This window comes from Litoreibacter roseus (assembly GCF_009811795.1).
Lineage (GTDB): Bacteria > Pseudomonadota > Alphaproteobacteria > Rhodobacterales > Rhodobacteraceae > Litoreibacter > Litoreibacter roseus.
This window is the reverse complement of the sequence record NZ_BLJE01000003.1, coordinates 223,714-280,386: the sequence shown is the minus strand read 5'-3', so window position 1 is coordinate 280,386 and position 56,673 is coordinate 223,714. Positions and strand designations below refer to the sequence as shown.

Here is a 56,673-nt window from a genome sequence, read left to right as displayed (position 1 = left end):
CTTTCTAAACGGCCAATACACAATCCATCAGAACTTCCTGCCGCAGACATATCTGGGCGCCTCGGACGAAGCACCGTTTACGCTTGACATCGAAAGAGCCCGTGAACTTCTGGCGTCGGCAGGTGTCGAGGGCCTTGAGATCGAGGTCGGCGTGCGCGAGGCTCAAGAGCGGATCGAGATCGCACAGTCGCTGCAGAACGCACTGGCACAGGTCGGCGTTACGATGAACATCACCGTGGGAACGGCCAAGCAAATCCTGTCGCGCTATCGCGCCCGCGAGCTTGATGTCTATCTCGGCGCATGGGGTCCGGATTATCCGGATCCGCAAACCAATGCGGGCACGTTTGCCTACAACCCGGATAACAGCGACGAGGCCCAGGCTACTGGCCTTCTGGCGTGGCGGAACTCTTGGGACACGGGCGGCCTGACGGAAAAGGTTGAAGCTGCAGTGACGGAAAACGACCGGGATGCACGGGCTCAAATGTACGAAGAAATTCAGGCCCAGTTCCGCGAGACGTCACCGTTCGTGGTGATGTTCCAACAGATCGAGCAATCCGCGATGCAGGACAACGTGACCGATTTCTCGACCGGTCAGGCCATCACGGCAGCGTCCTACTGGCAGGTCACCAAGTAAATGGCTCTGACCGATAACTCTGGCGAAAGGCGCCCCCGCGCGCCCTTTGCCCCAAGGGTTTTGGCCTTCGCTAAGGCCACTGCGCTGACGCTCGGCTCCATCGCTGTGACGATGCTGGGACTGGTGTTTATCACTTTCGTGATCGGTCGGGTGATGCCAATTGATCCGGTGCTTTCCATCGTCGGCGAGCAGGCATCCCGCGCGACCTATGATGCGGCCTACGAACAGCTTGGCTTGGACAAACCTCTTTTCGTTCAGTTTCTTTACTATCTCTGGGACGTCGTGCGCGGCGATTTCGGCGTCTCGCTGCTCAACGCACGACCTGTTGCAGAAGACATCGCCCGCGTGTTTCCTGCCACGCTGGAACTTGCCACGTTCGGTGTTTTGATCGGCGTGATCGCTGGCATCCCCCTCGGCGTGATCGCCGCCGTCAAGCGCGGCTCCTGGATTGACCAGATCGCACGCGTCGTGGCCCTTGTCGGATATTCGATGCCGATCTTCTGGCTGGGCCTCATGGGGCTTTTGATTTTCTACGGCATTCTCGGATGGGTCGGTGGCCCCGGCAGGCTGGACATCTTTTACATGGATATCGTCCCGACCCGAACCGGTCTGATCCTTGTTGATGCCGCGCTCGCTGGGAATTGGGATGTATTTCGCAACGCCTTCAGCCACCTGATCTTGCCGGGCACTCTTCTGGGATATTTCAGTCTGGCCTATATCAGCCGCATGACGCGATCCTTCATGCTGGAGCAACTGAGCGCCGAATATGTCACCACAGCCCGTGTCAAAGGCATGTCAGAGCGGGCGGTGATTTGGCGCCATGCGTTTCGAAACATCCGCGTGCAATTAATTACCGTGATCGCCCTGAGCTACGCCAACCTCCTTGAAGGCTCTGTGCTGACCGAGATCATTTTCTCTTGGCCGGGGATCGGCAGTTACATCACAACGGCCCTTTTGTCTGCAGACATGAATGCGGTGCTGGGCGGCACGGTGGTAGTGGGAATGGTTTTTATCGTCCTGAACATCCTTTCCGACCTGCTCTATCGCGTCTTTGATCCGAGGTCGAAATGAGCGGCTCCCAAACTCTGCGCGGTTGGCTTCTGACCGACGCGCCAACCTCACGTCGCCACGCAAGGCTGGCCAGTCTCTACAAGGGCTGGCTGTCGCTTCGGTCCAATACGATGGCGATGTTTGGACTGGGTATTCTGGTGCTTCTTCTGCTCACTGCAGCCTTTGCCCCCGTTCTGGCCCCCTATAGCTGGCTGGCGCAGGATCTTGGCAATCGACTGCAACCTTTGGGCACCGAAGGTCACCTTCTTGGCACGGACAGTCTGGGACGGGACATTTTGAGCCGTCTTATCTACGGCTCGCGCATCACGCTTTATATCGTTGCGCTTGTTGCCCTCATTGCCCCGATCGTTGGCCTCTTGGTCGGTACGGTTGCAGGGTATGCTGGCGGTTGGGTCGACGTAGTTTTGATGCGAACGACCGATATTTTTCTGGCCTTCCCGCGCCTTGTCCTGGCGCTGGCCTTTGTCGCAGCACTTGGTGCCGGGATCGAGAACGCAGTGCTTGCGATCTCGTTGACAGCTTGGCCCCCCTACGCGCGGATTGCACGGGCCGAAACCCTGACGATCCGGTCGTCCGACTACATCGCCGCGATCAGGTTGCAAGGGGCCGGACCGCTCAGGATCATTACGAAACACATCTGGCCCCTTTGCATCTCGTCCCTGATCGTGCGCGTGACGCTCGACATGGCGGGGATTATTCTTGCGGCAGCCGGGCTGGGGTTTTTAGGCCTCGGCGCGCAACCTCCCAGCCCGGAATGGGGTGCCATGATCTCGGAGGGGCGCAGGTTCATCCTCGATCACTGGTGGGTCGCGACCATGCCCGGTCTCGCTATTTTCACCGTGTCACTTGCCTTCAACCTGCTGGGCGACGGGCTACGTGATCTGCTCGATCCGAAGGATGGCGGCCAATGACGCTTCTTGAGGTCGAAAATCTGTGGGTAAAGTTTCCGACCCGGCAAGGCACCTTTGATGCCGTTCGCGGGATCTCGTTCTCGCTCGGCCGCGAACGGCTGGGGATCGTTGGCGAGAGCGGGTCGGGCAAGTCCATGACCGGGCGGGCGATCCTGCGCTTGATCCGAAAGCCTGGCATGGTTGAGGCGGACCGGATCGCGTTGGAGGGGCGCAACCTGTTGGACTTGCCCGAACGCGACATGCGCAAGGTACGCGGACAAGACATCTCGATGGTGATGCAAGACCCCAAGTTTTCGCTGAACCCCGTGATGACCATCGGCGAGCAGCTGATCGAAGCCTATCAGTTGCACAACAAGGGCAGCCGCGCTGCAGCCCGGCAGACGGCAATCGAGATGCTGGACGCAGTATCCATCCGCGATCACGACCGTGTTCTACGCGCGTACCCCCATGAGATGTCGGGCGGCATGGGGCAGCGGATCATGATCGCGATGATGTTGATCCCGAACCCGAAAATCCTGATCGCGGATGAGCCGACATCGGCCCTTGATGTTTCTGTGCAGCGTCAGATCCTGAGCATCATAGACGATTTGGTGCGGGACCGCGGCATGGGTTTGATCTTCATCAGTCACGATCTCAACCTCGTGTCCGAGTTCTGCGACCGCGTTCTGATCATGTATGCAGGGCGTATCGTGGAAGTCTGCGATGCCGCCAATCTGCACGATGCCAAACATCCCTATACACGCGGATTGCTGAATTCCCTGCCCCGGCTGGATGCGCCGCGCAAATATCTTGACGTACTGCAACGGGACGATGCATGGGCCGACGCGCCCAGCGTGGATGCCCGCACATGAGCATGCTCGACGTAGAAGATCTCAACGTCTGGTTCGGCGATGGACGCGACAGGGTAGATGCCGTGAAATCCGCGAGCTTCACAGTCGCGGCCGGTGAAAGCTTCGGCCTTGTCGGGGAAAGCGGATCTGGGAAGTCCACCATTCTTCGGGCCATCACCGGGCTTGCGCGGAACTGGTCAGGACGCATTTCAATTGACGGTGCGTCGCTATCGGGCGCCAAGCGGGACCGCTCGTTTTACAAGACGGTCCAGATGGTGTTTCAGGACCCATATGCCTCTCTCCATCCGCGACACACCGTCGATCAGGTTTTGGGCGAAACGCTTCATCTGCATGGGTTCAGGGACATCGACGCGCGGGTCGCCAAGCTGCTGGACGACGTTGGCTTGGGCAATCGGTTCAGGTTCCGTTATCCCCACCAGCTATCTGGCGGCCAGAGGCAACGCGTGGCGATTGCGCGGGCTCTGGCTGGTGAGCCCGACATCTTGCTGCTTGATGAACCGACATCGGCCTTGGATGTTTCGGTGCAGGCCGAAATTCTCAACCTTCTGACGGACCTGCGGGACGCGCGCCAACTGACCTTCGTGATGGTGTCTCATGATCTGGCAGTCGTCGGCCACATGTGTGATCGGCTGGCGGTCATGAAAGATGGTGAGGTGGTTGAGATCATGGGCGTCGAAACCCTGCGAAACCATCAGGCGATACACCCCTATTCAGCCGCTCTTCTGGAGGCATCCGTCGTCGGCTGACATGCGCCGGGCAGGTGGTTTGACATCCCTGCCCTGCAAGCCTAACTGACTATCAGAGCCAGGGGCGCCCATCGGGCTGAGATGTACCCTTCGAACCTGAACCAGATAATGCTGGCGGAGGGAGGCAACTGCGGACGTCCCCCGCACGTGGTCCCTTTACAGCATAAGGAGCATGCATGGGACCCGCCGATGCCTTGAGCGCCCTTCGAGACCAAGCCCCCCTCGTCCACAACATCACCAACTACGTCGCAATGAATGTCGCAGCAAATGTCCTGCTGGCGGCCGGTGCCTCGCCCGCCATGCTGCATGCCGAAGAAGAGGTTGCGGAGTTCGTTGGCCTTGCCGGGGCTCTGACAATTAACATCGGCACGCTGTCCGCCCCTTGGTTGGCCGGTATGAAGGCGGCGGCCAGAACGGCGACAGATGCCGAAATCCCGTGGATCTTGGACCCGGTGGCGCATTTCACCACGCCCTACAGGCACCAAGCGACACAAGATCTTCTAGCGCTTTCCCCCTCAATTATCCGCGGCAACGCGTCTGAGATATTGGCGCTTGCGGGATGGGCCACCCAAGGGAAAGGCGCGGACGCGGGCGACGACGTGATTCAGGCTGAAGCCGCAGCGCGAGAACTGGCGTCTGACCAGAAAGCAGTCATTGCGGTGTCGGGGGCGGTTGACTTCATCACCGACGGCGCGCGCTCGGTCAGGGTTTCAGGCGGGTCAAATCTGATGCCGAAGGTCACCGCATTAGGATGTTCACTAACCGGCCTGATGGGTGCCTTCGCAGCGGTCACCTCACCCCTTGAGGCCTGCGTCGCAGCATCGGTCCTTTTCGGTGCCGCTGGCGAGATCGCGCAGCCGAAAGCGGACGGCCCCGGCACGTTTGCGGTCCATTTCATCGACGGGTTGGCATCGATCCAGCCAGACGATCTCGCACAAGAGGACCGTTTGACATGGCTTTAGACCGAAGCGCCCTGCGCCTCTATCTGGTAACGGATACAACGCTTTGTGGCTCCTTCGGGGTCGCCCGGACGGTCGCTGCGGCCGTCAAAGGCGGCGTCACCATGGTACAGTTGCGTGACAAGACTGCGACGCCAAAAAAACGCAACGAACTTGCGAACGCTTTAAAGACCTTACTTAAGGGCACGGGAGTGCCGTTCATCGTGAATGACGACGTGGAAACGGCAATTGCGGTTGATGCGGACGGCGTACATGTCGGGCAAGATGATACACCGGCCGCTGTGGTGCGCGCGCGGATCGGCGCGGACAAGATCCTTGGTCTGTCCTGTGAGACCGAAGAGACCGTTCGCGCCGCAAAACAGCTTCCTGTCGACTACCTCGGCCTTGGTCCCGTTTTTGAAACTGGCACAAAACCCGACCATAAGCCGCCCCTTTCGATGGATGGTCTGGCTAAGCTTTGTGGCGTCAGCGGCCACCCCACAGTGGCCATCGGCGGTCTGTCGGCGTCCCATGCAACTCAGGTCCTGCAGGCTGGTGCTGATGGAATGGCCGTTGTGTCCGCGATCTGCGGCCAACCCGACCCAGCCGAAGCCGCCCGAAAGATCTCTCAGCACCTCAAGGGGGCATAACCATGATACCCAATATTCTTTCAATCGCTGGTTCTGACCCGTCGGGCGGTGCAGGCATACAGGCGGATCTGAAAGCAATTTCGGCCAATGGTGGCTTCGCGATGGCAGCATTGACGGCTCTGACCGCGCAGAACACGACAGGGGTTGCGGGCGTGCATCTGGTGCCGCCCGCCTTCGTGCGCGATCAAATCCTGGCGGTCCGGGCTGATGTGCGCGTGGATGCAATCAAGATCGGGATGATTGCGACGGCCGACATTGCCAACGCTGTTGCCGATGCGCTTGAAAAACTTGAGAGCCACCGGGTCGTCCTTGATCCCGTCATGGTGGCCAAGGGCGGCGCATCTCTGCTGGCCAATGACGCCGTCGCCGCGTTACGAGATCGCCTGATCCGCCATGCCACTGTCCTGACGCCCAACCTTCCGGAAGCCGCCGCTTTGCTCGACACCAATGTTGCCCCAACGCGAGAGGCAATGTCGGAGCAAGCCGTTGCTCTGCTGGAACTCGGTTCCAATGCCGTGTTGTTGAAGGGTGGTCATCTGGATGGTGGCGACAGCCCAGATTGCCTTGCCACACAGGACGGCACGCTCTGGCTGGATGCGCACCGTGTTCAAACGAAGAACACTCACGGAACAGGCTGCACCCTATCCGCCGCGCTTGCCACCCAATTGGGCCATGGCATGGCGATCATCCCGGCCGCGAAACGCGCGAAGGCATATGTCAGCACCTGCATCGCGGGCGCGGATCAACTGACTGTTGGCGCGGGCCACGGACCTACCCACCACTTTGCAGAACTCTGGAGCACATTATGACAAAACCGCTTACTGATCAGGTCGTTCTCGTAACCGGCGGCGGACGAGGCCTCGGTGCGGCCATCGCAACAGCTTTCGCCCGTGAAGGCGCGAGGGTGGCGATTAACTACCTAAAGAATAAAGGGAAGGCCGAGGCGTTGGCCAAGGATCTCGGCCCCAACGCGCTGGCGATCAAGTGCGATGTTCGCGCTACCGACAACGTCGCGAGCATGGTCAGGGAAGTCACCGAAACTCTTGGCGCGCCGACAACCTTGGTTCACAACGCGCTCGCGGATTATAGCTTCAACGGTGACGGCCGAGATGATCTGAAAACGCTGACCCCGGATCATCTGACATCACAATTTGAGACAGCCGCAATCGGGGGGCTGAATACGATCAAAGCCGTTCGGCCTGGTATGGAAGAGGCCGGGTTCGGGCGGATCATCACCATCGGCAGCAACCTCGTTCAGAACCCGGTCGTGCCCTATCATGATTATACGGCGGCGAAATCCGCACTTCTTGCCCTGACGCGAACGGCGGCGGTAGAGTTGGGGCCGCTTGGGATCACCGTCAATATGGTCTCGGGCGGCTTGCTGCGGACCACAGACGCCAGCGCGGGGACGCCCGAGGCGGTGTTCGATATGATCGCTGACAACACACCGCTGCGACGCGTGACAACACCGGCGGAGGCGGCAGACAGCGTTCTGTTCTTTGCCAGTCCCTGGGGGCGTGCCGTGACGGGGCAAAACCTGATTGTCGATGGGGGTTTGGTGTTTGGATGATCTAACATCTGAGTGTCCGCGCCCGGCGGGTATGCAACCGGGCGCAGTCTTGGTCAGCCGAAGATGAAGTCGTCAGCCGTCAGCGATCCGGCGGTCACACCGGACAATGTGATCTCGATGCCTTCGACCGAGATCACGGCCCCGTCATCGCTGTCAGAGAGACCCTCCCCGAGCGCTTCGAAGCTTTCCACGCTCAACGCATGTAGGCTGATCAGGTCTTCGCCGCTGGTGAAGTCCGTGATGGTGTCGGCACCGCTACTGCTGTTGAAGATGAAAATATCCGCATCTGCGCCACCGGTAAGCGTATCGGCATCCCGGCCACCGCGCAGAATGTCGGCGCCGTCTCCGCCGTCGAGCGTGTCGTTGCCACGACCACCGTTCAGACGGTCATCACCTGCATCGCCCGAGATCCGATCGTCGCCCTTCTGGCCGTTGATCTGATCGTTCCCGTCGCCGCCAAGGCCGACGTCGTTCCCGCGGCCAAGAAAGATATCATCATCCCCGCCCTTACCCGAAACGAAATCCGCATCCTTGCGGGTGGAGATATGATCCGCCTCATCAGTCCCGATGACGAAATCGACGCTGTTGGAGCCGTCAGATTGCAAAACATCAACCGGCAAAAGCACACCATCAATTACATGAGCGATGCCATTGGACGCCGCGATGTCGGTCGCGATCAAAGACGGATCGGCCACATCCGGATCGGCATCGACCAGCGAAAGACCGTCCACGCCAAGGGATGCGCCCAGCAAAGTCGGGATCCCCTCGGCAGACAGAACCGCATCTGAGTCCAGCGCTTCCGGGACCACGTGATAAAGGAGGATATCCTTGAGAAGCGGGATTGGATCCCCTCCACCGCTCAGCAAAGTAAGCGCGTCCACAATATATCCGAAAGCTGCGCCCTCGTCGGTGCCCTCAAAACCCAAAGCTTGAGCGAGACCAACAAACGCCGCGTCGTTCGGCGCAAACACCGTCAGATCAGCGTCCGGATCATCCAGAGCGCCAGCAAGACCGGCAGCCTCGACGGCGTTGAGAAGCAAATCGAAATCCGTGCCATCGGCGTCGAACTCACCGCCGCTGGCGGCGACAATGCCCGCCAATGTCGGTGCGTCCGGTTCTGGGGGTGTGTCAGGCGTGTTGCCCGGGATATCGACCGGCAGAAGAACCCGATCAATCGCCTGGATCGTGCCGTTCGCAGCCTGAATATCGGGGATCACGATCTGCGGGTTGTCGATGTCAGGCTCGTTGTCGATCAGTTCGGTGCCCTCACTGCCGAAAGTCGCGCCGTCAAGTAAGGTCGAGACAGTTTCTGCCGCGTCGATGGCCTCTGCCGTTTTGGCACCGGCTGAGACGTGGTACAGCAAGACATCGGTCAAAAGCGGAATTGGATCGCCCCCGCCAAGTTCAGTCAAACCCGCTACAATTGCGTCGAATACAGCGTCTTCGTCAGACGTATCGCCTTCAAAGCCCAGATCCACGGCAAGCTGTGTGAAGGCCGCATCCGTCGGCGCAAAGACTGTGATGTCATCCAAGCCCTGAACGGTTTCGACCAGCCCAGCAGTGCTAAGCGCACGGACAAGCAAGTTGAAATCGTCAGATCCGGCAGCGATGTCGACAATATTAGGTGCGGAGGATCCCGCGCCCAACTGGTCGTAAGACGCCCCCGTGCGGATGTTGAATGCGCGCCCGACAGTCAATTCGACACCAGCATCGGGAACATCACCGAAATAGGTGTAGTAGTTTTCGTGACTGCCTTCCTGTTCGATCTCGACCAAAATATACCGAACGCCGTCACTGCCAGACGCATAAAATCCGCGCTCTGCGTAGATCTGGCCGCCGTTTCCGGTCTCTTCGCCGGCCCGGACGATTTCTGCCGTTTGGCCGGTGTGGTCGCGTGCGCGGTCAAAGATGTCACCGCTCAAGACACGGTCATCATCGTTGACCGAAAAGGAAAGCGGCACCTCGGTGGGTTGGACAAACGTCACCCCCTTTCCGAGATGACCATCCACCAGATCAGCTTCCGCAAACGCGGTAAATTCAAACTGCGACATGAGCATGCCCTGTCTCCTTTTTACAGAGGCTTAGACGTCCGATCACTTCGGAAGGAGGACGGTGTCGATCACGTGGATGACGCCATTCGAGGCGATGACATCGGCGCTGATGACATTTGCATTTTCGACCTTAACGCCGCTGCGACCGTCTATGTGCAGTGTCTGACCGTTTACAGTGTTGGCGCGCACGCGCTTGCCTGCCAGATCACCTGCTAAGACACGGCCGGGCACGACGTGATAGGTCAGGATGCTGACAAGCTGATCCTTGTTCTCTGGCTTCAGCAGAGTTTCAACGGTACCGGCGGGCAATTTGGCAAAAGCGTCGTCGGTTGGGGCGAAGACGGTGAACGGACCTGGACCCTTTAGCGTGTCGACCAGATCAGCAGCCTGAACCGCGGCAACCAGCGTGTTGAAGGATCCAGCGGCAACTGCAGTGTCAACAATATCAGGCGTTGTGTTCTGGGATGGGGCTGCACAGGCGCTGAGAACAGCTGCGCTGACAAGGGCTGCACCAATTTTCAATATACGACGACGTTCCATGATCTTCTCCTCTTTCGTGCCGAGTTTCGGCGATTGCATGCGTGTAAATTTTTCACACGCGTTACGAAGTGTCGCACCTGGGAGAAACGTCAAGATATTTGTGGAACTTTTTTACACTGCTCGTATCTTGGGAGTATGGCTGCATCTGATCCAGATCCCGGGCGAGACCCATTACTGCGCGTCCTGCGCGGTCTGATCCGTCCTCTTGTGAAGACGCTGATCAGCCGCGGCGTCACTGCGCCTGCATTCTATCGCCTGCTGAAGAAGGTCTATGTCGAGGTCGCCTACGACGAGTTCCGCATCGACGAGACCGCACCGACCGATAGCCGCATCAGCCTGCTGACGGGGGTTCACCGTCGGGACGTTCGCGATATCCTGAGCGACGAAGACAAAACGTGGGAAACCGCGCGCCGGAAGACTGCGACCTTTGCAACTGTTTTCGGCCGATGGCTTGCGACACCTGAATATCAAAACGAAGACGGCAGCCCCCGAACCCTTGCGCGTTCCGGTGACGAGGGCCGCGACTTTGAAAGTCTGGTACGGGCCGTCAACCGTGACATCCGTCCGCGCACGGTCTTGGATGAATTGTTGCGACAAGGTCTGGTCGAAGAAACAGCGGACGGCCTTCTTAACATCGCAAAGGACGCGGTTATTGGACCGGCGTCAGAAGATCACAAGATGGTATTTTTTGCCTCGAATGTGGGGGATCACCTTGCTGCGGCGTCCGAGAACCTCCTATCAGAGACACCACCGTTTCTGGAGCGTGCCGTGTTCTACAACCGTCTGACTGGATCATCTGTTGATCAGATCGAGCAGAAAGCCCGGGACCTCAGCCAGTCCGTGCTGGAAGAGCTGAACCGGGACAGCAAGGATTTGCAGGACGCGGACCGCAGGACGACCGACAATACCCAACGCTATCGCTTCGGGGTCTACTTCTACCGCGAAGGTGACACGACAGACGACAGCGACGAGACAGAAGGTAGCTGATCCCGTGACACCGATGAAGCGCCGGACTTTCCTCAGCCTGATGGGCACGACATTCGCTGCGGGATGCGCGGCCCCTGCCCTTGTCACGCGCAACGAAAAGGATCCTTTCGAGGGCGGCATCGGCGGCACCGGTATCGTCGGATTGATGACCGATTTCGGCAGCCTCATCGTCAACGGCCTGCGTGTCGAGATCACGTCGGGGACACGGTTCGAAACACCGTTTGGTGAGGGCTCGGAAAGCGATGTTCAGGTCGGCGCACCGCTTACGATTGCCGCCAGTCTGTCACGGGACCGCCTCGTGGCACGTCACGTACTGGTGTCCTACCCATTGGTCGGGCGCGTTCAGGCAATAGGTCACGGCCGGTTTAGCGTGAACGGCGCACCAATCATCACCGAGCCGGGCGGCCAAGGCCGATTGACCCATGGCACTCGCGTTGCGGTGGGCGGGGTCTGGTCACCCGAAGGTCTTGTGGCCAGCCGGATAGATGCATCGGATGAACCCCGGGACTTGATCGCTGGTGTAGTGTCCCGCGGCGGTCCAACAGGGCTTCTAATCGAAGGCACGCCGATGCGGCTTAACGATGGGAATTTCGCACCACCCAGCGGGCAATACGTCACCGCGATCGGCGATTACGATGGACGGATCTTCAACGCAGCCACGACACGGACAGGCCGGTTCACCTCTGGTGCAGTCGGGTTCCGCCAGTTGTCGGTTGAAGGCTATCTTGAACCCGTACGCGCGAACCCCGGTTTCCGCATTGCAGGGCTCGGCCACAGCTTCGCGCGGGAAGTGAAGCTCGCACCTTTGGCCGCGGAGCGGGCGATTTACTTCGGTCGCTATACCGGGGCATTCCGCGCAGCGAAAGGATACATCGTGCCGGAGAACTTCGGCAGGCGACGCGAAATCCTCCGGAATGGTCTAGGAACCGGCTACGACGGGCCGATCATAAGGACCCTTTAGTCCGCCAACGTGACCCATGCTGCGTTTCGCGCCGAAGATCGTACGCAAGCATCCACAAAAGCGACGCCTTTCAACCCGTCGTGAATGGATGGGAACTGAACCTCCGGATCAAGCGTGATGCCAGCGCGTTTGGCCCGGATAGCGTGCGCTGCTTCCGTATAGATATTCGCGAACCCCTCCAGATATCCCTCGGGATGGCCAGGCGGCACACGGCTTAGGCGACCGGCAGCGTCCCCCGCCCCGGCACCGTTTCGTGTGATCAAACGCTTTGGTTCCCCAAGCGGGGTGTGCCAGAGGTAATTGGGATCTTCCTGCGCCCATTCTAGGCCACCCTTCTCGCCGTAGACACGTATCTTCAGAGCATTTTCGTTTCCGGGTGCCACTTGGCTGGACCATAACATGCCCCGCGCGCCGCCTTTGAATCGCAACATTACGTGGGCATTGTCGTCCACTTGGCGGCCCGGCACGAAGGCCTGTAGATCGGCGGCGAGGGCTTCGAGTTCCAGCCCTGTCACGAAACACGCCAAGTTGTGGGCATGAGTTCCGATGTCGCCCGTTGAGCCGCCCGCGCCTGAGCGTGCAGGATCGGTGCGCCATTCGGCTTGTTTGAAGTCCTGCTCTTCGGTCAGCCAATCCTGCGGATATTCGACCTGCACAACCCGAACCCCGCCGATCTGACCTGCCGCGATCATCTCGCGGGCCTGCCGGACCATCGGATATCCCGTGTAGTTGTGCGTCAGAACAAACAGCGCCTCCGAGGCTTCCGCCGCCTTCACCAGTTTCTTAGCGTCGGCCAGTGTCGAGGTCAGCGGCTTATCGCAAATGACATGGATGCCGCGCTTTAGAAACTCGCGTGCGGCGGCGTAGTGGACGTGATTGGGTGTGACTATGGAAACCACCTCAATCCCGTTTTTCAAGCGGGCCTCCCGGATCGCCATTTGCTTGAAATCGTCGTAGATCCGGTCGGGTGCCAGACCCAAAGCCGCGCCGGAGGCCTGCGACTTTTCCGGCGTCGAGGACAGGGCGCCCGCCACCAGTTCGAAATGGTCGTCGATCCGTGATGCGATGCGGTGAACGCCGCCAATGAACGCATCATTGCCACCGCCAACCATGCCAAGTCTGATCCGATCCGTCATTGCGAGATCCCCAGCATCTTGCGGTTTGCAGCCTCATCGGTCCCGCCATCGGCGAAATCATCAAACGCCCGCTCTGTCACCCGAATGATATGATCGCTGACAAACTGAGCCCCTTCGCGGGCTCCGTCTTCGGGATGTTTTAGGCAACATTCCCATTCCACAACGGCCCAGCCATCAAAATCATTTGCCGCCATTTTGGAGAAGATAGCCGCGAAATCGACCTGCCCGTCGCCCAGACTGCGGAACCGGCCTGCGCGATCCACCCAAGGCTGATAACCGCTATAGACCCCTTGGCGGCCCGTCGGATTGAACTCCGCGTCTTTGACATGAAACATCTTGATCCGATCCTTGTAGATATCGATATTATCAAGGTAATCAAGGCACTGCAGGACATAGTGAGACGGATCGTAGAGCATGTTGCACCGGGCGTGTCCGTTTAGACGCTCTAGGAACATCTCGAATGTGACGCCGTCATGCAGGTCCTCGCCGGGGTGAATTTCGTAGCAGATATTGACGTCGTTTTCGTCCGCATGGTCGAGGATCGGACGCCAGCGTTTGGCTAGTTCATCAAAGGCGGTTTCGATCAACCCCGCAGGCCGCTGCGGCCACGGGTAGATGTAAGGCCAAGCCAAAGCACCGGAGAAGGTCACATGATTCTTGATGCCCATATTTTTCGAGGCTGAGACTGCCTTCATCACCTGATCCACAGCCCATTCCTGCCGCGCCGCTGGATTGCCATGCACCGATGGATCAGCGAACCCGTCGAACGCTGCATCGTAGGCCGGATGAACGGCAACAAGCTGGCCTTGAAGATGTGTCGACAACTCCGTCACCTCGACCCCGTTTTCGGCCGCCTGACCTTTGAAGGTGTCGCAATAGTCCTTTGACTCTGCGGCCTGCGACAAATCAAAGAGCCGGCCGTCCCAGGATGGGACCTGGACTCCCTTGTAGCCACAGTCCGCGGCCCATTTGGTTATCGCATCCCAGGAATTGAACGGCGCTTCATCGCCTGCGAACTGCGCAAGAAAGAGCGCGGGGCCTTTGATGGTTTTCATGAGATCCTCCCCAAGATGTATGCCCTCTAATGTGGCATATTTTCCTTCAGATAAACGTCGATGCGAATGCGCTCTTGCGCAAGGTTGATTGGCAGATTGTCGATTTTTGCCCGCATTACGCGAATTGCACTGCGGACCAGATGCCCTGCATCCTGCGAAATCACGGCGTCGAAGGTGCCATCAATCAGGGCGGCGCGGGACAGGACGGTCAGCTCATGGGCGACCACGACAGGCTTCACAACTGGCGGGCTGTTTTCGAAATATTGGATCAGACCCGCGTTCCCCGCGGCAGAAGAGTAAATCCCCAGAACATTCGGATTTCCCGCCATAGCCGCGGGCATCAGGCGTTCGATCAGGTCCGGATCGTCCCGCCCCTCAAGCGATGCGACGACGGACAGGTTTGGGAAGTCCCGGGTCATCACTTCATCGAACCCAAGCCGGCGCTCCAGATGATCCCGCGCCAGCATGGAACCGGTGAGAACGAGGATCTGGCCGCTTTGGCCGGCCAGAAAGCGTCCCATCAACTGCGCCGCTGTTCGACCCGCCGCAATGTTGTCTATCCCGATGTAGTGGTCCCGCTCGGAACTGGGAATGTCAGCGACCAGAGAGACAACGGAAACGCCGTGCTGCTTTAGACGGGAAATGGAATCCCGCACCGATGGAGTCTCGGGGCCGAACACAGCAACCCCGTCGACCTTGGATGGGTCCACCGCGTCAATGGCACGGGCCAATTCCATCGGATCGAAGGCAGAGACCTTGGTGAAAGACAGCAGCGTGCGTTCACGCTTCAGACCTGCGCTCAGATCATCTATATGCTGCTCGATCAGCGCCACGAATTCATTGGCCGTCGCGGGAAGGATAAACAGGAACGTATAGACCCGCCCACGCGCAAGATTGGCAGCGGCGGTGTCGCGCACATAACCGATCTGAGCGATGGCCTTGTTGACCTTGTCGACGGTGACTTTCCGCACACCGGGTCGCTCGTTCAAGACCCTGTCCACAGTCGCGAGGCTGACCTCAGCCACACGGGCAATGTCATTGACCGTCGGATTCGACAGGGGATCGCGGTCAGGCTTCATTCTGCAGCGGCAAGCCCCTCGAACAAGCGGGCAACGGCCTCAGCGCCCGGATCGGTGTGGCCGATCAGGTTTTCCTCGGGCACGTAGGAGGCCCGTCCTGCCTTGGCCTGCCCCATCTGCGCCGTCGCATCAGCGCCAGTTCGCGCAGCCTGAGCTGCCTGCGTCAGGCCGTCGTCCAGCGCGTCCAAAGCCGGGGCAAGAGCATCGATCATCGTGCGGTGGCCCCGCGCCGCGCCGCCCACTTCACTGATACGCTCAAGGCCTGCTTTCAACGCGTCGGTCACAGGCTTTCCATTGGCACAGGCATCCCCCGTGGCGCCAAAGAAAATCCCCAAAATGACGCCGGAAGAGCCGCCCATCGTTTGGCTCAACTCATTGCCGATCGCCCGGAACAGCTGCGTCAGGTCAGCCAAGGGCATCCGGTCCAAAGCGTCCTTCAGGGCGCGGGCGGCGGTGGCCAACGTGCTGCCCGTGTCGCCATCGCCAGACTTCGCATCAAGAGCGTTCAGGTCAGTCTCGGATGCAATGAGCAGATCGCAGCAGGTCTCAATCAAGGCACGCGTCGCGGCGTTGTCGGACGGGATCGGCTGGATCGGGCTGAGCCCATCGGGAAGCGGCGCGACCTCTGCCGCGGCGAGTTTGGCAAGACCGGGCCAGGCATTCATTGGAACGGGCCGGGCCAGTGCCGCCTCCTGCACCTTGTCCATGGGCAGGATCGAAACCGAAAAACCATGCATGTCGAGGGAGGTCATCATAGGCGCCGGGCCGATGATTGACGTGATGGACTTAGCTTTCGGTGAGCGCGCCAACTCGTGGGACAACACCGCCATTTCAAGAGGTGTCGTTCCGCCCAAGTTGTTCAGCAGCGCGACGCAAGGCCCTTTAGATAAGGCGTTTTCCAGCTTTCCGAGCACCATGTCCATTGCAACCTTGGCATCTTGGAAATCAACCTGCTCCACCCCCGCTTCGCCGTGAATGCCCAACCCAAGTTCTGCCTTGCCCTGCGGGATTCTGTCTTCCTTCGCAGACCCCGGCACCGTGCAGGTGTCGAGCGATTTCCCGATGGAGGCGGTCGCCGATATGACCTTTTGCGCGGCCTGTGTGATCGCGTCAAGATCCGCGCCGTCCTCGGCCATAGCGCCTGCGATTTTATGAACAAACAGCGTACCTGCAACGCCTCTGGCCTGTGGCAGATGCGGCAAGGCAATGTCGTCATCCACAACCACCATCGAGACCTTTAATCCGAATGCCCTCGCCCGTTCTGCGGCAAGTCCGAAATTCAACCGATCCCCGGTGTAGTTCTTGACGATCAGCAAACATCCAGCGGGACCTGTCACCGCGAGGATGCCAGCGAGGACGGCATCAACCGACGGGGACGCGAAGACCTCGCCACAGACCGCGGCGGTCAGCATCCCTTCGCCCACGAAGCCTGCATGGGCCGGTTCATGGCCCGATCCGCCGCCTGAAATAAGGGCCACCTTCGATTTGTCCCAATTCCTGCGGGTGACGACCTTGATGTGCGGGTAGCCGTCAAGACGCGCCAAGGTGCCGTTTGACGTCTCCAGAATGCCTTCGATTGCGTCCGTGACCAAAGTGTCTTTGGCGTTGATAAACTGGCTCATGATCAGGCCCCCTGAAGAATTCTTGCGCCATGTGCGTCGAAACACAGCGGGTTTTTCGGTGAGATCTTGACCGTGGAGCCCTGCGCGTACTGCTGCCCCGGGATGGCCAAGGTTGTGATTGCGTGCCCCTGCAGATCGAGGTGCAGTCGGGTCTGGTCCCCCAGATGTTCGACCCGCTTAACTTGCGCCTCTTGCCCCTCACCTTGGGCAATATGCTCAGGCCGCAGCCCCATTTGCGTAACGCCCGCAGGCGCGTTTCCGAAGATTGAAGCGGGGACAATGTTGATGCGTGGCAGGCCAAGGCGCGTGGCGACATAAAGACTGTTGGGTGTCTCGTAGATCTCGCGCGGGGTGCCAAATTGGACCAGTTTGCCTTCGTCCAGAACTCCGACATGGGTGGCCATGGTCATCGCCTCGATCTGGTCGTGTGTCACATAGAGCAGCGTGGCCCCAAGATCGGCCTGGATGCGCTTCAACTCGACCCTGAGATCGGTGCGCAGTTTGGCATCGAGAGAACTGAGCGGCTCGTCCATCAGGTAGATCGCGGGGTCGCGCACAAGGGCGCGCCCGATGGACACCCGCTGCATTTCCCCGCCGGACAGCGCCGTGGCTTTGTTGTCAAGTTTGTGACTGATTTGAAGGACTTCCGCGACTTCCCTGACCTTGCGGGTGATCTCGTCCGCCGGAGTTTTCAGGATCGGGGATTTCAACGGAAATGCCAGATTATCCCGCACGGACAGGTGCGGGTAGAGGGAGTATTGTTGGAAGACCATCGCAACGTCCCGCTGTGCGGGGCTTTCGCCCGCAACGTTGCGGCCGCCTACAAAAATCTCGCCGCGATCCAGTTGCTCCAATCCCGAGATCAGCCGCAGCGTCGTGGTCTTTCCGGCGCCTGTGGGACCCAGCAGAACGACGAACGCGCCGTCGGGAATGGTCATTGAAATGCCTTCAACGGCGACCGTCTCGCCGAAGGATTTTGTGACGTCGTTCAGGACCACCTCAGCCACGGGCCAACACCTCCTGATTGAGTTCGGATTTGAGCGCTTGTCCGGTCGTTTCGTCGAACATGGTGACTGTCGCCGCATCAAAGGACAGCCCTACCGCTTCTCCGACCTTCGCGGGTTGCGCACTGTCGATCCGGGCCTTCACCTCGCCATTGGCCGTGTCCAGCGTCACGATCTGCGTCGTTCCCAGATATTCGGTCGCCAGCACCGATCCGCGGTAGGCGCCGGTGTCTGTCAGTTTGATATGTTCCGGCCGGATCCCGTACACCAGCGATCCGCGGGCGCCTTCCATTTGTCTTGGCATACCAACGACTTGCTCACCCATCTTGATATCTGTCGCACCCTCTTCAACGACGCCGTCGAAGCGCAGGAAATTCATCGAGGGGGAGCCTATGAAATCAGCGACAAACAGGGTGGCGGGCTTATCGTAGACCTCTTGCGGAGTGCCGAATTGTTCGACCACGGCGTTGTTCATGACGACGATCTTGTCCCCCATCTGCATGGCCTCGAGCTGATCGTGGGTGACATAGACCGTCGTTGCGTTCATTCGGTCGTGGAGCGCGCGCAGTTCTTCTGCCATGCGTTCCCTGAATTCGGCATCCAGTGCGCCCAGCGGCTCGTCCATCATGAACGCCTTGGGATCCCGCACGATGGCCCGCCCGAGCGCCACCCGCTGCCGGTCGCCGCCGGACAGACCACCCACGGGTTTGTTCAGAATATCTTCAATCCCAAGGATCTGCGCGACCTCTGCCACCTTGGCCTTTACAGCGGCGCGGTCCATGCCTTGGGACACCAGTGGGTAGCTGAGGTTCTTTCGGACATTCATATGAGGATAGAGCGCGAACATCTGGAAAACAAAAGCAATATCGCGCTGAGAGGGTGGCTTCTGACTGATCTCTTCACCGTCCAGATAGATCTCACCGGAGGTGGGCAATTCCAGCCCGGCAATCATCCTCAACGTAGTTGTCTTGCCGCAGCCCGAGGGGCCGAGCAGCATGAAGAACTCGCCGTCTTCAATGGTAAATGAGCTTTCCTTGACGGCGGTGAAATCGCCAAATTCCTTGCGGACATTCTTGATGATGATCTGGGCCAAAGGGCTAGTCCTTGAAGTGGCTGACGATGATGAACATCACCGTGCCGATCAGTGTTGTGATGAATGAGTAGGTGTAGGCCCACAGGAAAAACGGCTGCATCAACATGAAGACGCCGAGACCGATGAGGATGGTCGCCAGCATCTCCCAGGGACCGCGTTTGAGGCGCATCAGACCGGTGAAAAACTGGCTCATCTCAGGCTCCTTTCGCCGCAAAATACGCGTTCGGACTTGTGTCGGACTTTTATCGGACTTCCGTCGGACATGTTGTCCGGCCCTGCACATACCTCGATCATTTGCGCACCGCCCCGAATGTGATCCCGCGCAGCAGGTGTTTGCGCAGCAGGATGGTGAAAACCATGACCGGCAGAAGGAAGATCGTGGCGCCCGCCGCGACCGCTGGCCAATCGAGCCCGCCGACCCCGATGATGGTGGGGATGAATGGCGGCGCGGTCTGGGCCGTGCCGGAAGTCAGAAGGACCGCGAAGGCGTATTCGTTCCACGAAAAGATGAGACAGAAAATCGCGGTCGAGGCGATGCCCGTGGCAGCTTGCGGCAGCACCACCTTGTAGAAGGCCTGAAACCGTGTGTAGCCGTCGATCAGCGCAGCCTCTTCGTATTCGCGCGGGATCTCGTCGATGAAGCCTTTCAAAAGCCAGACCGCCAGCGAGATATTGACCGCTGTATAAAGCAGGATCATCCCCAGATGCGTGTCGCTGAGGCCCAGATTTCGGTACATCAGGAAGATGGGGATCGCGACGGCAATGGGCGGCATCATTCGCGTGCTGAGAATGAAAAACAGCAGATCGTCGGCCAACGGGATCTTGAAGCGGCTGAAGGCATAGGCCGCCAATGTGCCCAGCACGATACTGAGGAAGGTGGAGCCAAAACCGATGATGACGGAGTTCAGGAACCGCTCGCCGAATTTGGAGGGGCCTGCGATGACCATGTCGCGCTCGCGCACGATTTCCTCGTACCATGTCTCGGGCGGCGGCAGAGCATCCAAGGCCTCTTGGCCCACGCGGGTGCGGGTGGTGAACAGGTTCACGTAGCCTTCCAGCGACGGCTCGAAGATGACCTTGGGCGGGTAGCTGATGGAATCGGGCGGTGTCTTGAAGCCGGTCATCATGATCCACGCCAGCGGCATGATGGTGATCAGCGCATAGAGCACGACAAGAATGCCTGCGAACCATTTCTGGCCGTTCGACGGCTCGGTGACGGAAAAGCTGCTCATTGGACAGATCCCTGCGGCGGTGTGGGACGGGACATGCTCATCTCTCCTTCACCTTGTTCAGCGCCTTGACGTAGATTGAGGCCAGCCCGAACACGGTCACAAACAGGATGATCGCGAAGGCGGAAGCGTAGCCCGTGCGCCATTTCTCGAACGCCTCGCGTTTGAGGTTGATGGAGGCGACCTCGGTGGTGGAGCCCGGCCCCCCGCCCGTCAGCTGCACCACCAGATCGAACATCTTGAAGTTCTCGATCCCCCGGAACAGCACCGCCAGCATCAGGAAGGGCAACACCATGGGTATGGTGATCGTGAAAAACTGGCGGAGCTTTGAGGCGCGGTCGACCTCGGCGGCCTCGTAAATGTAATCGGGGATGCTTCGAAGACCGGCCAGGCAGATGAGCATCACGAAGGGCGTCCACATCCACGTGTCCACGATAACAATGGACCACGGGGCCAGATCGACGGAGCCCAGCATCTGGAAGCTCGATGGATCAGCTCCGGTAAAGAACGCGATCACGTAATTGAAGAGCCCGATCTGCGGTTGATAGAGAAAGGTCCAGAAATTGCCGACGACGGCCGGGCTCAGCATCATGGGCAACACGATGATCGTGGTCCAGAGGTCGTTGCCCTTGAACTTGCGATTGATCAGCCACGCCAGCGTGAAACCGATGAGCACCTGAAAGATGATCGTCCAGATCAGAAAATGCGCGGTGGCCTGCATGGACAGCCAGATGTCGCTGTCGTTCAGAATGCGTTCGTAGTTGCGGGTTCCGATGTACTCGACGGCGCGGTTCGTGCGGTTGGCCCGGTAGTTTGTGAAGCTGAGATTGATGGTCCAGATCAGCGGGAAAATGTTGATCGCCAGCAGCAGGAAAATCGTGGGGCCAACGAAGATCCACGCGATGGCGCGGTCCGACAAACCCCGGATTTTGCGGGCCACGGTGGGCGGCGTCGCTTCGGCGGCCTTGGTGAGCGGCGTGTCGGACATGGAGGTCACTTTCCCGGGCAAAGCTGTCCCGTGACAGGGCCGCGAGGGGCCGCCCTGTTTTTCCGGTCTTGGAGATCGGGCGGGGTCGTTCCCCGCCCGCAGGTTTGGTTTAGAGCTTGCCTTCGTCCTCGAAGACTTCGGTCCAGTCCTCGATCAGCTTGTCGAGTGCTTCCTTCGCGGTGCCTTGATCGGCGACCACGTAGTCATGCATCCGCTTTTGCATGGCGAGCAGCAGTTCCGCATAGACAGGTTCCTGCCAGAAGTCCTGAACAGCGCCCATGGCGTCAAGAAAATCGCCTGCAAACGGTGCGCTGTCCTTGAAGGTCGGGCTTTCCAGCACGGCCTTATGCGCCGAATAGCCACCCAGATCCCACCATTTCTGCTGCACTTCTGGGTCAGCGAACCACTTGATGTATTCCAGCGCGGCGTCCTGCTTGTCGGAATAGGCGACAACGGAAATCCCCTGCCCGCCCAAGGTGGAGCCTTCCTGATTTTGCGGCGGATTGACGAAGAAGTCGATCTTGTCACCCCCGGTGTCAGGGTCCGCATAGAGGCCGGGGAAGAACGCAAACCAGTTCATCGCCATGGCGACCTGGCCGGACTTGAACGCATCAAGGCTCTCGCCCATGTAAGAGTTCGTGTAGCCAGGGGGCGTCGCGGTTTCGTAGAATTCCTTATAGAACTCAAGCGCTTCCACGGCTTCAGGTGAATTCACCGCCCCTTCCATGTCGTAGGAGCCGGGGGTGTTTTCGTATTTGAAGCCCCATGGATAAAGCGCACTGGTCACGCCCATGGTGATGCCTTCCGAGCCGCGCTCGGTAAAGATCGCGGCACCGTAGACGGTCTGACCGTCAATCTCGCGCCCCTGGAAGAACTGGGCAATTTCCAGCATTTCCTTCTGGGTTTTGGGCTCGGCCAATTCGCGGCCTGTGGCTTCTTGGAACGCGGTGCGGATATCCTCGCGGGCGAACCAGTCCTTGCGGTAGAACCAGCCATTCGCGTCGCCCATTGCGGGCAAAGCGTAGTAGTTCTCGGAGCCCTTGGGCCATGTGGAATAGGCGTAGACGGTGGCGTCCGCGAAATCGCCCATGCTGATGCCTTCGGCGTCGAAGAAATCATTCAGCTTGACGTAATGCCCATTCTCGGCCCCCCCGCCGATCCACTGGCTGTCGCCGATCAGAAGGTCACAGAGCTTACCGCCGGAGTTCAGTTCGTTCAGCATCCGGTCCGCAAAGTTGGGCCACGGAATGAATTCAAAACTCATGGTGTGGCCGGACTGGGCCTCGAATTCCTTGCTGAGTTCCACCAGCGCGTTGGCCGGGTCCCACGCGGCCCAGCAGAGTGTCAGGTCTTCGGCTGTGGCGCTGCCCGCACTTGCGGCCGCCATACAGAGCACACTGGCGGATGCCAGTTTCAGATTTTTCATTGTCTTCCTCCCAAGGTGAACCCGTCTTGATCAGGTGACATCCCGATTCGCAGGTCTCGCAATCTCACGGTAGGCCGGGGCCTGTGAGTCTGTCCAATGATTTTTGAGGTACGTACATCTTTCTAGCCTGAGACATATATAAGATGCTGATTTGAATATTTAATATATGAGTTTTAGGCTCAGTCCGAAAACAGCTTACGGCGTGATCTTGTGGATTTCCATCGTCTGAACGACCGACGCCTCGGTGCAAATCTTTTGATAGAAGCTCTCGACTGCTGGCCACTCTGCCAGCTTCGTTTCGACCACCAACCCCACCCAGCGCAGCATTGGGATGGCGTAGTAGTCCGCGATGGTCCGGGAGGCGCTCACCAGATGGTCCTGCCCGATCAGCCGGGTTTCAAGCTGATCCAGCCCGGCGCGCACAAGGCGAAGACCTGCGGCTTTGGTTCCGTCCAGCACGGCCTCACTGTGATCCGACATATAACGCTGGGGCACGAACACAGGGTAGAATGCCGGGTGAAAATCGCCCGTGAAGAAGCTGCACCATTGGGCCACCTCTGCCTGCGCCCGCAGATCATCACCGCCAAGAAGGTCGGTCCGCTCTGCGCGCTGGCAGATATATTGCAGAATGGCGCCGCATTGGGTGAGGATATAGCCGTCCTCCAGCCGCATCGCTGGAACCGCGCCCGCTGGATTGATCGCCTTGAACGCATCGCCCCGGGGCGGATGCGTCGCCTCGTGCGGCAGGTCGACAAGGGTCAAGAGGATATGCGGCGCAAGTGAACATGTGCCCGGGCGATAAAAGAGCGTCAAAGTCATCGCGTTCCCCTTCAAATACCTGCCGCCCCGGTCTTACGGGAGATCGCAGGAGCGGTCCAGTTTGGTCGGCTGCATTGGAGCCGCTGGTCCGAGCGGCGCTAGCGGTACTGATGCACCTGACAATTGTGCAGCATGAACCCGATGATTTCCTGAAATGCGTTGCCATGGCCGATAATGGCCACCGCCTCGTCACCAAGTGTCGTCAGATCGGACACGAAGTTTGCGATCCGGTTCTGAAAGACCGGCGTCGGTTCGCGGATCACCTCACGCCCCGATCCGTTCGGCGCGTGCCACCATTCGGCGGGCAGGTGATCAAAGGTGAGATCCGGAAAATCCGCCTGTAGTTCCGCCGGAGTGCGCCCGACATCACAACTGTGACTGAGAAGTTCATGGTGGCCCGTCCGGACCTCGATGGGCGCAATCCCGTCGAAGATCGTTTTCGATGTCTGGATCGCGCGTGTCAGCGGCGAGGTGATGACGCGCTTTATGTTGAGGTCAGCCATGGATTTTCTCGCCTCGGCTGCCTGCTCAAACCCAAGAGGGGTCAAGGGCGCGTCGAAAATCATCGGGTCCCCGCCGCCTTGGAAGACTGCGTTGAATTCTGACTGTCCGTGCCGGATGAAATAGATGGTCATTTCTGCGAGGTCCTTTTGGGGACCGAGGCTGCCAAATGGCCCGCCGGTGTCCTGTGCTGCTTCGCGGGAAGCAATCTGGTGCGGTCGGGGGGACTCGAACCCCCACGAGTGTTACCTCACAGCGACCTCAACGCTGCGCGTCTACCAATTCCGCCACGACCGCATGCCATAGCTCAAGTGGCGGCGTTCTAGCGACGTTCCCGCGCCTTGTGAAGCGAAAAAACCAGCTTTCCGGATGGGGTGTGCATTTTCCCTCGCAGGCCCCGCGGCGTCGTGGCAAAACGCGCGCCATGACGCACGGAACAGTTAATCAATGGTAGAGTGGATCACCTCTGCGGCGCCGGTCGAGTATGAGACCGCCGTGGCCGAGATGGAGGCGCGTGTGGCCGCCATCCGTGACGGCCGGGCGGATGAGGCGATCTGGCTGCTGGAGCATCCCCCGCTTTATACGGCGGGCACGTCGGCCAAGTCCGAGGACTTGGTCCAGCCCGACCGGTTCCCCGTGTTCGAGACACGGCGTGGTGGGCAATATACCTACCACGGACCAGGGCAGCGGGTGGCTTATGCGATGCTTGATCTGAACACGCGCGGCAAGGATGTGCGGAAATACGTGCAGCATCTTGAGGCGTGGGTGATCGCGGCGCTGGCGGAGTTCAACGTAGATGGCATGATCCGGGAGGGGCGCGTGGGTGTCTGGGTGGCCCGGCCCGAAAAGCCCCCCCTGCCCGATGGAACGCCGCGCGAGGACAAGATCGCGGCTATCGGCGTACGGCTGCGCAAATGGGTCAGCTTCCACGGGCTATCGATCAACGTGGAACCGGACCTGAGCCATTTCGACGGGATCGTGCCGTGTGGCATCTCGGATCAAGGCGTCACGTCGCTGGTTGATCTGGGCCTGCCGGTCACGCTGGACGACGTGGACGTCGCGCTCAAGAGAAGTTTTGCCCAAACCTTCGGGGGTTAGCGCAGAATTTCGAAGATGTTGGCGTACTCATCCGTCCAGACCCGTCCGCCGTCATCTGTCAGTGGGACCCATTTGGACCTGCCATCTGCCGCGCCCTTGAGGGTGTCCAGCTTTGCGCTGTCCTCAGACATAATCACCACGCGCGACGGGGTGTCGCCGTCTTCCCAGACCGCGGCACTGGGCCGATAGCCTTGCATCCGGGCGTCCAGCCCCAGCCGAGGCGCACTGCGGGCAAGGGGGACCTCAATGTTGAAATATCTGTTCGAGATGTGGAACACGAGAATGCCACTGGGCTTCAACCTGTCCTTATAGATGTCCAGCGCCTCCAGCGTCGTCAGATGAATGGGCACGGCATCGGAACTGTAGGCATCGATGACCAATATATCGTATTTGACGTCATTCTGGTGCTGCAAGACGATCCGGGCGTCCCCCAGATGAGTCGGCGCATCGGGGGTACAGGCACTGAGGAAATTGAACAACTCAGTGTTGCGCGCGATCTGATCGACCATCCGGTCAATCTCGTAGAACTGCCACTTCTGACCGGGCTGGCGATAACAGGCCAGTGAGCCGACACCAAGCCCGACCACACCAATATCCGTTGCCTGCCGCCCGACACCAGATGTCAGGATCTGCGCCATGGGTCCGTTGGGATGGTAGTAGGACAAGGGCCGTGGCGGTTTGCTTGCGTCCGCAAGGCTTTGGGCCCCGTGGAGTGTCGTCCCGTTATAGTATTTGCGCAGGCCGTCTTCCTCAAACACTTGGTGGACGCCAAAGAAGCTGCGATCTTGTAACACCATATTGTCCCGCTGGTTTAGCGCGCTGGAGAGAAGCAAGGTGGTGAGTGCGACAAAGGCTGCGACGCCCGCCTCCCGCAGCATCCAGAGCGCACCAAGAAGGACAATCGGCAACAGAACCGTCAGCCCTTTCTGCGCGATCCCGCCATCTGCCACCAGATAGGGCGCCACGAACGCGGCGGATATCGCCACGCCCGCGAGCAGTCCAATGGCGGTCTGACGCATATCGACACGTTGCCCCGTGCGAAGCAGCAGCAAAGCCGCCAGAACGACCGTGATCTTGGTTTCCTGAATGTCCGCGAAGAGGTTCGGGGCGATGATGGAGTTGAACAACCCGCCCAGCGCACCGCCGACCGACATGATCACGTAGAAGATCGTCAAATAGCGCCTGTCTGGCCGCGCGTCATAGAGGTCCCGGTGTGATTTGATCGCAACGATGAAGAAGCACAAAAGCATCAAGCCGATCCGCGGGATCGTGATGGATGTGCTTCCATGGCCCATCAGAGTGAAAGCCAGAACCGGCAGAGCAGCGGCAAAGAGCGCACTCAAAATGCTCCGGTTGATCCAAGTCCGGTGCGAAAATGCGATAACGAATGTCAGCAGGTACAGCGAGAGGGGAATGGCCCACACTAAGGGAACAGATCCAATATCGGTGCTGATCTGCGTGGTGACCCCCAGCATCAGAGATGACGGGATGAACGCCATCAGTAGCCAGCCAGCGATCCGTTTCGTGGTTAATTGCTTCGCTGTCGGTCGCGCGCTTTGGTCAGTCTGGCTTTTTGCTGTTGGTAGTGGTGTGGACCGGCCCCGCGCGAACCAGCCGCTTGCCAGCAGGCACGCGCCCAGAACGACGAAACCGATGGCCCAGCTGCCGCTGATTATCGTCACACCCAGAAGCGGCTCCGCCACAAGGGGAAAAGACAGGAGCGCGATCAGCGAGCCCAGATTGCTGGCACCATAGAGAAAATACGGGTCATCGGCGTTCGGTCCGCCGCTTTTGGCATACCAGGACTGGATCAGCGGCGCGCTCGCGGACAGTACGGCAAAGGGCAAACCGACGCCTACGGCGAACAAGCCCAGCGTTTGCATCGAGGTGGAGGCATTCCCATCATAGCGCCAGCCCTCGGGAATCGACAGCGGCAGGAAAATCAGTGCGGCGGCCCAAAGCAGCAGGTGCAGCGCGATCTGACCCATGACACGCAAATAGCGGGACGACAGGTGTGCGTAGACATAGCCCGCGATGAGAACAGTCTGGAAGAAAAGCATCGCTGTCGTCCAGACGCCCGCCGCTCCGCCGATATGAGGCAGGACGATCTTTGCAAAAAGCGGCTGCACGAAGAACAGGAGCGACGCGCTCAAGAAAATGGTGAGTGTAAAGACAACGGGTGCCAAACGGACAGTCCAGCCTCGATTTGGGCCAGCGGACGATGATTCAGTTACGTTCATGGCCCCTGATCCACAAAAGGTGTCTTTCGGCGCTATTGAACGAAAACTGTGTTCAATTTCGGGCGCCTTCGCTTTATTCCGCTTCATCCGAGCCGGTGGCTGCAGGCGGTTTCGGGCGCAAGATCCGCGAAACCTGCCTTTCCCTGCCCGGACGCTCGGCTATGATTACGGTGGGGCGGCTGAGGTTCAGACCCCCGGTTGGATCAGAAAAAGGAAGATATCTCATGCGATCACTTCTGTTTGCCGCGACATTTGCCTGTTTTGCGCCGATCTCTGCCATCGCGGGCGATACCCCCGCGCCGGCTGATGCGGAGGTCTATTTCGTCAATCTTGAGGATGGCGCCACGGTCACGTCGCCGTTCAAGGTCATCTTCGGGCTGTCCGGCATGGGCGTTGCCCCCGCGGGCACGGAAAAGGAGAACACCGGGCATCATCACCTTCTGATCAACCGTCCTCCGTTAGGTGAAGGCGAAGAGGGTGAGACCGAGTACGGCCTGCCCGCCGATGACAATCATGTCCATTTCGGCGGTGGTCAGACAGAAACCATGCTCGAGCTGCCGCCTGGCGAGCATACATTGCAGCTTGTGATGGGGGATCTGAACCATGTGCCCCATATCGAGCCTGTGACCTCTGATGTGATCACCATCACCGTTGAAGAATAACCCACAGCCCGGTCACGCCGCCTTCGCCTGAGACAGCGAGGCGCGCGTGTCCCGCACCGACAGAAAAGGCCGCGCCGGCGCGGGGGCCTTGCTGGCCCCCAGTGCGGCGTCCAGCGACGTGCGGGCGGCGGGCGACAGGGTTGCCCGCATCATATCACCTAGAAACATTGTTTCGGTCCAGCAGCCCTCGGCGTTGATGATCTCATGGCCGTCGCACAGAAGATGAGTCCATGTGAGCGATGTGACGCCGCGCATCAACCGTACCTTGGACTGATCCAGCAACGCCTTGGCCGGGACAAGCCTTTGCTGAGCGAAGGCATGGGGAAACGCCGCGCCGGGACCTACCAGCACCCGGTGGTGGGGTGACAGGATCAGGTTGCGGCGGGGTGCCCCTGCGCCGAACGCAGCGGGCTGAATCACGACTGGGCGGCCATGGTCCTGACCGGGATTGAAGGTCTGGGTGACATGGTGCACCCACCGCAAGGCACGGGGGCCGCTGTCCAGCGTCATGACCCGATCCCCGATGCGCAGTGCCTCGACCGAACGCCAGCCGCCCAACGTGCGGACCAAGGTGCCGGGGCCAAAGCAGGGCACGCTTTCATACTGAGAGTAGGCAAGCCGGGAATCCTGGGAATTGTAATCCTGATCGTCGCCATCCCCGTCGGTCTGGCCATCATCCACATTACCAAGCCGCACCAGCTTGTAATTGACATCCGGATCAAGCGGCGTGGTCGGCAGATAGCCCACGCGCACGCCGCCGATCTCGATCCGGTCGAGGTAGAGCCAACTGCCGTCAGGGGCCTGCAGCACGCCGTAATGTTCGACATAGACCTTGCCAGAGGCCACCAGATCACCCGCCCCGTTGAACACCTGTGCGGTCTGATTTTGGTCTTCGCCCACCTCGTCGGCATCAAAGTCACCGTCGAAATAGATGTCATCATCCTCGATCTCGAGCCGGTTGCGGTGCTCGCGAAAATCGTAGTCCTGCCGCAGCTGATAGGTGTCCTGACCACTGTCATAGGTCAGCGCGGTGGGCGCGTAGGAGAAGAACGAATAACTCGACATGGCGTAACGGTGTCCAGACGCGGCGGGTCCGCAGAAGATCGCCCAAGTCTGACACCAAGGGCCTAAATCAAGGTAAATGCCGCCCGAGGGCCCAAGATGACGTGTCAATCCCTCCCAAAGCGCGACAATTTTTCTGTCTCTGCGGCAGGTTGCAACATTGCCCCTTCGGCTCAACCCCACTAAACCGTGATCAATTGTCGGGGGTCCTGAGTCTGCCCGGCGTCATTCGAGTGGAACGGGAGAAACCCATGGCCGACGCAGCCATTCAGGGACATGACCACGACGAGCGGAGCTTCTTTGTCCGCTGGTTCATGTCTACGAACCATAAAGATATCGGTATTTTGTACCTCTTCACCGCAGGCGTGATGGGCTTCATTTCTGTTGCCTTCACCGTCTACATGCGGATGGAATTGATGGAGCCGGGCGTTCAGTACATGTGTCTTGAAGGCGCGCGTATGTTCGCCACAGAGACCGCAAACTGTACGCCAAACGGTCACCTCTGGAACGTTTTGATCACGGGTCACGGCATCCTGATGATGTTCTTTGTGGTAATCCCGGCGCTGTTTGGCGGGTTCGGCAACTATTTCATGCCCCTGCAAATCGGCGCGCCGGATATGGCGTTCCCGCGGATGAACAACCTCAGCTACTGGATGTATGTTGCGGGCTGTTCGCTGGCTGTCGCGTCGCTTTTGACACCGGGTGGCAACGACCAGCTCGGCTCTGGCGTGGGCTGGGTGTTGTATGCACCGCTGTCGACCACGGAAGCCGGTATGTCCATGGATTTCGCGATTTTCGCGGTCCACATGTCCGGTGCATCTTCCATTCTGGGCGCGATCAACATGATCACGACCTTCCTGAACATGCGAACCCCCGGCATGACGCTGCACAAGGTGCCGCTCTTTGCCTGGTCGATCTTCGTCACGTCCTGGCTGATCCTTCTGGCGCTGCCTGTTCTGGCCGGTGCGATCACCATGCTTCTGACAGACCGGAACTTCGGCACGACGTTCTTTGATCCGGCAGGCGGCGGTGACCCGATCCTCTATCAGCACTTGCTGTGGTTCTTCGGTCACCCGGAGGTCTACATCATCATCGTGCCGGGCTTCGGCATCATCAGCCACATCATCGCAACCTTCTCGCGCAAGCCGATCTTTGGCTACCTGCCGATGGTTTATGCGATGGTGGCCATCGGGGCTCTGGGCTTCGTAGTCTGGGCGCACCACATGTATACGGTGGGCATGTCGCTGACACAGCAGTCCTACTTCATGATGGCGACAATGGTGATCGCGGTGCCGACAGGCATCAAGATCTTCTCATGGATCGCGACCATGTGGGGCGGTTCCGTCGAGATGAAGACACCGATGCTCTGGGCGTTCGGGTTCCTGTTCCTCTTCACCGTAGGTGGCGTGACGGGCATCGTTCTGTCGCAGGCTGGTATCGACCGGGCCTACCATGACACTTACTATGTTGTGGCCCACTTCCACTACGTGATGAGCCTTGGTGCGGTCTTCTGTATCTTTGCGGGGATTTACTTCTACCTGCCGAAGATGTCGGGTCGGATGTATCCTGAATGGGCCGGTAAGCTGCACTTCTGGACGATGTTCATCGGTGCAAACGTCACCTTCTTCCCACAGCACTTCCTGGGTCGTCAGGGCATGCCACGTCGCTATATCGACTACCCGGAGGCCTTTGCTTACTGGAACTACGTCTCAAGCTGGGGCGCGTTCCTGAGCTTCGCGTCGTTCCTCTTCTTCATCGGCGTCATGGTCTACACCCTGACCCGTGGGGCGCGTGTGACGCAGGCGAACCCATGGAACGAGTACGCTGACACGCTGGAATGGACCCTGCCGTCCCCACCGCCCGAACACACGTTCGAGCAGCTTCCAAAGCAGGAAGACTGGGACAAGAGCCACGCGCACTAGGCAATGCCTGTCCAGCACATAACAACCTCAGACGGGGCCTCGGATTATCCCGAGGCCCTTTCTCGTCATGATGGCTCGCAACCGATTTGGCGCGTTCTTCTGTGGCCCCATCGGTCCTTGTCGCGCCATGGCTTTGTGACCTTTCTGGCGATCACCTCGGTGTTGATCGCGATTCCGCTGCTGCCGCTGATCGGCACGACGGTGCTGTGGGGGCTGCTGCCCTTTCTGGTGCTGACGGTGGGTGGGCTCTGGTACTTTCTGATGCGCAGCTACCGCGATGGCCATCTGGTCGAAGAGCTCTCGATCTGGCCCGATCATATGACCCTCGTCCGCGTCAGCAAAATGGGGCCGAAGCACAAGCGGCGTCAGGAATGGGAGGCCAACCCCTACTGGGTCGGCATCACCTCACACGAAGCGCCGGTGAAGAACTACCTGACGCTCAGTGGCGGCACGCGAGAGGTGGAGCTTGGGGCGTTCCTGTCACCAGAGGAACGCGCGGAGCTGAAGGATGAAGTCGAAGCGCAGTTGCGCAATCTGGCACCGGGGCTGCGCGGTTAGGACGCCAGCTTGTCCTTGACGATCGGTCCGACGGATCCGAAATCCAGCTGGCCAGTGTACTTGCCTTTCAACTCGCCCATAACCTTGCCCATGTCACGAATTGAGGTCGCGCCTGTGTCGGCAATGGCCGCATCAATGGCGGCCTCAGTTTCAGCCTCTGAGAGCTGCGCGGGCAGAAAATCAGAGATCACCTTGATCTCATCCTGCTCCCGCTCGGCCAACTCAAGCCGCCCACCCTCTTCGTAGGCGCGCGCGCTTTCCTGACGTTGTTTCACCATCTTGCCCAGTATCGCCAGAATCTCGGGATCGCCCACGGTCTTGCCATCGGCGCGCAGAGCGATGTCCTGATCCTTGATTGCGGCGTTGATCAGCCGGAGCGTGCCCAGCCGGGCGCTGTCCTTGGCTTTCATTGCCTCTTTCAAGGCGTCGTTGATCTTCGCGCGCATATCTTTGGACATCAGGGCCTCATGGTGCTGTTGAGACGGGCGCTATAGCGTGTCGCCGCCCCTGTCACAACCGCACATTCCGCCCGTGGTCGCAAGGTCATTTCGCAAGGCCTCGCCCGGTTGACGGGACCGGTGCAGCCCCATAAACATGCGCAGGTTTCAATGCAGTTGGGGTGATGGAACAATGGCCGCACATTCGGACAAGCCACAAACGGACAAGCCAACTGGATGCCTTGTATTGGCAGATGGCACCGTCTTTTACGGACGCGGGTTCGGCGCCGAGGGGCTGACCACCGCAGAACTGTGCTTCAACACCGCAATGACCGGCTATCAAGAAATCATGACCGACCCGTCCTACGCGGGTCAGGTGGTCACCTTCACCTTCCCCCATATCGGCAACACCGGCATCACGCCCGAAGATGACGAGACCGCCGACCCGGTTGCGGCAGGCATGGTCGTGAAATGGGATCCGACGACGCCTTCGAACTGGCGCGCCACCGGGGAGCTTGGCGATTGGCTCAAGGCACGGGGCCGCATCGGGCTTGGCGGTATCGACACACGGCGGCTGACCCGGACGATCCGGGCGCAGGGCGCGCCTCACGTGGCGATGGAACACCGGGCGGATGGAAAGTTCGATCTGGAAAAACTTGTGGCAGCCGCACGGGGCTTTGCCGGTCTGGAAGGGCTCGATCTGGCCAAGGAAGTGACCTGCGCGCAATCCTATCGGTGGGATGAGAAACGCTGGGCCTGGCCCGAGGGCTACACCAAGCGGACGGAACCCGGTCACAAAGTCGTGGCGATTGATTATGGCGCCAAGCGCAACATCTTGCGCTGCCTTGCCTCTGCGGGCTGCGATGTCACCGTCATGCCCGCCACGGCCACAGCCGAGGACGTTCTGGCCCAGAACCCGGACGGGGTGTTCCTGTCCAATGGTCCGGGCGATCCGGCCGCGACAGGTGCCTACGCAGTGACGATGATCAAGGGTGTGCTGGCGCAAGATATCCCGGTTTTTGGAATATGCCTGGGACATCAGATGCTGGCTCTGGCCCTTGGGGCCGAGACGATCAAGATGAACCACGGCCATCATGGCGCCAATCACCCGGTCAAGGATCTTGAGACCGGGAAGGTCGAGATCACCTCGATGAACCACGGGTTCACGGTGGACAGCCAGACGCTGCCCGAGGGCGTTGTGGAAACCCATGTCTCCCTTTTTGATGGATCGAACTGCGGGATTCGGCTGGCCGACAAGCCTGTGTTCAGCGTGCAATATCACCCCGAAGCCTCGCCCGGCCCTCAGGACAGCTACTACCTGTTCGAGCGCTTTGCCGAGGCAATGGCCCAGAAAACACGCGCAGCTTTAACGACCCCTTAACCACAGACCCGCCAGATATGGGGAGTTCGCAAGAAATGCGGGGTCCTCATGGACGCGTCAAAGGTAAATATTCACCAGTCCATCAGGCTTGCTCCGCTGATGCCCAAGGCAGCGCCGGGCGTTCTTCTGGGACAGTTGCTTGTAGATCAGGGGGCGCTTGATCCGGCGGACCTGCTGACCGCGTTGGCCATCCAGAAGCGCGAGAACGCGGCTTTGGGCGAGATCCTCGTCGCGCAGAACATGGCGGACGAACAACAGGTTCTCACCGCTCTGGCCCGCCAGCATGGCACCCACAAGATTGATCTGGACGAAGATCCGCCTGATCCCCGTTTGGCTGAACTGGCCGACCCCCATGATTGCCTGAAATTCGGATTTCTGCCGTGGCAGATGAAGGGCGATATCGCCGTGATCGCCGTATCGCGTCCGGCCCATGCACAATGGGCACAGATGCGGCTGGCCGACAGGTTAAGCGAAACCCGCTTCGTGCTGACCGATGACGCGACGTTGCAACGCCATATCCACCGGTTGTTCGGACCTGTCCTTGTGGACCGCGCGGAAACGCGCACGTCGCCAGCAGAAAGCTGTCGGGGCTGGTCCACGCACCGGGCGCAGATTTTCATGGCTGCGACCGTGTCTGCGCTGACGGCAGGCGCTTTGCTGGCCCCTGCGGGTATTTTCGCGCTGCTTTTCCTGATGGCGACCTTCGTTCTGGCGCTCAATACGCTTCTAAAGCTGGCCTGTGGCAGCTTTGCGGTATTTCGGTTGCTGCGGCGCAACGACAGTCCAAACCGCGTTGCGCTGGCGCCCGAGCGTCCCTCGAAACCGATGATCCGACTGCCCAAGGTCTCGATCCTTGTGCCGCTTTTCAATGAGCCCGATGTGGCCGGGGCCTTGGTCAAACGCCTGTCTCGCCTAACTTACCCGCGTGAATTGCTGGAGATTTGTCTGGTCGTGGAGGACGACGATGCTGTGACCCGCAGTGCGTTGCGCAATAAGCGCGTGCCCCGTTGGATGAAGGTGATCCGCGTGCCTACGGGTGGCGTGAAGACCAAGCCGCGCGCGATGAACTATGCGCTGGATTTCACCACGGGCGATATCATCGGGGTCTATGATGCCGAGGATGCACCGGCCGCGGACCAGATTTACAAAGTGGTGCGTCGCTTCGCAGAGGCGCCCAACGATCTGGCCTGCCTGCAGGGTGTCTTGAGCTTTTACAACCCGTTCACGAACTGGCTGTCGCGCTGTTTCTGCTTCGAATATGCCGCGTGGTTCCGGGTGATGCTGCCGGGACTGCAACGGCTGGGCTTTGCGATCCCCTTGGGGGGCACCACCTTGTTTTTCCGCCGGGACACGCTGATCAAACTCGGCGGCTGGGACGCACATAACGTCACCGAGGATGCCGATCTGGGCATGCGTCTGGCGCGCTATGGCTACCGTTGCGAGATCATCGACACGGTCACACAGGAAGAGGCGAACAGCCGGACCTGGCCGTGGATCCGTCAGCGGTCCCGCTGGCTGAAAGGCTACGCGGTCACATGGGCGGTGCATATGCGCGACCCTATCAAGCTGGCCCGCGATCTGGGGCTGTGGAAGTTCATGGGATTTCAGCTGCTGTTTCTGGGCACGCTGGCGTCCTTTTTTCTGGCGCCGGTCCTGTGGGCGGGGTTCGGCGCGACACTTCTGGGCGCGCCCCACCCGGCGGCGCCGGTCTTGGGCGACGAGGTGCTGACAGGGCTTGCGGTGTTCTACGTGGCAAGCGAAATTATCATGCTGGGTATCTTCGCCCTGTCGGTCAGGGGCTTGACACGAAAGCCCTCGATGGCTTGGCTTGCTGTGTTGCCTGTCTATTTCATTCTTGCTTCAATTGCGGCTTACAAGGGTTTGATAGAGCTTATGTTTCGGCCCTTTTACTGGGACAAGACAGAGCATGGCGAATTCGGCGGACAGGATTGGCACGAAGAGGGCGCAAAACCTGCGCCCCGTCCCTCAGCAGATCTCACCCGCGTCGATTTTCAACCGCGTCTGGAACGCGACCGACAAGTGTTCGCGGAGCGCGTCTGACGCCGCTGCGCCGTCGCGCGCATCGATGGCCTTCACGATGGCCAGATGTTCTTGCAAGGCCACCTCGCCCCGCCCCTCGACCGCAAGGGACGTGGTCGCCAGAAGCGCCATGGAGCGGTAGACCAGATCAAGCTGCTGGACCAGAAAGCCATTATGAGAGGCCAAGTGAATCTGTCGGTGAAAGCGCCGGTTTGCCTGCGATAGCAAAGCGGGTTCGTTGAGGAACGCCTCGTCCTCTGCCACCATATCGTAAAGCACCTTGATCTCTTCGGCTGCCGCATGCTGGGCCGCAAGCTCGGCCGCCAGCCCCTCCAGCGCAGTGCGCACCGTGTAAAGCTCTGCCATTTGCGTGTGATTGAGGGAGGCCACGATCAGGCTGCGGCCGTCGCGGGTCAGCATCGATTGGGTCTCAAGCCGCTGCAACGCCTCGCGAATAGGCGTGCGCGACACGCCAAACCGCTCGGCCAGTTCGCTTTCGACCAGACGGCTGCCGGGCTTGTAGATCCCGGTGTCGATGGCATGCAGGATCAGCCCGTAGGCATCCGTTGGCGCGGGGGTTGATAGGGGCATGTCACATCCTTTTTCTGCCGCCCTGCGGCGCGTCGCGTCAGGCTAGCCCAAGCCTGCCGCCCGATACAAGATTGCCATTGAAGACCTGCGGCACGGCGTTAGTTTACAGCGGATGCTGGCACCAGAATTTTCTCATATCCGCACGTGGGTCTTCGACCTCGACAATACACTTTACCCACCCGAAACCCGCCTTTTCGATCAGATCGAGGTGCGGATGACCCGGTGGGTGATGCGCGAGTTGAGCGTGGACGCTGCCGAGGCAAACCGGTTGCGCAAGGTTTATTGGCATGAGCACGGCACGACACTAGCCGGGCTGATGACAAATCACGGCATCGACCCGGAGGCGTTCATGACCGATGTCCATGACATTGATTTCACCGTGATCGCGCCGGATCCGGACCTTCGGAAACGGATCGACATGCTGCCCGGACGCAAGATCATTTATACCAACGGTAGCGCGCCCTATGCGGGCGATGTGCTGGAGGCGCGCGGGCTTGAGAACCTGTTTGACGCGATCTACGGCGTCGAGCATGCGGGCTACCGCCCGAAGCCAGAGCGCGCCGCGTTTGACAGGGTGTTCGCCATCGAAGGTCTGGCACCGGACGCGGCGGCCATGTTCGAGGACGAGCCGCGTAACCTGGAAGCCCCGAAGGCGCTTGGCCTCAAGACCATCCATGTGGCACCCGCCCCTGCACCAGCGGACTACATCGACCATCACACCGACGACCTGAGCGGCTTTCTGGCGCAGTTCAGCCCTTGATCCTTTCCAGACCGACGCGTGCGACCTAAGTCAGAGATATGGCTGAGAGTTTTGATATTATCGTATCGGGTGGCGGCGTAGCGGGGTTGACCGCGGCTTGTCTGTTTGGGTCAGACGGACGGCGTGTTCTGTGTGTTGATCCTACCCCGCCTGTCACCTTGCGCGACAGCGAGGGTGCTGATTTGCGCAGCACGGCGTTCCTGCAGCCCTCGGTTCAGGTGTTGGAACGCGCAGGTGTCTGGATCAAGCTGGCGCCCTTCGCGAATCCGCTGGAAACCATGCGGATCGCGGATGCGGCCACGGATGGCACGGTGCGCACCAGCCGCGACTTCAACGCCAGCGATATCTCGGAACTGCCCTTTGGCTGGAACATTCCGAACTGGCTGATCCGGCGGGAACTTGTCGCGCGGCTCGAAGATCTTGAGACCGTGGATTTCCGGCCCGGCGTTGCGACGACGCGCATGCTGGCGCGCACAAGCGGCGCGAAAGTGTGGCTGAGCGAGGGCGACCCCGTCACAGCGGACCTCGTGATCGCAGCGGATGGCCGGAACTCTGCTTTGCGTCAGAACGCAGGGATCGAGGTTAAAACAACACGCTACGGGCAAAAGGCACTGGCCTTTGCCGTGACCCATCCGGTGCCGCACGAGAATGTCTCGACCGAAATTCACCGCACAGGCGGCCCGTTTACGCTGGTGCCCCTGCCCGATTACGATGGCACCCCCTCGTCTGCCGTGGTCTGGATGGAGACTGGTGCGGAAGCGCAGCGCCTCTTTGATCTGGATGAGGCCGCGTTCGAGGCGGAGATGTCTCACCGGTCGTGTCACGTGATGGGACCGCTCACGCTGGCCTCCCGCCGGACGATCTGGCCGATCATTTCGCAAATCGCGGACCGGTTCTCGGCTCAGCGGTTGGCCTTGGTGGCGGAGGCCGCCCATGTGGTGCCGCCTATTGGTGCGCAGGGTCTCAACATGAGCCTTGCAGATCTGGACCTTCTGCGGGAGCTGTCCGCCAAGCATCCTCTGGGCAGCGACGCCATGCTGCAAACCTATGACAGACGGCGGCGGCTTGACGTGCGCTTTCGCGTGACGGGCATCGATCTGCTCAACCGCACCTCAATGACTGACGCGCAGTGGTTCCGGGATCTGCGCCGTGCCGGGATCGGATTGATCCACGACGCTGCGCCCGTCCGTAAGACCCTTATGCAGCTGGGGCTGGGGGCGCGCTGAGCACGTCATCCAAGACAGTCTGCAAGGCGGCGAGCGTCCGGTCCGTGTCATAGAGCTTGTCGAGGCCGAAAAGCCCAATGCGAAAGGTCCGGAAATCTGCGGGCTCGTCACATTCCAGTGGAACACCGGCTGCGATCTGCGTACCGCGAGCCGCAAATTTGGACCCGTTCTGCATTGCTGCGTCGTCGGTGTAGCTGACAACGACCCCCGGCGCGCCATACCCATCGGCCGCAACAGACGCAATGCCTCGATCTGTCATCAACTGGCGCACGGCAGTGCCAAGCCGCCACTGGGCGTCCCGCAGTTTTTCGAAACCGTACTCTCGCGTTTCCAGCATCGTGTCGCGAAACGCTTTCAGACCATCGGTCGGCATGGTCGCATGGTAGGCATGGCCGCCGTTTTCGTAGGTTTCCATGATCGACAGCCATTTCTTCAGATCAATCGCGTAGCTGTCGGATTGGGTGTCTTCGATCTTGCGGCGCGCTCGGCCAGACAGGCAGACGATCCCGGCGCAAGGCTGGGCGGACCATCCCTTCTGCGGGGCAGAGATCAGAACGTCTACGCCGGTGGCGGTCATATCCACCCATGCGCATCCCGATGCGATGCAATCCAGAACCATCAGCGCGCCGACCTCATGGGCCGCATCCGCCAGAGCTTTGATATAATCATCGGGCAAGATCACACCGGCAGAGGTTTCCACGTGGGGCGCGAAAACGATCTCGGGCTTCTGGTCACGGATCTTGGCGGTGACCTCATCGATCGGGCATGGGGCAAAAGACGCCCGGCTGTCATTGCCGGTCTGGCGGGCTTTCATTACAGTTGTTTCGGCCGTCAGCCCACCGGTTTCAATGATCTGAGACCAGCGATAGGAAAACCAGCCGTTGCGCACAACCAACACCCGTTTGCCGCGGGCAAACTGGCGGGCCACGGCCTCCATCGCGAAGGTCCCGCCGCCCGGCACAAGGGCCACGCTGTCGGCGACATAGACCTCCTTCAGCATGGACGAAATGTCGGTCATCACTTTCTGGAACGCCTTTGACATGTGGTTCAAAGAGCGGTCGGTGAAGACGACAGAAAACTCACGCAGCCCGTCAGGATCGACGGTCTTGAGCAGTGCGGACATGGCTGTTCCTCCCTTGGAATTCAAAGAAGGTACCGCCAATCGTGTCCCGATGCACCGTATATTTCTGCATACAGCTTCGTGAAATCAACGACTTAGCGGGCGGGCAGGTTTCCTTTGCGACACAAGTGCGCCGATCTAGGACGCCGGATCCTGCAAGGGGCCGGGCAAACGCTCTTCGCTCAACAGCACGTTCGCCTCAACATCGCCCACGCCCGGCAGCGTCATAATCCGGCGGCGCAGCACCCGTTCAAAGTCGCTGAGATCGCGGGCGACGACCCGCAGGCGGTAGTCGTAGAGGCCCAGCACGTGCTGGACCGTTTGCACCTCGGGAATTGCCGTTACGGCGCGTTCGAAGTCCTCAAGGCTGACGCGGCCTTTGGTGGCCAGTTTGACGCCCAGAAATACAGTAACGCCGAAGCCCAAAGCCTCGGCGTTCAGATCGACGCGCTGACCCGCAAGAACCCCGTCCTCCCTGAGTTTGCGGATACGCCGCCATGTGGTAGGTTGGCTCAGACCAAGCGCGCGCCCAACGGACCCCGCGCTTTGCATCGCGTTCTCGGACAAAAGACGTAGGATCGCCATATCGGTCGCATCGTAGCTCATAGGGGCAAGGTCTCGGCGGTCTTGATGGTTGCCACATGCATCAACGCCTCGATGTCGGCGATATGGGGCAGTGTCAGGACGCTGTCGCGGTAGAGCCGCTGGTAATCGGCCATGTCGCGGGCCACGATGGACAGGCGCAGGTCGACGCGGCCCAAGAAGGTCTGAATGGCGATCACCTCCGGGATCTTACGGGCCTCTGCCTGAAATTCGTCGAAGGCACGGGGCTGAGTTTTGTCGAGCGTGAAGCGCAAGGACACCTCGACCGCGTAGCCCAGCTTGGTCCAGTCGATGACAGCCCTGTGGCCGCGCAGAATGCCTTGTCGAGTCAGGCGATCCAGTCGACGCGTGGCCGTGGCCGGCTGAAGACGACACCGCTCCGCCAGATCAGAGATCGGAACGTCCGGATCGGATTGCAGCAGACGCAGAAGGCGACGGTCGGTGTCATCTAGCATGATTTTTCTATATATTGAGACCTATGCGAATAGAAAGATCGTTTTTTAGTTCTGTTTATACAAAACCAACCATAGATATCGACTTGCGATCGCGATACGTCCCCGTCAGGACATTCAACAGGAGAGGACGCTGTCATGCGCGTTTACTACGATCGCGATTGCGATGTTAATCTGATCAAGGACAAGAAGGTCGCTATTCTGGGCTATGGCAGCCAAGGCCACGCCCACGCGCTGAACCTGCGCGACAGCGGCGCCAAGAACCTTGTCGTGGCCCTGCGGGAGGGCTCCGCCTCTGCCAAAAAGGCCGAGGGCGAGGGCCTTCAGGTCATGGGCATCGCCGAAGCGGCGGCCTGGTGTGATGTGATCATGTTCACTATGCCCGACGAATTGCAGGCTGAGACCTACAAGAAATACGTTCACGACAACATCAAGGAAGGCTCCGCCATCGCATTCGCCCACGGGTTGAACGTACATTTTGGCCTGATCGAACCGAAGCCCGGCATCGACGTCATCATGATGGCGCCCAAAGGCCCGGGTCACACGGTGCGCGGTGAGTTCGTCAAGGGCGGCGGTGTACCCTGTCTGGTGGCCGTGGACAATGATGCGTCCGGCAAGGCGCTTGAGATCGGCCTGAGCTATTGCTCTGCTATCGGCGGTGGTCGCTCGGGCATCATTGAGACGAACTTCCGCGAGGAATGCGAAACCGACCTCTTCGGCGAGCAAGCGGTATTGTGCGGTGGTCTGGTCGAACTGATCCGTTGCGGCTTCGAGACATTGGTCGAGGCGGGTTACGCGCCCGAGATGGCCTATTTCGAATGCCTGCACGAAGTGAAGCTGATCGTCGACCTGATCTACGAAGGCGGCATCGCGAACATGAACTATTCAATCTCGAACACCGCGGAATATGGCGAATATGTCTCCGGTCCGCGGGTTCTGCCTTACGATGAGACGAAGGCGCGGATGAAAGCGATTCTCACGGACATCCAGAGGGGCGCGTTCGTGCGGGACTTCATGCAGGAAAATGCGGTCGGCCAGCCGTTCTTCAAAGGCACACGTCGGATCAATGACGAACACCAGATTGAAGAAACCGGTCGGAAACTGCGTGGCATGATGCCATGGATCTCAGCAGGAAAGCTGGTGGATCAAGAGAAAAACTAGAATTTAAACAATGGCCTGCGCGGAAAAGCTAAAGTCTGCGCAGGTCGTGCCATGTGTACTCATCCGCACTGATTTTTATTATCCAATTTTTAACTATACCCCGGCTTTCTGTGCGCCATGCAGAAAGACACCCGAATTCTAGAAATCGATGGCTTCCGCGGGCTTTGCTTGCTTTTGGTCGCCTATACCCACGTTCAATATGTGGTCGACAGCACCCTTGGACGGATCAATTACAATGCTCTGATGTGGGTTGATCCGGCGGCGGGTTTCGTCGTTATCTCCGGCTTTGTGGTCGGGCTGATTGGCACGCGCGTGGCGCTGCGCCATGGCATGTCCGGTGGGTTCCGGTTCCTTGGCAAACGGCTTCGGATCCTGACCTTCTGGCATGTGGCCAGCGTGATCTTCACCGTCGCGATGATCAGCATCGCCAAGGAGGGCGCTGATATGGGGATGCTGGGTGCAAGGCCTGTCATAGCGCCCCTTCTGGCAGCCACTTTCCTGCTGCCCCAGGACTACTTCAACGTTCTGGTGATGTATTTCTGGTTCCTGTGTCTGGCCTTTCCCGCATTGTGGATCTGCCTGAGACATTCGCCATCTGTTTTGATTGCCCTTAGTGTTGCCGCGTGGTGCTTGACGCAGAACTCTACCTTCGCCAGCATTTTCGACTACGAAATGGAGCAATTGGTGGCAGCGCTCTTTGGTGGGGAATGGCTCAGGGCGTCCTTCAGCTTCTACGGCTGGCAATTGATGTTTCTGGTGCCGTTCGCCTTGGGATCAATGACGCAGTTGGGTGAAAATCCGTTTGGGTTCCTGAACACCAGAACGGGAAAGCACCTTTTCTACGCCAGTGCATTTTTCATCGGCTTTATGCTTTTGACCCGCCTCGCCCTGCCGTTGTTCACCGAGCGTGGCACGACGCTGTGGAAACTGTTCCAAGGTCCGTTTGACAAACGACAGGTTGCGCCCGCGTTTCTTGTCGGGGTGCTGTCTTATGGGATGTTCTTTACGTGGCTGTTGTCTTGTGGACAGAGCCAACCCAGCAACGTGATGCGGCAAAGTGCGCGATGGCTATCAGATATACTGACTTCCCGGTTGCTGGTGTTGGTCGGACAAGCGTCCATTCAGGTCTTTGCGACCAATACGATGTTCGTCTTTCTTGTGAAGTCTCAGGTTGTGGTCCCGCTTCCCGAAGCCGTGTCGTTCGGTATTCTTGTGGCATCTGCCATGCTTGCTGTAGGCGTTGCAGCTCTGACCAAAGGTTGGAGGTCGAGCGGCTGGCGCCTGCTTGCGCCAGCTTGGCTGGGTCGCGGCCACGGTTCGCGCGGATTCGACCTAGGGCGTGGGTAGAGACGCGGCTCAGGCGTCAGCGGGCTTGCCATCCGAGCGTTTGTCACTGGCAAGTGTCGACTTGGGTGCGTCCTCATTCGCCATACGGCTCTTGACTTTGGCGCGGCTGGCCAGCGCGAATGCGATCACCGCACAGATTGTTATTGCGGCGAGAATTATTCCAAAATTTGCAACGTCCATTTCAAAATTCCTCCTGATGTGTGCTCGTCAACGTCCGCGGTGATCGGCAGTTCCGGGACCGCGACGTTCTGTCTTTGACGACAATGCAGCACGCGACCCTCGCCACCGTTGGACAAACAGGCTAGTCGTTTGAAATGTCCGCCCCCTCCCCCCAAAATCCCGGCCTGCTGAACTGGGCTCTGGTTCTTTTCCTTGGCGTGATCTGGGGCGGTGCTTTCATGTCGGTCAAACTGGCGTTGGAGGGATTTGGCCCGTGGACCGTGGCCGCCGGACGGACATCCATTGCCGCGGTTTTTCTGCTGGCGATTGGCGCAGTTCTGGGACAAGGATTGCGAACAATCGTTTCGCGTCAAGCGCGGATGTCAGTCGTGTTGGTTGGCGCAGGCTCCGTCGCATTGCCCTTCGCGCTTTTGTGCTGGGGCCAGCAATACGTGCCGTCGGCGTTCGCGGGTGTGGCCATGGGCAGCATCCCTCTGTTGGTGCTGCCCCTTGTCTATATGTTCTCGCCCGAGGAAGGCATTGGACCACGCCGGATCATCGGTATGTGCATAGGTTTCGTCGGTCTGATGATCCTCGTGGCCCCGGGCGCGTTGGATGGTGCGGCAGGCCCGCTGACATTTTGGGGACGGCTGGCCTGTTTCGGCGCTGCCATGGCCTATGCGGTGGGGTCCATCGTCACACGCCGAGCGCCTAAGATCCCACCGATTGCCTTTGCCAGCGCGACGCTGGTCGTGGCCGCCGTCATTCTGGTGCCGCTGGCGCTGATCATCGAAGGCGTTCCGCAGGATATTCCGCCAGCGCCTATGACAGCCCTGCTGTACGCAGCGATCTTTCCGACCGCACTGGCCGCCGTCATCCGGGTTCGGATCATCAAGACAGCCGGATCGGTGTTCATGTCATTGTCCAGCTATCAGGTGCCGGTCTGGTCGGTCATTCTGGGCGTCAGCCTGATGGATGAAACGCTTCCCCCCCAGCTTTTTATAGCCCTCGCGTTGATCCTTATCGGCATCGGTATCAGCCAGAGCCGCGCGTTGTCCGGATTGTTCAGAAGGCCTTGATCAGACAGCAGCCTCGACGGCAGAAACAACAGAACTGACAACATCCCGCAGAACATCTTCGTCCTCACACTCTGCCATCACACGGATCAGAGGCTCGGTCCCGGATTTGCGGATTAGGAGTCGCCCATGACCGTTCAACCGGTCTTCGGCGTCCTTGATCGCGGACTGAACCTTGGCACTTTCGAGTGGGGTTTGCCCCAGGTCGAACCGAACATTCTGCAAAAGCTGAGGACAGGGTTCAAACTGTTGCACCAGCGCGCTTGCGGGTTTGCCGCTGCGCACCATCTCCGCCAGAAACTGAAGGCCTGCGATCAGACCATCGCCCGTGGTCGCGTAGTCCGTCATCACGATATGGCCGGACTGTTCGCCCCCAAGGTTGTACCCGCCCTTCCGCATGGCCTCGACCACGTACCGGTCGCCCACGGGCGTGCGCTCCAACCGCAGGTTATTGTCTTCAAGATGGCGCTCAAGACCGAGGTTGGACATCACCGTCGCCACGAGCGCGCCGCCTTTTAGCACGCCCTCTGCGGCCCAGCGGGCGGCGAGAAGTGCCATCAGTTGATCCCCATCGGCAACAGCACCGGTTTCATCGAGGATCATCACCCGGTCCGCATCCCCATCGAGGCAGATGCCCACATCAGCGCCGTGGGCGACGATCGTTTCCGCCGCGAGTCGGGGATGTGTAGATCCACAGTCCTTGTTGATGTTCGTTCCATCTGGTGAGACGCCGACGGGAATGACGTCGGCCCCCAATTCCCACAGAACTTCGGGCGCAGTGCGATAGGCCGCGCCATTGGCGCAATCGACGACGACCTTCATGCCATCAAGCCGCATCTCACGGGGAAAGGTTGATTTCACGCGCTCGTTGTAGCGGAAGCGGCCGTCATAGATATGCTTCGCGCGACCAATATTGGTGGCCTGTGCCGGTTCGACACCGGTATCGAGCAGGGCCTCGATCTCGGCCTCGGCCTCATCGCTCAGCTTGAACCCGTCGGGGCCGAAGAACTTGATGCCATTGTCCTCGTGGGGGTTGTGACTGGCAGAGATCATGATCCCCAGATCGGCCCGCATGGATTGGGTCAGGAACCCTACCGCGGGTGTGGGAACGGGGCTGAGCAGCAGCACATTCATGCCAGTCGAGGTCAGCCCCGCCGTCAGTGCATTCTCGAACATGTACCCCGACAGCCGTGTATCCTTGCCGATGACAACACGGTGTGCCGTGCTGCGATCTCGTCGGAAATAGCGTCCCGCCGCAGCCCCCAGCCGCAGCGCCATGTCCGCCGTCATAGGAAAGACATTCGCCTTGCCGCGAATCCCATCCGTGCCAAAAAGCTTCCGTGCCATCGACTGCCCCTCTTACCCCGATCTTTGTTGTTGGACCGCGTTTACCCGTGAAGGGCCTGCCAAAGCGCGATCGCCTGTTTGTGGGCCTTTATATCATGGACCCGCAGGATCTGAACACCCTGACGCAGCGCCTCTAGTCCGACGGCGATAGACCCGGGCGCGCGGCGGGCCGCATCGGGCTCGTCCCCGATCTTGCCGATGAACCCCTTACGGGAGACCCCCAACAGGATCGGACACCCGAGACCATGAAACAGGCTTAGCCCTTTCAGGAGCGCCAGATTGTGCGCCTGTGTCTTGCCGAACCCGATGCCCGGATCAAGGATGATCCGATCGCGCGCAACGCCAGCGGCCACCGCGTCATCAATACGGGCGGCAAGAAAATCAAACACATCCAGAAGAACATCGTCGTAACGCGGGGCGTCCTGCATGGTGGCCGGGTCCCCTTGCGCGTGCATCAGGCAGACGGGGCCACCCAGCCTGGCGGCGACTTGAGCCATCTCGGGATCAAAGGTCAGGGCCGAAACATCGTTCAGGATCGCTGCGCCTTTGGCGAAGGCTGCCTCAGCGACGCCGGCCTTACGGGTGTCTATTGAGATCGGTGTGGTAACCCCGGCGGTGTAAAGGGCGTCGAGTACGGGCGCGATCCTGCCAATCTCGTCCTCTTCCGTCACATAGTCTGCCCCGGGCCGCGTGCTTTCCCCGCCGATATCGAGAATGTCAGCACCCTCGGCCACCATCTCTGCGGCGCGGACGGCGGCCACGTCAGCATTGTCGAACGCGCCACCGTCTGAGAAGCTATCCGGCGTGACGTTGAGAACCCCCATTAGTCGGGGTGTCTTCATCGAAAGATCACACAAAGGCGCGCGCGCGCTGCACAGCTTCTCTAGCGTATCGGGCGGGATTTCAGAGACCGGTACAAGTTCTGGCACTGCGCCGCGTAAGCGCCGTTCTGCATGGGTGAACCAGAAAGATGTGCCCGCAAGCGGCAATGCATCCGCGGGCCGGGCCGCGTCCGTTTGCACCAGAGGCCTGAAATAGGACGTCATCGGATCAAACCGGCAGCGCGCTGCCCGCCAGAAGATCATCTGCAGTGACCTGCGGCCCCGCCCAATCCGCAGGCGATCCAACCGCCAGCAGGGCCTTGGCGTGAAAGAGACCGGCAAACCAATGGGCCAGCGCGGGGCCGTCCATATGGCTGACCTCTGGACCTTCGGTCGCATCCAACACGATCTTTGATGGGGCCCAGACGCTGATCTGGCCATTCTTCATGGCCCAGTCCAGCTCTGTTCGTGTCGCGACGACGACGCAGCGCTTGTCCCGTCCCGCAAGGACCCAGGCGTTCTGTTCCAGCGCCAGAAGATCAATGCGCCGCTGGGCTGCGGGATGGGCCGCCTGCGGCAGATCAAGCGGCGATGGACCAACGCAGAGGATAAGTGGCGCCTTTGCGGCCTCCAGCCTATCAAGAAGGTCCGAAACATCGGATCGGGAAATCGCGGTGTCATCCATGTAGATGACCAAGGGTTGCACGACATCCTCGACCACGGTGGGCGCGATCTGTGCCTTGTCGCGCACGATCTCGACGCCCAACGCGCCGGGCCCACGATCCAGCTTTTCGATCCGGACAAAGACGCGTGCCGCCATGCGCTCACCCAGAATGGCTTCGGCCACGCGCTCGGCCAGGGTTTCCAGCAGGTTCAGCCGTTCTTCGGACAATTCGCGGTCAATCGCCTCGGTGATCGTGTCGTAGGACAGGATCTTGTCCACATCGTCATCAAGAGCCGAAAATCCGTCCGACGTCGAGGGATGCACCTCGACGACAACGTTGAAGCAAATTCGCTGCGTTTGGCCTCGTTCGGACTGAAACGCGCCGATATCTACCTCGCGAATATGATCTCTGAGGGAGATACGGTCCCGCAACTCGGGGCCGGACGTCGCTTGCGCGCGCTCGGATGGATGCGCAAAAGCAAGGCGTATATCAGAACTCATGCGACCCCCAATTCTGTCGTCAGGGCTTCGCATACCAAAGCGCAGATGCGCTGTCGCCTCGAAAACGGCACGCCTGATGTCAGAGACGGCGGGCCGATTAGCCTTGAACGTAGAACAGGTGAACGCCGTGGCGGGCCACCCGCGGAAACTTACGGGACCAGTTCGGGCGCACCGCGGTCGTGTGGTAGTAGGTTGCGCCTTTGGCCAACGTACGTTTTGCGCCATCAAGCATGATCCGGGCGATCTTGCCGACCCGCTCGTAGGCTTTCATCTCAGTGATGTGTTCCGGGCGGCCGTCACAGGTATATGTGAACTGGCATTGATATTTCCTGCCGGTGCCTTGGTTGACCACGGCACACACCGTATCCGGGAAACGCGAGGCATCCACACGATTCAAGATCACTTCCGCCACGGCAAACTGACCTTTCACAGACTCACCGCGCGCCTCAAAGTAAAGCGCCTCGGCAAGACAGGCCCATTCGGCGTCGCCCGTGGCCCGTGGCAAGGACGCAAGCCCGCGCTTGCTATATAGATTTGCATCCAGTCCACGCACCGGTGACGCAATCTTAAGAAGATGGTCCGATGGTGCGGTCAACAGACCGGCATTTGCCGATGCGGTGACGGAAAAGATGGTGCTGTCGATATCGCTTGTCGGTTGGTTCGACGTCGAGCCAACAACCTTGTCGAAAGACAAGTTCTGGGCCCGTGCACCGTCAGATACCAGACCAACATATGCCGCACAGATAACGGCAACGGAAAACAACCGTTTTACAAACATTCATAACTGCCTTGGAGCAAGTGCCCCCCCACGACGCACCATTCTGTGCGCCGAGCGGTTAGTTAGCTCTTGAAGATGTGTTGGTCCAGTCCGATGGGCAAAAGGTCGCTAGTCCGGCCACAAACACACCATATACGGTGCTCTGTCGTCACATGGGAACAAATTTAGCTTAAATTTCGTAGTTAATGTCCTCATCGACATCTTCCGGCGCCCGAATCGCAAGCTGAGCTGCCGCAAGTCGCGCGACCGGAACCCGGTAGGGCGAACACGAGACATAGTTCATGCCAATCTCCCGGCAGAACTCGATACTGTCCGGATCGCCACCATGCTCGCCGCAGACCGACAGTGTGATCTTCTCGCGCACCTGACGGCCCCGCTCACTGGCAAGGGTCAAAAGCTCGCCCACCCCGTCGCGGTCGAGCGCGCGGAACGGATCTTCGGGAAAGACACCCTGATTGACATAAGTCGACATGAACCGCCCCGCATCGTCGCGTGATAGCCCATAGGTCATCTGGGTCATATCATTGGTCCCGAAACTCAGAAAGCTTGCGTGAACCGCGATATCACCCGCCCGCAAGGCTGCGCGAGGTGTCTCGACCATCACACCCAACTTGTATTCAACGGTTTTGCCGGACTGGGCCGATACCTCTGCGGCGACGGCATCAATGCGCGTTTTGACCAGTTCGACTTCCCGCTTGGCAGAAACCAGTGGGATCATGATCTCCGGTACAACAGTCGGACCCTTGGACCTGTTGACCAGAATCGCGGCCTCGAAGATTGCGCGCACCTGCATGTCGTAAATCTCGGGAATCGTGATCCCGAGACGGACCCCGCGCATACCCAACATGGGGTTGAACTCGGCCAATTGCTCGATCCGGGCGCGCACGGCATTGGCGCTCAGATCCATGGCCTCGGCCAATTCACGGATGCCCGCGCGGGAGTTCGGCAGAAACTCATGAAGCGGCGGATCAAAGAGGCGCAGGCACACGGGCCGATCCCGCATAATCTCGAAAATCAGTGCGAAATCATCCCGTTGCATCGGGCGCAAACGCTTTAGGGCGGCGTTCCGATCTGTGGAATTCTCGGCAAAAATGGCCTCACGCAGCACAGTGAGCCGGTCTGCAGCGAAGAACATATGCTCGGTCCGACACAGACCAATGCCCTCGGCGTCGAACATCTTCGCGACCTGGGCGTCTTCAGGGGTGTCCGCATTGGCCCGCACTCCGATATCGCGCACGGCATCGGCCCAGGACATCAACTGTTCGAACGGCCCGCCGATGCCTGCCTCGATCTTGGGAACATCCCCGGCCAAGGCCTCTCCCGCCGTGCCGTCTAACGTGATGATGTCGCCTTCGGCAAAGACCCGGCCCGATTGGGTGGTCACTTTCCGCCCCTTGTTGTCGATAGTCAGGTCGGATGCGCCCGCAACGCAAGGCAATCCCAAGCCACGGGCGATCACCGCCGCATGGCTGGTCGTGCCGCCGCGCTCGGTCAGGATGCCGCTGGCCGCATGCATGCCGCGGATGTCTTCGGGGCTGGTTTCCCGGCGGACGAGAATACACGCCTCGCCCTGAGACGCCGCCGCTTGGGCTGCCAACGCATCAAAGACCAGCTTGCCGGTCGCTGCACCGGGGCTGGCTGCGATCCCGCGCGAAATCACATCGCGGCGCGCGCGCGGCGCGACCTGCCGGTGCAACAGTTCACTGATGGCTTTCGGTTCGATACGCATGACAGCGTCTTCGGTTGAAATGATCTCGTCCTGCGCAAGGGCCACCGCGACAGCCACGTCGCCACGGGCACCGCGTGGTGCAGGGATCGCATCGATGATGGCCAGCTTGCCACCTTCCAGCGTAAACTCGATCTGCATTTCCTCGCGCAGACCTTTGCGCGCGAGCTGCCCAACTCTCTCAAGTTCCGCGAACACCTCTGGCTGTTCTTCTTCGAGGGAGCCACCACGGTTGTCCTTGGTCAGATAGAGCGGTCCCTGCCCATCATCGCCGCTGGTGTAGTCCAGCGCATCGCGCCCTTGGGACTGACGCATATAGCGCCCGACCTTCTGCGGCTCTCCGCTCTCCGAGTTGATGAACTGAATGACCCCGGCGCCGCTTTCGCCTTTGCCCAAGCCCAGCACCATGCGCTGAATGACCAGACCGAGACCGGCATCTTCAGGGGCACCTTTAGACGACCGCAGCAGCCGCGCTGTTGTACCTTCCCAGGCGCGGGACATGGATTTCAGCACTTCCAGCAGTTGGACCTCGATGTCTTGGGGAAACTCCTCGTCCATCTCGTCTTCATAGGCATCATAGGCCTGTTTGACGGTCAGATCCGGGTCCTCGAACATATCCTCGTCCAACCGCGCCACGTCCACAGCATAGGACCGGACAAAGCGCAGATGCAGTTCCGCTGCTGCCTCCGCCCCAAGGCGGGAGGCGAAGAAGGCCTGATTGGCGCGGTTCATCCCGATGTTCAGCATCGTGCTGGGCCCGCCCCAGTCCGGTTCCACCGGGGAGGCGCGAACGGACAGCACGGGCCAGGATCCGAACTGATCCAGAATTGCCTTCAGATCGGGGCGTTGCCCGGCGGCGATGGCCCGAACCAGCGGAATGGATAAAGCAACGGTTTCCGGAACGGGCATGCCAAGTCGGATCAACCGCTGCAGGCATTTCGCACGATTGCCGTGCAGACTGCGTTTTATTGCAGCCGTCTGGGTGATCCGCTCAGAGTTCAGGTGATCCAGCATAACGACCGCAGTCTAGACCACGCCTGTCCTCAAACAAGCGTGACCAAAGCATGCGGCGGTTTAGCCCTCGATCCGCGTCAGATCAGCCACAGACAGGCATATGACGCGAATCCTGTTGAGAAGACACAGCCGGTTGCGCCGGACGATGTCATTGTCCGAATTGACCTGAACAGCCTCGAAAAACCCGTCGATTGGACCCCTGAGGGCTGCCATGGCCGACATGGCGGTCTGGAAGTCTTCGGCGGCCATCGCCGGTTTGATCTTGGCCTCTGCGGTGTCAAGCGCCGCGAATAGCGCCTTTTCGGCATCGTGCTCGGTCAATTCAAGTTTCGGATCGAGCTCGTAGCTGACGCCGTCGTTCTCTTCGGCCTGCGTCAGAATGTTGTTGGCGCGCTTAAACCCTTGGATCAGGTTCTCGCCGTCATCGGTTTTGAGCGTCTCGGACAGTGCCTCAGCCCGTTTGACCAGCAGCGTCAGATCATCATTTCCGGGCATCGCGATACAGGCGTCGATGATGTCGTGCCGGATGCCTTTGTCCTTGAGGAAGACTTTGAGGCGGTCATGGATGAAATCAAGAGCATCACGCGCGACGTACCAAGCAGGATCGTTTGAAAATTCTGACGCCCATTTTGCAGCAAACGCCAATTCGGACTCCGTAGAAGGCGCCGGATGCCCTCTTGCTGCTGCGGTCATAGATGAAAGCAGATCGACTGAAAGACCGTTCTCCAAAACCAACCGAATGACGCCCAACGCTGCGCGCCTCAGCGCAAACGGATCCTTGCTGCCAGTCGGTTTCTCGTCAATCGCCCAGAACCCGGTAAGCAAATCGATCTTGTCGGCCAGCGCGACCACGACGGAGACAGGTGCGGTAGGCACATCGTCATTCGGTCCAAGGGGTGAGTAGTGATCCTCGCAGGCCGCCGCGACCTCGGGCGGCAAACCGGCGGCTTCGCTGTAATATCGCCCCATAAGCCCTTGAAGTTCTGGGAACTCATAAACCATCTCGGACGACAAATCGGCCTTCGCCACGCGGGCGGCCTGTTCCGCCAAATCAGGATTGACCCCCACGACAGGCGCAATCTCACGTGCGAGCGCTGCGATGCGGTCGATCCGTTCTTTCTGGCTGCCCAGTTTGTTGTGGAAGGTCACGTTCTCCAGCGCGTCCAGCCAAGGCTGCATCCCTGCTTTGGCGACCCGCATGTCATTTTCCCAGAAGAACTTCGCGTCGGACAAACGTGCGAACAGAACCTTCTGATTGCCCGCCAGAATGGTCGCGCCGTTATCGGCAGTCTCCACGTTGGCGACGGTCACGAAGCGCTCGATCCGTCCGGTCTTGGGATTGCGCACCGAGAAGAACTTTTGATGCTCTTTCATGGAGGTCTTCAGAACCTCCGGTGGCAAGTCCAGAAAGGCGTCGTCAATCTTGCCCATCAGGACGACCGGCCACTCAACCAACCCCGCAACCTCGGCCAGCAGCCCCTTGTCCTCGACCACCTCAAGCCCTGAGGCAAAAGCTGCACTGGTGGCGTCCGCCCAGATATGATCCGCCCGTTCCTGTGCATCGAGGACCACATGAGCCCGCTTTAGCTTTGCCGTATAATCATCCAGATTTGAAATAGAAAAACAGTCTGGAGCCATGAAGCGGTGGCCTTGTGTGGTATTGCTGGACACGATCCCGTCCACAGTCAGCGGTACGATCTCGGTCCCAGCCTCATCGCTTAGAATACACAGGATGCTGTGCAGCGGGCGGACCCACCGCAGGTTGCCTTCGCCCCAACGCATCGACTTGGGCCATGAGAAATTGCGGATGGTCTTTTCCAGCACCTCGGCAATGATATCGGCAGCGGGGCGTCCAGGCTTTTCGATCACAGCGAACCAGACCTGGCCCTTCTTGTCGTCGCGGGCTTCCAATTGATCCTTGGTCAGGCCGGTCGAGCGCAGAAACCCCTCCAGCGCCTTTTCGGGCGCGTCCGTGCGCGGGCCTTTGCGTTCTTCACGGATGGCCTTCGAGGCACTGGTCAGGCCATGCACCGACAGTGCCAAACGGCGCGGTGTCGAGCAAGCCACAGCCCCTTCATAGGTCAACCCCGCCTCAACCAGACCGTCGGTGATCCGCTGTTTCAGGTCGGACGCAGCCTTCGTTTGCATGCGCGCGGGAATTTCTTCGGAGAAGAGTTCGATCAGCAGATCAGGCATATCAGTTGCTTTCGCTCGCATCGCGTGGTGGGCATTCCGGGCCGAGGGGGCTGCCGTCATAGGCTTTTCGCCCGCAATTGTTCAATTGGTGCCAGATATAGCCACGCCCGTCCTCGAAGATCGCGACCACCCGGTCGACGCCGTAGGCGATGTTCTCTTCACCGGTAAACGCAAGGGCTGTGCCATCCGCCAGCGCGTCCCCGATGGACTGCGCGTCGAAGCATTCGAACCAGTCGGGGGCGGTCAGGGGGACGGGGTCATCGTACAGAACGTAGCTTTCGGTCAACAGGGCTTGGCTCATCGGGGTCACGAAACAGGCGCGAAACCGGATGGGGGAGCTGTCCGCGTCAATCGCTGTGACATCTGTGGCAAGGATGGCTTCCGGCATCTCGGAGGTGACCGACACGAGTTCGACATCGCCCATGGTTTCCGCAGCGACGGTCTCATAGAACGCGTAGACCTGCAGATAGTACATCCACCCGCCGGCGATCACCGCCATCAGCACGATAAGGCTCGCGATAACTTTGCCATTCACGCCGCAAACCCGCCCGCTTCGGTTTGGACGAAGGCGTCGGCGCAGGCTTTGGTCAACGTCCGCACCCGCCCGATATAGGCCTGCCGCTCGGTGACGGAGATGACACCGCGTGCATCCAGAAGGTTGAACACATGGGAGGCTTTGATCGCCTGATCGTAGGCAGGATGGGCCATGACAATGCGTTTCCCGGTCTTCGGATCCTCATGGGTCGCGTCCAGAATGCGCTGGCATTCGTCCTCTGCGTCCTTGAAGTGCTGCAACAAAGTTTCCGTGTCGGCCACGTCAAAGTTCCAGCGGGAGTATTCTTCCTCGGTCTGCCGGAAGACGTCGCCATAGGACAGCGCGATAGGGCTCTGCGGATCATTGAAGGGCATATCCATTACATGATCCACGCCCAGCACATACATCGCCAAACGTTCCAGCCCGTAGGTCAACTCACCCGAGACCGGTTTGCAGTCATGCCCGCCAACCTGCTGAAAATAGGTGAATTGCGAGACTTCCATGCCGTCGCACCAAACCTCCCAGCCCAGTCCCCATGCGCCTAGTGTCGGACTTTCCCAATCGTCTTCCACAAAGCGAATGTCATGCAGCGCCATGTCGATCCCAATGGCCTTCAGGGAGCCCAGATAAAGATCCTGCAAATCGGGCGGGCTGGGTTTGATCAGCACCTGATACTGGTAATAATGCTGCAGCCGATTGGGATTCTCACCGTAGCGCCCGTCCGTCGGGCGGCGGGACGGTTGCACATACGCCGCAGCCCACGCCTTGGAGCCCAACGCGCGCAAGGTTGTGGCAGGATGGAAGGTCCCTGCACCCACCTCCATGTCGTAGGGCTGCATGATCGCGCAGCCCCGGCTGGACCAATAGGTCTGCAACCGCAAAATGATCTCTTGGAAACAAGTCGGTTTGGAAAATTCGTCAGCCATCGCGCGCGCCTTTGGTGGAACGGGCTTTCAATAGGCAGTCGCTTGCAGAGGGTCAATCAAGCAAAGCGCGAAAAACTGTCCGCTTTTCGGATGCGCTTAACGGTCTTACTGATATCTTCGTCCGAGGGATTCGAGGGAAGACGCGACATTAGACGGGAAATAGGAATGGTTCGTGCGGGGTTACTCGCAATTCTTGCGGTGGTTTTGGTGCTGTCATCAGGCGTATCTGCGGCCCTTGCGCAAAGTCCGCCGGGTGCGTGGGTGCAGATCGAAGCGCATCCCGACCTTCAGACCGCTCAGGACCGCGCGCGCGCCTATGGCGTGGCCCTCTCAGACGTGAACGGCTTTCGACTGCGGTCTGGCTGGTATGCGTTGACGTTGGGTCCCTATGGTTCCGAGGCGGCAGCAACGGCGCGTCTGCGCGAGCTGCGCGGGGCCGGATTGATCCCGGGCGATTCCTATATTTCAGACGGGCGACCCTACGGGCGTCAGTTCTGGCCCATCGGCGGTGCAGCGACGGGTGCTGCACCAAATCCAACCCCGGGCATCATTATTCAACCGAACCAGCAGGACGCGGTTCAGCCGTCACCCCCACCGGCTGAGCTCTTTGATGAAACGCCGGAGGAAGCGCGGCGCAACGAAAGACTGCTGACCCGGTTTGAGCGTCAAGAACTTCAGGAAGCACTCAAGTGGTACGGGTTCTATGCCGCTGCAATTGACGGTTCATTTGGCCCCGGCACGCGGCGGTCCATGGCGGAGTGGCAAGCAACGAACTCGGTCGAGGTGACGGGGATTTTGACCACAGGGCAACGCCGCAGCTTGCTGCAAGACTACAGACAGGCCGTCGCTGCGCTTGATCTGACACCGGTTGAGGATGACGTGACCGGCATCGCCCTGACACTGCCTGCCGGACTTGTGGAATTTGATCGTTACGAGCCGCCATTTGCCCATTATCGCCCCAAGTCGGACAGCGGCGTGCGCGTTCTACTGATCAGCCAACCGGGGGACGAGACCACGCTTGGCGGTCTTTATGAGATCATGCAAACCCTCGAGATCGTGCCATTCGAGGGCGCGCGCGAACGCAAGCGCCGGTCTTTTGTGCTGACCGGACAGAATGAAACGCTGCATTCCTACACGTACGCGCGCACCGACAATCAGACCGTGAAAGGTTTCACAATCGCCTTCCCGCCCGCTCGGGCATTGGAAATGGCGAATGTAATCCAAATTATGCGCGATAGCTTCACCACACGCGATGGCGTGCTGGCGCCCAATCCTGCCGACGAGCAATCTGTTGATCTGGTCGCCGGTCTGGAGATCAGGCGGCCCAAAACATCCCGCAGCGGGTTTTTTGTGGATCCTGAGGGGCGCGTTCTGACCCATTCCAGCGCCGTTCAATCGTGCCAGCGGATTACACTGGATTCGCTTTACGAAGCTGAGATCTCGGTGGCGCAAGACGGTCTCGCACTGCTAACCCCGGTGGAAGATCTGGCGCCCTTGGACTATGCGCGGTTCTCAACAAAACCCGCGCGACTTCGCAGCGAGGTCGCAGTGTCCGGCTATTCCTTCGAAGGCACGCTGAGCGGCCCGACCGTGACTTACGGACAATTGGAAGACCTGCGTGGGTTAGTCGGCGACCAGGATATTCAGCGTCTAAGCGTCGACAGCCTCAGCGGCGATACGGGCGGACCGGTGTTCGATATGACCGGCGCGGTGACGGGTTTGCTCATGCCGTTGCCAGAAACCGGGCGGGCTTTGCCGAAAGACACGAAGTTCGCTACGAAAGCAGATCAGGTGGCGCGTTTTCTCAGCGAAAACGGCGTAACGGCCTCAGCGTCAGAGCGGCAGGAGCCGATTGACCCGGAAGACCTGATCGAACTGGCCTCCGCGATGACGGTCCTCGTCAGTTGTTGGTAGATCCGGACTAGCCCTGCGCGAGGTCCGATCTTACATGAATGACCGTTGGGCCCGGGGCCGCAAGCGCATCCAAGATCGCTGATTTGAAGTCAGCAAGCGTTCGCGGCGCAGCACAGCGCGCGCCGTAGGCCGTCGCAATCTGACAGAAATCAGGATTGCGCTGCACGACTGCATTGGGCGCGATCTGCGCGGCGACCATGCTATCTTCGATCTCCCCCAACTTGCCGTTGTCCCAAATCACTATGGGCAGGCTCAACCGAAGCTCCACGGCGGTTCCAAGCTCTTGCAAGGTGTACTGAAAACCGTAATCGCCCGCGATCGCGATGACAGGTCGCTCACCGCGGGCAACCTTGCCGCCGATTGCTGCAGGCAATGCGTACCCCAGTGTCCCAAAGCCGTAAGGGTGGTGCCAGTGCCCGGGAAAATCCATTGGATAAACCTCCTTCGCCGCATAGGCGAACTGGGTCATATCCGAGAAGAACATGGTGTCTGAC

At 59.7% G+C, this 56,673-nt stretch carries 54 protein-coding genes, 1 tRNA gene and 1 riboswitch (2 of these 56 cut by a window edge); of the genes, 23 read left to right on the top strand and 32 right to left on the bottom strand.

Annotated features, from left to right (window positions below):
• The 9 genes from KIN_RS15260 to KIN_RS15220 form a co-directional block, all read left to right on the top strand.
• Positions 1-634, top strand: the final stretch of a protein-coding gene (locus KIN_RS15260) for an ABC transporter substrate-binding protein (RefSeq protein ID WP_159808611.1). The gene continues 965 nt to the left of window position 1, outside the view; the window shows 634 of its 1,599 coding nt (coding positions 966-1,599); the start codon falls outside the window, past its left edge; its stop codon occupies positions 632-634.
• On the top strand, positions 635-1,705 hold the full coding sequence (locus tag KIN_RS15255) for an ABC transporter permease (RefSeq protein ID WP_159808609.1): 1,071 nt from the start codon (positions 635-637) through the stop codon (positions 1,703-1,705).
• The gene (locus KIN_RS15250) at positions 1,702-2,616 is read left to right on the top strand and encodes an ABC transporter permease (protein WP_159808607.1); all 915 of its coding nucleotides are present in this window, start codon (positions 1,702-1,704) and stop codon (positions 2,614-2,616) included. The genes KIN_RS15255 and KIN_RS15250 overlap by 4 nt, the downstream gene beginning before the upstream one ends.
• Positions 2,613-3,467, top strand: a complete 855-nt coding sequence (locus KIN_RS15245) for an ABC transporter ATP-binding protein (RefSeq protein ID WP_159808605.1) — start codon at positions 2,613-2,615, stop codon at positions 3,465-3,467. The genes KIN_RS15250 and KIN_RS15245 overlap by 4 nt, the downstream gene beginning before the upstream one ends.
• Positions 3,464-4,213 (top strand): ABC transporter ATP-binding protein, encoded by a 750-nt coding sequence (locus KIN_RS15240; RefSeq protein ID WP_159808603.1) that lies wholly within the window; start codon positions 3,464-3,466, stop codon positions 4,211-4,213. The genes KIN_RS15245 and KIN_RS15240 overlap by 4 nt, the downstream gene beginning before the upstream one ends.
• Positions 4,214-4,263: 50 nt before the next feature.
• Positions 4,264-4,353: riboswitch (TPP riboswitch) on the top strand.
• Between the two features lie 36 nt (positions 4,354-4,389).
• Positions 4,390-5,175, top strand: a complete 786-nt coding sequence (gene thiM, locus KIN_RS15235; protein ID WP_159808601.1) for a hydroxyethylthiazole kinase — start codon at positions 4,390-4,392, stop codon at positions 5,173-5,175.
• The gene (thiE, locus tag KIN_RS15230) at positions 5,166-5,801 is read left to right on the top strand and encodes a thiamine phosphate synthase (RefSeq protein WP_159808599.1); all 636 of its coding nucleotides are present in this window, start codon (positions 5,166-5,168) and stop codon (positions 5,799-5,801) included. Before thiM ends, thiE begins: the two co-directional genes overlap by 10 nt.
• Before the next feature lie 2 nt (positions 5,802-5,803).
• Entirely contained in the window at positions 5,804-6,610 is an 807-nt protein-coding gene (gene thiD / locus KIN_RS15225) for a bifunctional hydroxymethylpyrimidine kinase/phosphomethylpyrimidine kinase (protein ID WP_159808597.1), read from the top strand.
• A complete protein-coding gene (locus KIN_RS15220; protein ID WP_159808595.1) occupies positions 6,607-7,371 on the top strand; it encodes a 3-oxoacyl-ACP reductase in 765 nt (254 codons plus the stop codon). Before thiD ends, KIN_RS15220 begins: the two co-directional genes overlap by 4 nt.
• A 53-nt stretch (positions 7,372-7,424) precedes the next feature.
• On the opposite strand, the gene KIN_RS15215 is transcribed toward KIN_RS15220, so the two are convergent.
• Both KIN_RS15215 and KIN_RS15210 read right to left on the bottom strand, forming a co-directional pair.
• The gene (locus KIN_RS15215) at positions 7,425-9,422 is read right to left on the bottom strand and encodes a fasciclin domain-containing protein (protein WP_159808593.1); all 1,998 of its coding nucleotides are present in this window, start codon (positions 9,420-9,422) and stop codon (positions 7,425-7,427) included.
• Between the two features lie 42 nt (positions 9,423-9,464).
• Positions 9,465-9,962, bottom strand: a complete 498-nt coding sequence (locus tag KIN_RS15210; RefSeq protein ID WP_159808591.1) for a fasciclin domain-containing protein — start codon at positions 9,960-9,962, stop codon at positions 9,465-9,467.
• A gap of 135 nt (positions 9,963-10,097) precedes the next feature.
• Between KIN_RS15210 and KIN_RS15205 the strand changes: the two genes are divergently transcribed.
• The gene (locus tag KIN_RS15205) at positions 10,098-10,949 is read left to right on the top strand and encodes a DUF6502 family protein (protein WP_159808589.1); all 852 of its coding nucleotides are present in this window, start codon (positions 10,098-10,100) and stop codon (positions 10,947-10,949) included.
• A 13-nt stretch (positions 10,950-10,962) separates the two neighbouring features.
• Complete coding sequence (locus KIN_RS15200; protein ID WP_243144950.1) at positions 10,963-11,910, top strand: DUF5666 domain-containing protein; 948 nt, start codon at positions 10,963-10,965, stop codon at positions 11,908-11,910.
• Here the strand turns inward: KIN_RS15200 and KIN_RS15195 are convergent.
• From KIN_RS15195 to KIN_RS15135, 13 genes are all read right to left on the bottom strand, one after another.
• The gene (locus KIN_RS15195) at positions 11,907-13,046 is read right to left on the bottom strand and encodes a Gfo/Idh/MocA family protein (protein ID WP_159808585.1); all 1,140 of its coding nucleotides are present in this window, start codon (positions 13,044-13,046) and stop codon (positions 11,907-11,909) included. The genes KIN_RS15200 and KIN_RS15195 overlap by 4 nt on opposite strands.
• A complete protein-coding gene (locus tag KIN_RS15190; RefSeq protein WP_159808583.1) occupies positions 13,043-14,101 on the bottom strand; it encodes a sugar phosphate isomerase/epimerase family protein in 1,059 nt (352 codons plus the stop codon). Before KIN_RS15190 ends, KIN_RS15195 begins: the two co-directional genes overlap by 4 nt.
• Before the next feature lie 26 nt (positions 14,102-14,127).
• Entirely contained in the window at positions 14,128-15,180 is a 1,053-nt protein-coding gene (locus KIN_RS15185) for a LacI family DNA-binding transcriptional regulator (protein ID WP_159808581.1), read from the bottom strand.
• Complete coding sequence (locus KIN_RS15180) at positions 15,177-16,802, bottom strand: dihydroxyacetone kinase subunit DhaK (protein ID WP_159808579.1); 1,626 nt, start codon at positions 16,800-16,802, stop codon at positions 15,177-15,179. Before KIN_RS15180 ends, KIN_RS15185 begins: the two co-directional genes overlap by 4 nt.
• Before the next feature lie 2 nt (positions 16,803-16,804).
• A complete protein-coding gene (locus KIN_RS15175) occupies positions 16,805-17,809 on the bottom strand; it encodes an ABC transporter ATP-binding protein (protein ID WP_159808577.1) in 1,005 nt (334 codons plus the stop codon).
• Complete coding sequence (locus KIN_RS15170) at positions 17,802-18,899, bottom strand: ABC transporter ATP-binding protein (RefSeq protein WP_159808575.1); 1,098 nt, start codon at positions 18,897-18,899, stop codon at positions 17,802-17,804. Before KIN_RS15170 ends, KIN_RS15175 begins: the two co-directional genes overlap by 8 nt.
• A 4-nt stretch (positions 18,900-18,903) precedes the next feature.
• Entirely contained in the window at positions 18,904-19,092 is a 189-nt protein-coding gene (locus tag KIN_RS15165) for a hypothetical protein (protein ID WP_159808573.1), read from the bottom strand.
• A 97-nt stretch (positions 19,093-19,189) separates the two neighbouring features.
• The gene (locus tag KIN_RS15160; protein WP_159808571.1) at positions 19,190-20,131 is read right to left on the bottom strand and encodes a carbohydrate ABC transporter permease; all 942 of its coding nucleotides are present in this window, start codon (positions 20,129-20,131) and stop codon (positions 19,190-19,192) included.
• A gap of 37 nt (positions 20,132-20,168) precedes the next feature.
• Positions 20,169-21,116 (bottom strand): carbohydrate ABC transporter permease, encoded by a 948-nt coding sequence (locus KIN_RS15155; protein ID WP_159808569.1) that lies wholly within the window; start codon positions 21,114-21,116, stop codon positions 20,169-20,171.
• A 109-nt stretch (positions 21,117-21,225) separates the two neighbouring features.
• Positions 21,226-22,542 (bottom strand): ABC transporter substrate-binding protein, encoded by a 1,317-nt coding sequence (locus KIN_RS15150; protein WP_159808567.1) that lies wholly within the window; start codon positions 22,540-22,542, stop codon positions 21,226-21,228.
• 195 nt (positions 22,543-22,737) lie between these two features.
• On the bottom strand, positions 22,738-23,361 hold the full coding sequence (locus KIN_RS15145) for a glutathione S-transferase family protein (RefSeq protein ID WP_159808565.1): 624 nt from the start codon (positions 23,359-23,361) through the stop codon (positions 22,738-22,740).
• Between the two features lie 98 nt (positions 23,362-23,459).
• Positions 23,460-23,996 carry a histidine phosphatase family protein gene (locus tag KIN_RS15140; RefSeq protein ID WP_159808563.1) on the bottom strand — a complete coding sequence of 179 codons (537 nt, stop codon included), beginning with the start codon at positions 23,994-23,996 and terminating at the stop codon, positions 23,460-23,462.
• A gap of 76 nt (positions 23,997-24,072) precedes the next feature.
• A tRNA-Leu gene (locus KIN_RS15135) sits at positions 24,073-24,159 on the bottom strand.
• Between the two features lie 150 nt (positions 24,160-24,309).
• Between KIN_RS15135 and lipB the strand changes: the two genes are divergently transcribed.
• Complete coding sequence (gene lipB / locus KIN_RS15130) at positions 24,310-24,960, top strand: lipoyl(octanoyl) transferase LipB (protein ID WP_159808561.1); 651 nt, start codon at positions 24,310-24,312, stop codon at positions 24,958-24,960.
• Here lipB and KIN_RS15125 read toward each other — a convergent pair.
• Positions 24,957-27,200, bottom strand: coding sequence for a spermidine synthase (locus KIN_RS15125; RefSeq protein WP_159808559.1), 2,244 nt, complete (start codon positions 27,198-27,200; stop codon positions 24,957-24,959). The two genes, lipB and KIN_RS15125, sit on opposite strands and share 4 nt — an antisense overlap.
• A 224-nt stretch (positions 27,201-27,424) precedes the next feature.
• On the opposite strand from KIN_RS15125, the gene KIN_RS15120 reads away from it, so the two are divergent.
• Positions 27,425-27,862: a DUF4399 domain-containing protein gene (locus KIN_RS15120; RefSeq protein ID WP_159808557.1), complete on the top strand. Its 438-nt coding sequence runs from the start codon at positions 27,425-27,427 to the stop codon at positions 27,860-27,862.
• Positions 27,863-27,874: 12 nt separating this feature from the next.
• Here KIN_RS15120 and KIN_RS15115 read toward each other — a convergent pair whose 3' ends face one another.
• Positions 27,875-28,927 (bottom strand): Hint domain-containing protein, encoded by a 1,053-nt coding sequence (locus KIN_RS15115; protein ID WP_159808555.1) that lies wholly within the window; start codon positions 28,925-28,927, stop codon positions 27,875-27,877.
• A gap of 248 nt (positions 28,928-29,175) precedes the next feature.
• On the opposite strand from KIN_RS15115, the gene ctaD reads away from it, so the two are divergent.
• Both ctaD and KIN_RS15105 read left to right on the top strand, forming a co-directional pair.
• The gene (ctaD, locus tag KIN_RS15110; protein ID WP_159808553.1) at positions 29,176-30,846 is read left to right on the top strand and encodes a cytochrome c oxidase subunit I; all 1,671 of its coding nucleotides are present in this window, start codon (positions 29,176-29,178) and stop codon (positions 30,844-30,846) included.
• Between the two features lie 3 nt (positions 30,847-30,849).
• A complete protein-coding gene (locus tag KIN_RS15105) occupies positions 30,850-31,404 on the top strand; it encodes a DUF2244 domain-containing protein (RefSeq protein WP_159808551.1) in 555 nt (184 codons plus the stop codon).
• On the opposite strand, the gene KIN_RS15100 is transcribed toward KIN_RS15105, so the two are convergent.
• Positions 31,401-31,862: a GatB/YqeY domain-containing protein gene (locus KIN_RS15100; protein ID WP_159808549.1), complete on the bottom strand. Its 462-nt coding sequence runs from the start codon at positions 31,860-31,862 to the stop codon at positions 31,401-31,403. The two genes, KIN_RS15105 and KIN_RS15100, sit on opposite strands and share 4 nt — an antisense overlap.
• 172 nt (positions 31,863-32,034) lie before the next feature.
• Between KIN_RS15100 and carA the strand changes: the two genes are divergently transcribed.
• Positions 32,035-33,222 (top strand): glutamine-hydrolyzing carbamoyl-phosphate synthase small subunit, encoded by a 1,188-nt coding sequence (carA, locus tag KIN_RS15095; protein ID WP_159808547.1) that lies wholly within the window; start codon positions 32,035-32,037, stop codon positions 33,220-33,222.
• Positions 33,223-33,270: 48 nt separating this feature from the next.
• Positions 33,271-35,283 (top strand): glycosyltransferase, encoded by a 2,013-nt coding sequence (locus tag KIN_RS15090; protein ID WP_159808545.1) that lies wholly within the window; start codon positions 33,271-33,273, stop codon positions 35,281-35,283.
• Here KIN_RS15090 and KIN_RS15085 read toward each other — a convergent pair.
• The gene (locus tag KIN_RS15085) at positions 35,209-35,853 is read right to left on the bottom strand and encodes a GntR family transcriptional regulator (RefSeq protein ID WP_159808543.1); all 645 of its coding nucleotides are present in this window, start codon (positions 35,851-35,853) and stop codon (positions 35,209-35,211) included. The two genes, KIN_RS15090 and KIN_RS15085, sit on opposite strands and share 75 nt — an antisense overlap.
• A gap of 112 nt (positions 35,854-35,965) precedes the next feature.
• Between KIN_RS15085 and KIN_RS15080 the strand changes: the two genes are divergently transcribed.
• A complete protein-coding gene (locus KIN_RS15080) occupies positions 35,966-36,613 on the top strand; it encodes a pyrimidine 5'-nucleotidase (protein WP_159808542.1) in 648 nt (215 codons plus the stop codon).
• Between the two features lie 38 nt (positions 36,614-36,651).
• The gene (locus KIN_RS15075; RefSeq protein ID WP_159808540.1) at positions 36,652-37,839 is read left to right on the top strand and encodes a UbiH/UbiF family hydroxylase; all 1,188 of its coding nucleotides are present in this window, start codon (positions 36,652-36,654) and stop codon (positions 37,837-37,839) included.
• On the opposite strand, the gene KIN_RS15070 is transcribed toward KIN_RS15075, so the two are convergent.
• The 3 genes from KIN_RS15070 to KIN_RS15060 all read right to left on the bottom strand — a co-directional run bounded on the left by KIN_RS15070 (position 37,811) and on the right by KIN_RS15060 (position 40,017).
• Positions 37,811-38,962, bottom strand: a complete 1,152-nt coding sequence (locus KIN_RS15070; protein ID WP_159808538.1) for an aminotransferase class V-fold PLP-dependent enzyme — start codon at positions 38,960-38,962, stop codon at positions 37,811-37,813. The genes KIN_RS15075 and KIN_RS15070 overlap by 29 nt on opposite strands.
• 135 nt (positions 38,963-39,097) lie before the next feature.
• Positions 39,098-39,565, bottom strand: coding sequence for an Lrp/AsnC family transcriptional regulator (locus tag KIN_RS15065; protein WP_159808536.1), 468 nt, complete (start codon positions 39,563-39,565; stop codon positions 39,098-39,100).
• Positions 39,562-40,017: an Lrp/AsnC family transcriptional regulator gene (locus tag KIN_RS15060; protein ID WP_159808534.1), complete on the bottom strand. Its 456-nt coding sequence runs from the start codon at positions 40,015-40,017 to the stop codon at positions 39,562-39,564. Before KIN_RS15060 ends, KIN_RS15065 begins: the two co-directional genes overlap by 4 nt.
• A 135-nt stretch (positions 40,018-40,152) precedes the next feature.
• On the opposite strand from KIN_RS15060, the gene ilvC reads away from it, so the two are divergent.
• Together ilvC and opgC are read left to right on the top strand one after the other, a co-directional pair.
• Positions 40,153-41,175 carry a ketol-acid reductoisomerase gene (gene ilvC / locus KIN_RS15055; protein WP_159808532.1) on the top strand — a complete coding sequence of 341 codons (1,023 nt, stop codon included), beginning with the start codon at positions 40,153-40,155 and terminating at the stop codon, positions 41,173-41,175.
• Between the two features lie 117 nt (positions 41,176-41,292).
• Entirely contained in the window at positions 41,293-42,522 is a 1,230-nt protein-coding gene (opgC, locus tag KIN_RS15050; protein WP_159808530.1) for an OpgC domain-containing protein, read from the top strand.
• A 9-nt stretch (positions 42,523-42,531) separates the two neighbouring features.
• Here the strand turns inward: opgC and KIN_RS22255 are convergent, their stop codons facing one another.
• Positions 42,532-42,702 (bottom strand): hypothetical protein, encoded by a 171-nt coding sequence (locus tag KIN_RS22255; protein ID WP_174239127.1) that lies wholly within the window; start codon positions 42,700-42,702, stop codon positions 42,532-42,534.
• A gap of 134 nt (positions 42,703-42,836) precedes the next feature.
• Between KIN_RS22255 and KIN_RS15045 the strand changes: the two genes are divergently transcribed.
• Positions 42,837-43,760 carry a DMT family transporter gene (locus KIN_RS15045; RefSeq protein ID WP_159808528.1) on the top strand — a complete coding sequence of 308 codons (924 nt, stop codon included), beginning with the start codon at positions 42,837-42,839 and terminating at the stop codon, positions 43,758-43,760.
• Here the strand turns inward: KIN_RS15045 and glmM are convergent, their stop codons facing one another.
• From glmM to KIN_RS15005, 8 genes are all read right to left on the bottom strand, one after another.
• On the bottom strand, positions 43,761-45,104 hold the full coding sequence (glmM, locus tag KIN_RS15040; RefSeq protein ID WP_159808526.1) for a phosphoglucosamine mutase: 1,344 nt from the start codon (positions 45,102-45,104) through the stop codon (positions 43,761-43,763). It abuts the gene before it with no gap.
• Between the two features lie 41 nt (positions 45,105-45,145).
• On the bottom strand, positions 45,146-46,189 hold the full coding sequence (gene folP / locus KIN_RS15035; protein WP_373281662.1) for a dihydropteroate synthase: 1,044 nt from the start codon (positions 46,187-46,189) through the stop codon (positions 45,146-45,148).
• Complete coding sequence (locus KIN_RS15030; RefSeq protein ID WP_159808524.1) at positions 46,155-47,090, bottom strand: dihydroneopterin aldolase; 936 nt, start codon at positions 47,088-47,090, stop codon at positions 46,155-46,157. Before KIN_RS15030 ends, folP begins: the two co-directional genes overlap by 35 nt.
• Positions 47,091-47,187: 97 nt before the next feature.
• A complete protein-coding gene (locus KIN_RS15025; protein ID WP_159808522.1) occupies positions 47,188-47,868 on the bottom strand; it encodes a cell wall hydrolase in 681 nt (226 codons plus the stop codon).
• Positions 47,869-48,037: 169 nt separating this feature from the next.
• A complete protein-coding gene (locus KIN_RS15020) occupies positions 48,038-50,608 on the bottom strand; it encodes a putative PEP-binding protein (RefSeq protein ID WP_159808520.1) in 2,571 nt (856 codons plus the stop codon).
• 60 nt (positions 50,609-50,668) lie between these two features.
• Complete coding sequence (glyS, locus tag KIN_RS15015) at positions 50,669-52,804, bottom strand: glycine--tRNA ligase subunit beta (protein WP_159808938.1); 2,136 nt, start codon at positions 52,802-52,804, stop codon at positions 50,669-50,671.
• 1 nt (position 52,805) lies between these two features.
• On the bottom strand, positions 52,806-53,339 hold the full coding sequence (locus KIN_RS15010) for a DUF6446 family protein (protein ID WP_174239126.1): 534 nt from the start codon (positions 53,337-53,339) through the stop codon (positions 52,806-52,808).
• Entirely contained in the window at positions 53,336-54,265 is a 930-nt protein-coding gene (locus KIN_RS15005) for a glycine--tRNA ligase subunit alpha (protein WP_159808518.1), read from the bottom strand. The genes KIN_RS15010 and KIN_RS15005 overlap by 4 nt, the downstream gene beginning before the upstream one ends.
• Positions 54,266-54,430: 165 nt before the next feature.
• Between KIN_RS15005 and KIN_RS15000 the strand changes: the two genes are divergently transcribed.
• Positions 54,431-56,179: a serine protease gene (locus KIN_RS15000; RefSeq protein ID WP_159808516.1), complete on the top strand. Its 1,749-nt coding sequence runs from the start codon at positions 54,431-54,433 to the stop codon at positions 56,177-56,179.
• 7 nt (positions 56,180-56,186) lie between these two features.
• Here the strand turns inward: KIN_RS15000 and KIN_RS22615 are convergent, their stop codons facing one another.
• Positions 56,187-56,673 carry the 3' portion of a thiamine pyrophosphate-dependent enzyme gene (locus KIN_RS22615; protein WP_306439010.1) on the bottom strand. Its footprint extends 167 nt past the window's final position, so the window shows 487 of its 654 coding nt (coding positions 168-654); its start codon lies beyond the right edge, outside the window — the gene reads right to left on this strand; the stop codon is at positions 56,187-56,189.

Bases quoted from the DNA above. Each gene is read 5' to 3' on its own strand.
- KIN_RS15255 (WP_159808609.1), top strand. From the start codon at position 635: ATGGCTCTGACCGATAACTCTGGCGAAAGGCGCCCCCGCGCGCCCTTT.
- KIN_RS15250 (WP_159808607.1), top strand. From the start codon at position 1,702: ATGAGCGGCTCCCAAACTCTGCGCGGTTGGCTTCTGACCGACGCGCCA.
- KIN_RS15245 (WP_159808605.1), top strand. From the start codon at position 2,613: ATGACGCTTCTTGAGGTCGAAAATCTGTGGGTAAAGTTTCCGACCCGG.
- KIN_RS15240 (WP_159808603.1), top strand. From the start codon at position 3,464: ATGAGCATGCTCGACGTAGAAGATCTCAACGTCTGGTTCGGCGATGGA.
- thiM (WP_159808601.1), top strand. From the start codon at position 4,390: ATGGGACCCGCCGATGCCTTGAGCGCCCTTCGAGACCAAGCCCCCCTC.
- thiE (WP_159808599.1), top strand. From the start codon at position 5,166: ATGGCTTTAGACCGAAGCGCCCTGCGCCTCTATCTGGTAACGGATACA.
- thiD (WP_159808597.1), top strand. From the start codon at position 5,804: ATGATACCCAATATTCTTTCAATCGCTGGTTCTGACCCGTCGGGCGGT.
- KIN_RS15220 (WP_159808595.1), top strand. From the start codon at position 6,607: ATGACAAAACCGCTTACTGATCAGGTCGTTCTCGTAACCGGCGGCGGA.
- KIN_RS15215 (WP_159808593.1), bottom strand. From the start codon at position 9,422: ATGTCGCAGTTTGAATTTACCGCGTTTGCGGAAGCTGATCTGGTGGAT.
- KIN_RS15210 (WP_159808591.1), bottom strand. From the start codon at position 9,962: ATGGAACGTCGTCGTATATTGAAAATTGGTGCAGCCCTTGTCAGCGCA.
- KIN_RS15205 (WP_159808589.1), top strand. From the start codon at position 10,098: ATGGCTGCATCTGATCCAGATCCCGGGCGAGACCCATTACTGCGCGTC.
- KIN_RS15200 (WP_243144950.1), top strand. From the start codon at position 10,963: ATGAAGCGCCGGACTTTCCTCAGCCTGATGGGCACGACATTCGCTGCG.
- KIN_RS15195 (WP_159808585.1), bottom strand. From the start codon at position 13,046: ATGACGGATCGGATCAGACTTGGCATGGTTGGCGGTGGCAATGATGCG.
- KIN_RS15190 (WP_159808583.1), bottom strand. From the start codon at position 14,101: ATGAAAACCATCAAAGGCCCCGCGCTCTTTCTTGCGCAGTTCGCAGGC.
- KIN_RS15185 (WP_159808581.1), bottom strand. From the start codon at position 15,180: ATGAAGCCTGACCGCGATCCCCTGTCGAATCCGACGGTCAATGACATT.
- KIN_RS15180 (WP_159808579.1), bottom strand. From the start codon at position 16,802: ATGAGCCAGTTTATCAACGCCAAAGACACTTTGGTCACGGACGCAATC.
- KIN_RS15165 (WP_159808573.1), bottom strand. From the start codon at position 19,092: ATGAGCCAGTTTTTCACCGGTCTGATGCGCCTCAAACGCGGTCCCTGG.
- KIN_RS15160 (WP_159808571.1), bottom strand. From the start codon at position 20,131: ATGAGCAGCTTTTCCGTCACCGAGCCGTCGAACGGCCAGAAATGGTTC.
- KIN_RS15155 (WP_159808569.1), bottom strand. From the start codon at position 21,116: ATGTCCGACACGCCGCTCACCAAGGCCGCCGAAGCGACGCCGCCCACC.
- KIN_RS15150 (WP_159808567.1), bottom strand. From the start codon at position 22,542: ATGAAAAATCTGAAACTGGCATCCGCCAGTGTGCTCTGTATGGCGGCC.
- KIN_RS15145 (WP_159808565.1), bottom strand. From the start codon at position 23,361: ATGACTTTGACGCTCTTTTATCGCCCGGGCACATGTTCACTTGCGCCG.
- KIN_RS15140 (WP_159808563.1), bottom strand. From the start codon at position 23,996: ATGACCATCTATTTCATCCGGCACGGACAGTCAGAATTCAACGCAGTC.
- lipB (WP_159808561.1), top strand. From the start codon at position 24,310: ATGGTAGAGTGGATCACCTCTGCGGCGCCGGTCGAGTATGAGACCGCC.
- KIN_RS15125 (WP_159808559.1), bottom strand. From the start codon at position 27,200: ATGAACGTAACTGAATCATCGTCCGCTGGCCCAAATCGAGGCTGGACT.
- KIN_RS15120 (WP_159808557.1), top strand. From the start codon at position 27,425: ATGCGATCACTTCTGTTTGCCGCGACATTTGCCTGTTTTGCGCCGATC.
- KIN_RS15115 (WP_159808555.1), bottom strand. From the start codon at position 28,927: ATGTCGAGTTATTCGTTCTTCTCCTACGCGCCCACCGCGCTGACCTAT.
- ctaD (WP_159808553.1), top strand. From the start codon at position 29,176: ATGGCCGACGCAGCCATTCAGGGACATGACCACGACGAGCGGAGCTTC.
- KIN_RS15105 (WP_159808551.1), top strand. From the start codon at position 30,850: ATGCCTGTCCAGCACATAACAACCTCAGACGGGGCCTCGGATTATCCC.
- KIN_RS15100 (WP_159808549.1), bottom strand. From the start codon at position 31,862: ATGTCCAAAGATATGCGCGCGAAGATCAACGACGCCTTGAAAGAGGCA.
- carA (WP_159808547.1), top strand. From the start codon at position 32,035: ATGGCCGCACATTCGGACAAGCCACAAACGGACAAGCCAACTGGATGC.
- KIN_RS15090 (WP_159808545.1), top strand. From the start codon at position 33,271: ATGGACGCGTCAAAGGTAAATATTCACCAGTCCATCAGGCTTGCTCCG.
- KIN_RS15085 (WP_159808543.1), bottom strand. From the start codon at position 35,853: ATGCCCCTATCAACCCCCGCGCCAACGGATGCCTACGGGCTGATCCTG.
- KIN_RS15080 (WP_159808542.1), top strand. From the start codon at position 35,966: ATGCTGGCACCAGAATTTTCTCATATCCGCACGTGGGTCTTCGACCTC.
- KIN_RS15075 (WP_159808540.1), top strand. From the start codon at position 36,652: ATGGCTGAGAGTTTTGATATTATCGTATCGGGTGGCGGCGTAGCGGGG.
- KIN_RS15070 (WP_159808538.1), bottom strand. From the start codon at position 38,962: ATGTCCGCACTGCTCAAGACCGTCGATCCTGACGGGCTGCGTGAGTTT.
- KIN_RS15065 (WP_159808536.1), bottom strand. From the start codon at position 39,565: ATGAGCTACGATGCGACCGATATGGCGATCCTACGTCTTTTGTCCGAG.
- KIN_RS15060 (WP_159808534.1), bottom strand. From the start codon at position 40,017: ATGCTAGATGACACCGACCGTCGCCTTCTGCGTCTGCTGCAATCCGAT.
- ilvC (WP_159808532.1), top strand. From the start codon at position 40,153: ATGCGCGTTTACTACGATCGCGATTGCGATGTTAATCTGATCAAGGAC.
- opgC (WP_159808530.1), top strand. From the start codon at position 41,293: ATGCAGAAAGACACCCGAATTCTAGAAATCGATGGCTTCCGCGGGCTT.
- KIN_RS22255 (WP_174239127.1), bottom strand. From the start codon at position 42,702: ATGGACGTTGCAAATTTTGGAATAATTCTCGCCGCAATAACAATCTGT.
- KIN_RS15045 (WP_159808528.1), top strand. From the start codon at position 42,837: ATGTCCGCCCCCTCCCCCCAAAATCCCGGCCTGCTGAACTGGGCTCTG.
- glmM (WP_159808526.1), bottom strand. From the start codon at position 45,104: ATGGCACGGAAGCTTTTTGGCACGGATGGGATTCGCGGCAAGGCGAAT.
- folP (WP_373281662.1), bottom strand. From the start codon at position 46,189: ATGATCTTCTGGCGGGCAGCGCGCTGCCGGTTTGATCCGATGACGTCC.
- KIN_RS15030 (WP_159808524.1), bottom strand. From the start codon at position 47,090: ATGAGTTCTGATATACGCCTTGCTTTTGCGCATCCATCCGAGCGCGCG.
- KIN_RS15025 (WP_159808522.1), bottom strand. From the start codon at position 47,868: ATGTTTGTAAAACGGTTGTTTTCCGTTGCCGTTATCTGTGCGGCATAT.
- KIN_RS15020 (WP_159808520.1), bottom strand. From the start codon at position 50,608: ATGCTGGATCACCTGAACTCTGAGCGGATCACCCAGACGGCTGCAATA.
- glyS (WP_159808938.1), bottom strand. From the start codon at position 52,804: ATGCCTGATCTGCTGATCGAACTCTTCTCCGAAGAAATTCCCGCGCGC.
- KIN_RS15005 (WP_159808518.1), bottom strand. From the start codon at position 54,265: ATGGCTGACGAATTTTCCAAACCGACTTGTTTCCAAGAGATCATTTTG.
- KIN_RS15000 (WP_159808516.1), top strand. From the start codon at position 54,431: ATGGTTCGTGCGGGGTTACTCGCAATTCTTGCGGTGGTTTTGGTGCTG.